Consider the following 56,334-nt stretch of genomic DNA (forward strand, 5'->3'; position numbering starts at 1 on the left):
ACCGTTGATGTGGTCGATCATCGCCTGACGCAGGTTGCTGCCGCTCAGGCTCTGCATCCAGCCCGGCTGCTGCGCGTGCCAGGCCAGCGTGTGCCCACGCACCTTCAACCCACGCTGCGTCGCCCAGTTGTAGATCTGGTCACCGGAATTGAAGTTGAACTGACCCCGGTTCGGCTGGGTCGCCTCCGGCTTCATCTCGTTCTCGGCCGTGATCATGTTGAACTCACGCGCCGCGATCGTGCTGTAGGTCGAGTCGTTCAGCCGGCTCGCGGCGATGGCGGTGCCGAAGTATCGGCCCGACTGCGCCGCCGCGGCGCCCAGGGTGGTGGCGGCCTGGGCCAGGCTGGGCACCACCAGCGCGGCACCGGCCAGGGCCAGCGCGCTCGTGGCGGCGGCGGCCACCAGGCGGTACCGACCGCGTCCTCGTGGGATCTTCATGACACTCCTCTGCATATCGGACGATGATGCGCAGGTCATGGAGATACGCGGGCCCGCGTACCTGCCACCAACTCCGAAATTTTTCGGAAACGTACCGGTAACTTCTACGGGAAGATACCGGCACGTCCCCGATCGGTCAATGTCGATGGTCGGCGCTGCTCAGCCGTCTTCGGGCGGTCCGCATGCCCGACGCGGAGGAGGAATTGCGTCATGGCTCGTTAACACCGGACCCGCTCCGATCGCGGTACCCGGAGGGCGAGCCGGTGTTCCGGCAGAGCGGCGAAACTTTTCGGCTACGCGCTACGCGCTACGCGCTTCGGACGCGAGCGCGGTCCAGCACCTCGTCGACGGTCAGCGGGCTGCGCGGGTGGTGGCTCAACGACAGGGGGGTCCGGATCTTCCGGGGCGCCGCGCCCTCGGCGGCGAGATAGAACTCCCCCACCGTCAGCCGGGAGATGTCCGGCACGTCTCCGCCCTTGGCTCGGGCCATCTCCCGCGCCGCCTCGATCTGGATCGGGCTGTTCATCAGGCCGTACACCTGGGTCGCCGCGTTGCCGGGGATGCGATTGTGCAGGGCCTTCGGCGCCTGCGTCGCGAAGATCAACCCGAGGCCGTACTTCCGCGCCTGGGCGGCCAACGCCAACGTGCTCTGGGTGCAGGCGGTCATCGCGCCCGACGGCGCGAACGTCTGCGCCTCGTCCATGATGAGCAGCCCCAGCAGCGGCCGGTCACCCGCCGGGTTCTTCTTGATCCAGGCGAAGAGCGCCATCTGGAGCTGGTTGACGAAGCTCTGGCGTACGTCGTCGGACGGCAGACCCACCAGGCTGACCACCGAGACGCGGGCCCGCTTGCCGACAGCGGGGGTGAGCAGCACACCGGGGTCCATCGGCGTGCCCTCGCCGCCGAAGAGCGGATCGTTCACCATGGCGGCGGTCAGGGTCTGGGCCAGACTGAGGCCGATCTTCTCGGCGTCCTCCAGGTCGATGATCCCGTCCGGCAGGTCGGCCAGCGTGTCCACCAGGCCCTTCAGCCGGGATCCGCCGCGCCGGCCGTAGTGCTCGACCGCCTTGCGCAGGACCGCCAGCCCGAGGTGCGCCCGGGCGGCCCGCCCGGTGACCATGGCCCGGGGCGCGAGCGCCGCGACGGCCGCCTCGACGGCCTCGCCGAACTCGTCCGGGTCGTCGCGCACGCTGGTGAAGTCGGGCAGCGGTTGGAAGCTCAACGGGCGGCCCGAGGTGCGCCGCGGAGTCCAGATGACCACGTCGGTGTGCGCCAGGTAGTCCCGCGCCCGGTCCGCGTCGCCCGGCCGCCACCCCGCGGGCGGCTCCGGCCACCCCTCACCGAGGCGGGCGAGGTCGTTGTTGGGGTCGAGCACGATCGCGGACACCCCCGCGAGGGCGCACTCCTCGACGATGCGACGGATGAGCACCGTCTTGCCCGACCCGGATCCGGCGAAGATCGTGGTGTGCTTCCGCAGGGCCTCCAGGGCGAGCGGGACCGGCGTGCCGTCGTCGTACCCATGGCCGACGACGAACGCCGGCTCGGCGGTCGTCGTGGACGGTGCCGGTGCCGGCTCGGACGGTGCCGGCCCGGTCGCGCGGGCCGGGCCGGGCGGCTGCCGGGGCGGCTCGGTTGCCGGCGGCGGCCCGGCGGCCGGCGTCCAGCGGTCGACGTCCGCCAGCGCGTGCTGGAGGAACGTCAATTCCCGGGTCGGGCGACGCTCGACCAGCCATCCCTGGAGGTCCATGGTGGCCTCGGCGAGCATCACCCGCAGCGCCGAGAGGACGCGCAGGTCCTCGTCGTCGAGGCCGATGGTCTCGCCGCCCGCCGCGTGGAACGTGTCCACCGCCTTGCGGGTGGCCGCACTGGACGACCACCCGCGGTTACGCAGCAGGAACAGCCTGCGCTTGGCCAGACCGGTGTCGAGGGCCGACGCGACGCACGCCTTGCGGAGCCGGGCCAGCGCCGCGTTGCCGTGGTGGGCGTCGCTGATCGCCCGGAAGCACCAGTGCGCCTGGTCCTCGGTGCGCTCGTCGAGCGTCAGGCGCAGCCGGGCGTGCAGCGGCGGGTCGGTGCTCGGCGGCGGGTCGACGCTGAACGCCGCCCCGGCGTCACCGCGTTCCAGGATCCAGGCGGTGAGCCCGGCGGCGAGCAGCGGCGGCATCATCGCGTCCTCCGACGTCCGCTCGCGTGGCGCGGTGACGTCGGCGGCCTTCCGCAGCTCCGCGAACCGGGCGTCGTAGCGGTCCATGTCCGCGTCGGTGGTGGCGGTCGGGACGGGCCGGGGCGCCCGCGGCTCCGCGACCGGCGGTTCGCCGAGGGTGGTCATCTCGCGGACCTCGTCGTCGGCGAGGCAGCCGCGGATGTGCCGGTCGATCTCGATGAGGAGCTGGCGCGGGGTGAACGCGCCGGCCGCCGCGAAGGCGCCCGGCGACACCGGCCAGGACGGGTACGGCGGCGTGAACCCGACCTCCCGGTAGCGGAGGTCGAACCGCTTCTCGATGATCGCCCGGGCCAGGTCGGCGTCGTCGATCCGGCGCAGCTTCGGTGTCTCCCGGAACCGGTCGGCGACCGTGTCCGCGGCGGTGGACCTGATGATGGTCCACGAGTTCGGGATGCAGGCGAGGACGGTCAGGGTGCGCCGGGTCGTCTGCCGCAACGACATCAGGCCGTCCGCCATCCGGGCCAGCATCAGTGCCTGCTCCGGGCTCATCGCGGCGGCGCCCACCACCGCGGGGTCGCTCTGGATCGCCAACTGGGCGATCAACGTGTCGATCTGGTCGATCGCCACGACCGACGGACCGGTGAGCGCCAGCAGCCAGGACAGGTCCTGCACGATCTGCTGGGCGGCCCGGGGGACCCGGCGCATGCCCCAGGCGGCACGCTCGCCGGCCACCACCTCCTCGCCGGAGAGAAAGTAGTTCTCCGCCACGTCGCGGTGGGCGATGTCCTCGGAGGCGCTCAGCGCCAGCGCCCGCGCGGTCTCCTGGCACATCCGGGCCGCGTGCCGGTCGAAGTCACCGAGCCCGTCGAGGAAGGCGTCCAGCGCCGCCCGGGTCAGCTCGGTGTCACCCATGACGGCCCGACGCGCCGTCCGGGGCGCGCCGACCATCGCGGAGAGCCGCCGCAGCAGCAGCTTGAGCTGGGTCTCCGGGCTGCCGGGAACCGGCCGGGACAGGCCGTCCAGCATCGCCGCGAGGACGCTGTCCCAGAAGCCCTCGGCGTCGAGCAGGCCGACCAGGAAGAAGTAGCCGCCGCGCTCCTGCACCTGCTGGCGGATCCGGCCCAGCAGGTGGGTCTTGCCCGACCCCCGCTGGCCCTGCACGACCAGGCCGAGCGGGCTGCCGTGCGGGTTCGACGCGGCCTCGTCCACGCCGGCGAGCACGTCCCGGACAGCCGGGACGTGCAGGCCGTCGACGTGGAAGGGCAGCGGTCGCCACACGTCGTCGGGCACCGGCGCCCAGTCGAACCGCAGGGCCGCCAGCGCGCTCCGTTCCGCCTCCCGCATCACACGCCGATCGCCAGCAGGTGGTTCTCCTGGCCGCCGAGGCGCAGCGCCGCCGTGATGTCCGCCTCGGTGAGCGTCTTCTGGTTCGACTCGGGCGCGATGGTGACGCCCTCGTCGCGGCTGAGCCGGCGCAGGGCGTCGTCCACGTCGTCGCGTGGCACGTCGGCGAGGAACGGGCGGAGCCGACGCAGCCCCACCCAGCCCCCCGGCTCGTCGGCGAGCGCCCGGTACGCGCTGACGATGCGTGCCTCCAGCGCCCCGGCCGGCGCGGCGGCGGGCGTCGGCGCCGACGCGCGCACGTCGGTCACGGCGAAGAGTTCGGCCAGCGTGGCGCAGCCGCTGCGGGCCAGGACGCGATCCCGCAGGTGGGACTGGAGGGCGGTCAGCGCGGCACCGAGCGCGCTCGCACCGCGCAGCGTGAAGTCGAGGTCGCTCTGCATCCGTACCCAACCCTTGTCATCGAGCTGGAGGGCGTACGTCGACCCTTTCTTCCGGCTGGCGACGTAGTGCAGGCGGGTGAGCTTGTCCCGCTGTGGCTTGCGTACGTCCAGGTTGTAGCGGTCGCGGAGTTCGGTGTTCAACACCTCCCGCGCCTCGGCCATGAGCACGACGAGGATCGCGCTCTCGGATGCCGTCAGGTCATCGCCGGCCATGTTGCCGTCCTTCCGCCATGTCCCGGCGACGGGCCCGCAGATACGTACCGATCTGCTGGACCACGGCGCCGACGTCGTGGATCACCCGGGCGTTGGTGAAGCGTAGGACGGCGTAGCCGTCCAGTTGGAGCTGGACGTCGCGCTGCCGGTCGGCCTCGTAGTGGACCGGACGGCAGTGCTCCGGCCCGTCGATCTCCACCACGCACCGTTCGTCGGGCCACACTAGGTCGAGCCGCACCGGCGCGGCCAGCGCGTGGGACTGGTAGCTCTGGTTCCACCGCCGCCCGGCCGACCAGCTCTCGGCGGCGAGCGCGGCCTCCAACCTCTTCTCGACCTCGCTCGCCGGATGCGGCTTCCCCACCACCGTCTCGTCGCGGAAGGCCCGGGTCGGCGGCGGGGCGACCCGGAACTCCGGCAGCCCGTCCAGCCCGGCCGCGCCCGCGCCGACCAGCCAGACCGCTGGACCGCCGTGTTGCACGAGCCAGCCGGCCCCGGCCGCGATGACCGCGCCGTCGCCGCCGGCCGGCTCGACGAGCAGCACCACCCGGCGCCGGCCGAACGCGTCGGCGACGAGACGTGCCAGGGCGGCCGCGCGGGCGCGCCTCGGGAGCGCGGTGCCGGTCGCCCGCCGCCCGGTCACCGCGAAGACGGCCAGATCCGGCAGGAACGAGCCGGGAAAGCGGTCACGACGTGCCCGCGCGGTGGCCGCCGCCCGGATCGCCGCGAGCCCGGACGTGTCCGGACGGACCTCGTCGGCGGCCTCGGGCAGCCAGGCCGGCAGCAGCTCGACGGCGACCTGTTCGAGCCGGTCCAGCGCGGCGTGCACGACGTCCGCCGGCATCGCGGGTCGGGCGGCCGGGTGGTGGACCACGGCGGCCAGGTCGGCGTGATCGTGGGCGATCAGCATGGCCAGGGCGTCGATGTCCGCGTCGGGCAGGGCGACGACGCGATCGGACGGGACGTACGCGAGGCTCCGGTTCGACAGCAGCGCTGACCCCTCCCACAGTCGACCGAAACGTCGCCGACCAGACTACGAATCCCTCTCGGACAGGGCCAGACCACTGTCGGTAATCAGCGGTCGTGCGACGATGCTCCAATGAGCAGCGACGCCCCCGACGTCAGTGCCCTCGCCATCAACGTGACCGTTCCGGACGCGTTGCGCTGGACCGACACCCGGCGTGGCGAGGAGTTCACCCTCACCACGCTCAACATCCGGCTGCTGCCCGACGGGCAGCTCGCCGCTAAGGCGTACGGCCGTCCCACCGCGGGTGGACGCGGCGCGTACGTGTCGTTCCGGGTGCCCGACCGGCCGGAGCTGGCCGCGCTGGTGACGGCGGCGGCCGACCGGGCCGGCGCGCTCTGGGCCGCCCACCGCGGCCTCGGCTGACCACGGCGGTCAGCGGCGGAGGCCCACCCCGCCGTAGCCGTGCGACACTGCCGCCCGCGGCTCCCCCTCNGCCAGTCGGCGAGCCGGACCAGACCGGGCTCCACCAGGTCGTACCCGTCGAGGAAGCGGGCCACGTCGGCGTGGGTGCGGGGCACCAGCGGCGCGCTGCTGCGCCGGTACACCGCGGCGCCCGCCTGGGCGGGCACCGGCGGCGCGCCGTCCATGGTCAGGTGGGAGAGCGCGAGCAGGCTGCCCGGGGCGGTGGCGTCCCGCAGCCGGGCCACCGCCGCCCACGGATCGTCCGCGTCGGGCACGAAGTGCAGCACCGCGACCAGCAGCAGCGCCACCGGCTGGGTCAGGTCGAGGGTGGCGTGCAGGGCCGGGTCGGCCAGGATCTCCTCGGGTCGTCGCAGGTCACCCCGGACCACCACGGTGCGGCCGCCGTCGGTGGGCAACAACCGCCGGGCGTACGCGACGGCCACCTCGTCGTTGTCGACGTAGACCACCCGGGCGTCGGGTGCGACGGCGCGCACCACCTCGTGCACGTTGCCCTGGGTGGGCAGGCCGGCGCCGACGTCGAGGAACTGGCGTACGCCCTGCTCGGCGGCCCAGCGCACGGCCCGGCGCAGGAAGGCGCGGTTGGTCTGGGCCGCCACCCCGGTGTCCGGGAAGATCTTCAGGATCTCCTCGGCGGCGGCCCGGTCGGCGGCGAAGTTGTGGCAGCCGCCCAGGTAGTAGTCGTACATCCGGGCGACATTGGGTCGCGTCTCTGCCTCCGTCACGCCCTGATGTCTACCACTGTCGCAGTGTTAAGAAGGGGCCCCGCCTCTACCGGAGGCGTTAAGAGGGGGCCCCGCCTTACCCGAGCACCAGGGTGGCGGCGGTGCCGAGGATGAGGAACGGCCCGAAGGGCAGATGACTGGACCAGCGGACCCGCCGGGCGGCGAGCAGCGCCAGCCCGGCCAGCGCGGCCAGGGTGACCGCGAGCACCAGCCCGGCCACCAGCGCCGGCCAGCCGTACCAGCCGAGCAGCGCGCCGGCGCTGAGGGCGAGCTTGGCGTCGCCGAGGCCGAAGCCGCGCCGGCCGAACAGCAGGGTGGTCGCCGCGAAGCCGGCGCCGAGGACGAGCCCGGCCGTGGCCGCCCGGAGCCAGGGCGCCGGGCCGGGCCCGGCCAGCGCGGTGGCACCGAGCAGCGCCCAGACGCCGGCCGCGGCGGGCCAGGTCAGTCGGTCGGGCAGCCGGTGCGCCGCGGCGTCGACCAGGGCCATCGGCACCGCACACACGAGCCACCAGGCCAGCGCCAGGCGGGCGCCGGGCGACCCACCGGCCAGCGCCAGCACCGCCGCCGCGACCAGCAGCGCCACCTCCACCACCGCCGGCGGCGCGCCGACCCGCGCCCGGCAGCGCGGGCAGCGGGCCGCCGGGCCGAGCGCCGGCAGGGGCCGGTCCAACCCGATCGGGGTGCCGCAGGCGTCGCAGGCCGTCCGGTCGGGAACGTCCGGCGGTACGGCGTAGCGGGCCACCGCCAACCGGACCGGCGGCACCACCGCGAGGAGGGCCAGCAGCCGCACGAGCGGGCGGCGGGCACCGGCCGCCGGGGTGGGGTGGCGGACCTGTTCGGTGGTCACGCCACCTCCCCCGTCCGGGCACCGGCGGTTCCGGCGTGGAGTACGCAGAGTGATATTTTGCCGGTCGAAGCGTGTCGGTTGGTGCGCGAAACGGCATCCGCTGCTATGGGTGCCCGGCCGATGCGACCCGCTCCGATGGCGCGCTCCCGGCTCGGCCGGGCGGTGGGACGGATCGGGCGAGTCGGGCGGTCCCCCCGCATACCGACGGGGTGGACCCCGGTCGCGGTGGACGCCAGCATCGCTGCGGTCGCGCACACTCCTGCCACCGGAGCGACCCCGGCGGACCCGTTCGTAACCGCCCGGACATCCACCGACCACCACCACCCGTCTTCACTCACCGTGTTCATGTGAATTGCCTCTGTTGCATCGGCGCACGTCAGCCTATGCTCGCCCCTTGGGTACGACGCAACCCCCGATCAATTGGCGTCGGAGGCCGACCGGAGACATCAGTTCCACATCCCTTGAAGATCAGCACAGGTAAATGCAGCGGTGGCGGTCGAGGCCCGGCCGGTCAGATCCGGGCGCGCTTCCGCATGCCCGGCGCGCGTCGGCGCGACCGCACCGGGCCGGCACCGAGGAGGGCGCGGCGTTGCGTACACGGCAGTCCCAGCGATGGGAGGTCGGCCTGCTCAGCCTCGCGCTGGTGGCCGGCGTGGCCGGCTGCGGCGCCGGGCCGGAGGCGACGACCGACCCGCTGACCGGGCGTGCCGCCGCGCCGGTCGCTCATTCTGCCGCCGAGGAGAAAGCCGCCGAAAAGGCCGCGCTGACCGCCTATTCCGGCTATCTCGCCGCGTCCCGGGCGGCGAGCGCGAAGGGCGATCCCAGCCATCCCGATCTGCCCCGGTTTCTGGCTGACCCGCTGCTGACCCGGGTGCGGGTGGCAATTCGCGACGCGAAGGAGCACGGTGCGATGCGTACCGGAAAACTCGTTTCCGACCCCACCGTCGTCTCGGTCGACCTGGGCGCCGAGCCGCCCACCGTCGAGATCCAGGACTGCCTGGACGCCACCGGCTACCGGCTGGTCTACGCCAAGAACGGCAAGACCGTGCCCGGCACCCGCGGCGGGCGGTACCTGGCGACCGCCACCGCGAGCCGCTACCCGGACGGCCGCTGGCTGATCAACACCGGCGCGGCGCACCAGGACCAGCCGTGCTGACCCGGGGCGGAGCCGACACCCCGGCCCGCCGGCGGTGGTTCGCCGCCGGCCTGGCCGCGCTGCTGACGCTGGCCGTGACCCCCGCCCGGGCCGCCGCCGACCCGGGCGGCTCCTGCACCCCCGACCAGGTCGACTGCGACGTCTGGGACGACGACCCGGGCATCCCGGGCGGCGGTCCGGGCGGACCGGGCGGCGGCGGGGGCAGCGGCAACGGGGGCGCCGCGCCGAAGTGCCAGTGGAACGGCCGGGCCATCCCCTGCCATGACGACGTGCTCGGCTGGTTCAACAACGCCGACGGCTGCTACTACAAGCTCGCCTCGGCCCAGGCGGACGCGCCACCCGGCAAGCAGTGGTACCAGCTCACCTGCAACGGCGGCGACCTGGGCAGCATGCGACAGGAACTGCTCGACGGGCCGCCGGACGGCTACGGCGCACCGCCCGACCCGGAGGAGTTGGCCCGTCGCGCGCTGGCCTCGATCTCGCTGCTGCCGCCCCGCGCGTCGGTCGCGCCCCGCCGCAGCAAGGGCCCCGGGCTGGTCGGCCTGCCGGTGTGGATGTGGGCCAGCCGCGGCGCCTCCTACTTCGGCCCGCTGACCGCGTCCGCGTCCGACCGCGGGCTGACGGTCACCATCACCGCGAACGTGACCCGGACGGTCTGGCACATGGACCGGAACCTCGACGTCGAGTGCGCCGGGCCGGGCACCCCCTACCGGGCGAACGGGCCGTTGGCCGGCAGCGCCTCACCCGACTGCGGCCTCCCCAACGGCTACCCGAAGGCCGGCATCTACCAGGTCTACGCCACGACTTTCTGGACCGTCGAGTGGACGTCCAGCGGGGGCGAGCGCGGCGTGATCGCCCAGAGCCGGGAGAGCGGTGTCATCCCGGTGCAGATCAACGAACGTCAGGTGGTGACCCGATGAGTGTTGTGGCCTCCCGGAACGGGACCCCGGTGGAGGCGCCGGTGGCGCCGCCCAAGGTGGTCCGGCAGCGGCGGGTCCGGCCCGGCCTGCTCGGCCTGGCGATCCTGCTGATCGCCGTCGGCGGGCTGGGCGCGGCGTTCGCGGTCACCTCGGTGCGGTCCACCGGCACCTACCTGGCGGTGGCCCGGCCGGTCCAGGTCGGCCAGCAGATCACCGCCGACGACCTGGTGCCGGTGCGCGTCTCCGGTGGGCGCGAGCTGCGGCCGGTGTCGGCCAACCGGATGAAGGACGTGCTGGGCCTGCGGGCCGCCGTCCGGCTGACCCCCGGCACGCTGCTCACCTCGGCCCAGCTCACCGACGCCCCGCTGCTCGGCGCCGGCCAGCAGCAGATCGCGCTGGGGCTGAAGCCCAAGCAGGTGCCGGCCCGCAAGTTGCACCCCGGCGACAAGGTGCTGCTGGTCAGCACGCCCGACAGCAGCTCCAGCAACGCCGGGGGACGTGCCGGCGGCACCCGGTTCGAGGGCACCGTGATCGACGCCGCCACCCCGCAGAACGACGACGTGGTGGTCTACCTGGCGCTGGCCGTCCGGGACGTGCCGGCGGTGGTGGCGCTGGCCGCGTCCGACCGGATCGCGCTCGTGCTCACCGAGGCGGCCTGATGGCGATCATCGCCCTGGTCTCGGCGAAGGGTTCGCCGGGTGTCACCACCACCGCGCTGGCCGCGGCGCTGAGCTGGCACCGCCGGCTGGTGCTGGCCGAGTGCGACCCGGCGGGCGGCTCCATCCTCGCCGGCTACCTGGGCGGCGCGCTCGACGGCCCGCGCGGCATCGGCGAGCTGGCCGTCGGCGAGCTGCGTGACGGCAGCCTGGAGAGCGCCTTCTGGTCGCAACTGGTCGACCTGGACGCGCCGCGCCGCGAACGGCTGCTGCTGCCCGGGGTGGTCGACCCGGCGCAGGCCGGCAGCGTGATCCCACTGTGGCAACGTTTCGCCGACTACTTCACCAACCTGGAGCGGGGCGTACCCCCCTACGACGTGCTGGTCGACTGCGGCCGGCTGGCGGTCGGNCCAACCTGCCCGACCTCTCCGCCACCCGGGCCACCGTCCGCGCGATCGAACGGGACCTCACCGAGCACCGCGTACCGCCGGGCAACCTGCGCCTGGTGATCGTCGGGGACGGGCACGGCACCAGCGAGATCAGCAAGGCGCTGCGGCTGCCGGTGATCGCCCGGCTGCCGCACGACCCGCGTACCGCCGAGGTGCTCGGGCGCGGCGGCACCGTACGCGCGAACCGGCCGCTGATGCGCGCGGCCGGCGCGTTGGAGGTGCCGGTGCGGGCGCTGCTGGACCGGCGGCGGGCCCGGCTGGCCTGGCCGGGTGCGACCGCGCCACGCGCGGTGGACGCGCCGATCGCGCCGGGGGTGCCGGGTGCGGTTTGAGCCGGTCTCGCACGACCCGCGCGGGCAGCAGCCCGGGGTGCTCTCCACGGTCCCGCCGCTGACCCCGCCGAACGGCCGGCACCACGTCGCCGGCCCGGCCCTCCCCGCCGCGCCGCCGGCGGCGCCGCCCCGTCCCCGGGTCGACTTCGCGGTGGTCCGCGAACTGCGTCGGGAGCTGAGCGAACGACTCACCCACTGGCAGCGCGGGCGGGAGTTCGACGCCGACGCCGAAGAGGTCGAGCGCGCCCGGCTGGCCGTCGCGGTGGTCTCCGCGTACGCCGACTCGGTGCGCCGGGCCGGCACGCCGATGGCGGCCGACGAGGAACGGCTGCTGCTCGACCAGGTGACCGCCGAGCTGGTCGGGTTGGGCCGGCTCCAGACGCTGCTGGTCGACGACAGCATCGAGGAGGTGCACATCCTCGGTTGCGACCAGGTGCGCATCACCCGGCACGGCGGCGGCGTCGACTGGGCCGAGCCGATCGCCGAGACCGACGACGAGCTGGTGGAGATCCTCCAGGCGGCGGCCCGCCGGGCCGGGGCGACCGAGCGGTCGCTGTCCACCTCCAAGCCCACGCTCGACCTGCAACTGCCCGACGGCAGCCGGCTGGCGGCGGTCTTCCTGGTCAGCCACCGCCCGTACGCGGTGATCCGGAAGCACAACACGCTGGACGTGAGCCTGGAGGACATCACCGGCGGCCGGCCCGACCTGGACGAGATGATCGACCCGCTGCTGCGCGACTTCCTCCGCGCGTCCATGCGGGCCGGGTTGAACATCATGGTCGCCGGGCTGGCCGGGGCCGGGAAGACCACGGTCATCCGGGCGCTGATGGACGAGATCCCGGCCGACGAGCCGTACGTGCTGCTGGAGGAGAGTCGGGAGCTGCTGCCGGCCCGGCGCGGGCACAAGCACCGGGCGGTGATGAGCTTCGAGTCCCGGGAGGGGCACGGCGAGCGCGGGGCGGACGGGCGGCCGGCCGGTGAGGTCAGCATCGCCGACCTGATCCCGGTGTCGCTGCGGATGGGCGTGCTGCGGATCATCGTCGGCGAGGTGCGGTCCCGCGAGATCGTGCCGATGCTCCAGGCGATGACGACCAGCCGCGGGTCGATGTGCACCATCCACGCCCGTACCCCCGCCGGGGTGAGCGAACGGATCATCGAGCTGGCGCTCTCCCACGGCCGGGAGATGACCGTCGACCAGGCCCGCCGGATGGCCGGCAACGCGCTCGACCTGATCGTCTACGTCACGGTCGAGGACGAGACCGCGATCGGCGGGCGCAAGCACCGCTTCGTCTCGCACGTCGAGGAGGTCATCGGCGTCGGCGAGGGCAACCGGATCACCACCACCACGGTCTTCGGTCCCGGGCCGGACGGCCGGGCGGTCCCCCGGCACCTGCCCGAGCGGATCCGCGACCAACTGCTGCGGGTCGGCTACGACGCCCGGCTGCTCACCCGGTTCGTCGAGGCCGGCGCGGGCGCCTGGCGGCGTCCGCGCCACACCCGCCTCGGGCGGCGGCCGAACGGGAGGCCGGCGTGACCCGCATCGAGCTGATCGCGCTGGTCTCCGGCGCGGCCTGCGTGGCCGGTCTGGTGCTGGCCGTGGTCGCGCTGGTCGGCACCAGTCGGCCACCGACGTCGACGCCGGGCGGCGGCGGGTCGGGCCTGAGCCGACTCTGGACCGGCTCCGGGACCAGCCGCGCCGACCAGCGGCGGCACCAGCTCCTGCTCGCCGCCGCCGTGGCCGCCGGCGCGCTGGCGTTCCTGCTCACCGGGCTGCCGGTGGTGGGCCTGCTGGTGGCGCTCGCGGTGCCCGGGGTGCCGTGGCTGTTCGCGGTGGGCCGGGCCGAGCAGCGGGCCATCGCCCGGATCGAGGCGGTCGGCGAGTGGACCCGACGGCTCAAGGACATCTCCGCCACCGGGCAGGGGCTCCAGCAGGCCATCGTCGGCACCATCGCCACCGCGCCGGAGGAGATCCAGGAGGAGGTACGCACGCTCGCCGCCCGCCTCCAGGCCGGCTGGCTGGCGCGCTCCGCGCTGCTCGCCTTCGCCGACGAGATCGCCGACCCGGTCGCCGACCAGGTGGTGGCCGCGTTGATCCTGCACCTCACCGACCGGGGCGAGCGCCTCGGCGACGTGCTCGGCTCGATCGCCACCGCCGCCTCCGCCGAGGTGGCCACCCGGCGGGAGGTCGAGGCGAAGCGCACCCAACCCCGGTTCGCGGTCCGCTTCCTCACCGGGATGACCCTGGCCACGCTGGCGTACGGGCTGGTGAACAGCGACTACGTCCGTCCGTACGGGACGGTCACCGGGCAGCTCGTGATGGCGATGCTCGGCTCGGCCTTCATCGGCCTGCTGGTCTGGGTGCGCTCGATGAGCCAGCCGCCACGACCGGCACGTTTCCTCCCGGCCCCCGACCTGGAGGAGGCGATCCAATGACGAACTGGCATCTGGTGATGGCGGTGCTCGGCGGGTCGGCGGTGGGGCTCGGCCTCTTCCTCGTGGTCCGCGAGGCGCTGCCGGCCACCCCGGCGCTCGGTCCGGCCCTGCGCCGGCTGCACCAGCCACCCGGTCAGGTGCCGGTGGCCGGCGCCGGGCCGGACTGGCTCGGCGGCTTCGCCCGCTGGCTGCGCCCCCCGACCCGGCAACTCGCCCTGCTCGACCGGACCCCCGAGCAGTACGCCCTGTCGGTGCTGCTCTCCGCGCTGATCGGCTTCGCCACGCCGGCGGTCGTCTCGGCCGTGCTCTTCCTGGGCGGGGTGGCCGTGCCGGTGGCGGTTCCGGTCCTGGCCAGCCTCGGCCTGGCGCTGCTCGCCGGCCTGATCGCGCACCGCTCGGTGCTGGTCAAGGCGGACGCCGCGCGGGAGGAGTTCCGGCAGGCGGTCTGCACCTACCTCGACCTGGTGGCGTTGCAGCTCTCCGCCGCGCACGGCCCGGTGCAGTCGCTTGAGCGCGCGGCGACGGTCTGCGACGGCTGGGTCTTCGACCGGATCCGGGAGGCGCTGCGGCTCGCCCAGCTCCAGATGCACTCGCCCTGGGACGAGTTGCAGGAGCTGGCCGACCGCATCGGCATCCCGGAGCTGGGCGACGTGGGCGCGATCATGCGCTCCTCCGGCAGTGAGGGCGCGCAGGTGCACGAGACGCTGCGCTCGCGCGCCGACTCGCTGCGCGACCAGATCCGCACCGACAACCTGACCCGCGCCGAGGGGGTGACCAGCAAGTTGGACATCCCCGGTTCGTTGCTGGTCTTCGTCCTGCTCGGCTTCGCCGTCTACCCGTTCCTCGCCCGCCTGTGAACCCCCACCCCCGAGAAGGAGAAGACCATGTCCCTCTTCACCTACGTGTACGTGGCGGCCCGCAGCCGCCTCGCCGAGCTGAGCAAGGACAGCGAGCGCGGCGACAGCCCGGTGCCGACCGCCGTGATCATCTTCGGCCTGGTCGCGGTGGCCATGGCGGTCACCGCACTCGCCCTGGCCCGCGCGAACGACTGGATGGAGAACATCCCCACCCACACCGACCCGGGCAACTGAGGATGCCCCGCCCCGGCCGTACGGCCCGGAGCCGGCCGGCGCCCGCCGCCCGGCCCACCGGTCCGCGCGGNCCCGGTCGAGCTGGCCGTGCTGATGCCGGTGATCCTGGTGCTGCTCTTCGGCTCGATCCAGGTCGCCGTCTGGTTCGTCGCCCGTTCCACCGCGCTCAACGCGGCCCAGACCGGGGTGAACGCCCAGCGCACGTTCGACGCCGGGCCGGACGCCGGGCGCGAGCGGGCGACCGCCTACCTGCGTCGGTCCGGTGACTGGCTGGCCGGCTGGGACCGGACCGGCCCGACCTGCGCGGAGACCGCCACCGCCGTGACCTGCACGGTGCGGGGACGCTCCCTGTCGGTCATTCCGGGCGTCTCGTTCGAGGTCACGCAGACCGCGCACGGCCCCGCCGAGCGTTGGAGCGCGGGGTGAGGCCGGTGCGACGGGACCGGGGTTCCGTCTCGATCGAGGTGGCGGTGCTCGCCCCCGCCTTCATCGGGCTGATGGTGCTCGCCGGGGTGGCCGGCCGGACCGCCGTGGCCGACGAGGCGGTCGAGGCTGCCGCGCACGACGCCGCCCGGGCCGCCTCGCTGGCCCGGAACGCCGCCGACGGCGCCGACGCCGCCGACGAGGCGGCCCGGGGCCAGCTCGACTGGTCGGGCCTGCGGTGCACCGCCCCGCCCCGGCTGCGCCTGAGCGGGTCGGTGGCCGGGACGCCGACCACCTTCGCCGCCGCGTACCGGAGCGCGGCCGGCGTGCCGGCGACCGTGACGGCCGAGGTGACCTGCACGGTCTCCTTCGACGACCTGCGTGCGCCGGGGCTGCCCGGGGTGCCGGGCGGCAAGACCGTCTCGGCGCGCTTCACCTCGCCGCTGGACACCTACCGGAGCCGCGGATGACCGGGCGGCGCGGGGCGGAGAGCGGCCGGGTGAGCCTCTTCCTGGCCGTGGCGATGACCGGCGTGCTCGCCGTCATCAGCCTCGCCTACGACGCCGCCGGGCAGCTCCGCACGCTGCAACGCGCGGACAACCTGGCCGCCGAGGCGGCCCGCAGCGGCGGCCAGATGATCGACCGGGCGGGCGCCATCGACGGTGGCCCGGCGCGGATCGACCAGGCCGCCGCCCGCACGGCCGTCGCGAACTACCTCAGCGCCGCCGGCGGGGTCGGCGGGCACGAGGTCGAGTTCCCCGTGGTCGGCACCGAGACCCAGATCCGGGTACGCGTGCGGATCACCCACCGACGGGACCTGATCGGTCTCTTCGGCGCGCAGAGAACCGCCACCGTCACCGGTGAGGCCACCGCTCGGGCGCTCACCGGGCCACCACCGTAGGAAGGAAGGCCGCCATGGGTGCACCCCGTCGCTCCGCCGTCCGACGCACCGGCCAGGTTCTCACCGGGCTCGGTGCTCTCGTCGTGCTCGTCGGGGTGCTGGCCGGCGGGCCGGTCGCGTTGCTGGCCTTCGCCGGCAATCCGCTGCCCGACCACCTACCCACCCTGACCGAGATGGGTACGGCGTTGACCAGCCGCGACGACGGCCAGCTCTTCCTGCGGACGCTGGCCGTGGTGGGCTGGTTCGGCTGGGCCACGTTCGCGTTCTCCGTCCTGGTGGAACTGCTCGCCGGGGCGCTGCGCCGACCGGCGCCGAAGCTGCCCGGGATGCGCCGTCAGCAGCGGGCCGCCGCCGCGCTGGTCGGTTCGGTGGCGCTGATCCTGGCGGCGAGCCCGGCCGCGGCGAGCGCCGCCGCGCTGGCCGCGCCGCAGCCGGCGGTGGCCGCCCCCGCGGTCACCGCTCCACGGGCCGCCGCGCCGGCACCGGCCGCTTCGACAACGGCCGACCCGGCGATGTACCGGGTGGCGAAGGGCGACTACCTGGGCGAGGTGGCCGACCGCTACCTGGACGACTTCGACCGCTACCGCGAGCTGGCCCGGCTGAACCGGCTCGCCGACCCGGACCGGATCCGCCCCGGCCAGGTGCTCCGGCTGCCCGAGGGCGCGGTGGACGAGGGCGCCCGGCGGCACGCCGCCGGGCGGCTCGTGGTGACGCCGGCCAAGCCCGCGCCGACCAAGCCGGACGGTGGTGCGTCGTCGACCGCGCCGAAGCCGAAGAAGCCGAAGCCCTCGCCGCACACGCCGGCCCGGGACAGCACGCCCACGGTGGAGGCCCCGGTCGGGCAGCCGCCGGCCATGGCGGCGGGCGCGTCGCGGGCCACGGCCGAGGAGGGCATCAACCGTCCGCTGGCCATCTCGGCGGTGCTGGCGGTGGCCAGCATCGTGGGCGCGCAGATCGGCGCCGTCCTCGGCCTGCGCCGCCGGCCGGTGCCCGCCCGCGCGCTCAACAACGGACGGCACCGCCGGGACTGAGTCAGGGCAGTCGGGCCTCGACCCGGCCGGAGACCACGCGGGTGGGGAGCACGACCTGGTCGTTCGCGGCCGGGCCGTGGACCACCTCGCCGCCGTTGAGCCGGAAGGCGCTGCCGTGCCAGGGGCAGACCACGCAGGCGTGGCCGTCAATCTCCTGCACCTCGCCCTCGCCGAGCGGGCCGCTCTGGTGCGGGCAGCGCTCCAGCATCACGGTGACGTCGTCGCCGTGCCGGTAGAGGATCACCGAGACGTCGTCGATCTCGCGGGTGACCAGCTCACGCTGGGGCAGGCCGGTCAGGTCGCCCACCGGGTGCCAGCCGTCGGCGATCAGGTGCATGTCGGAGACGCTCTGGCTGACCTGGGCCCCCTGCTTGTACGCCAGGTGCCCGCCCAGGTACGCCCCGCCGCCGGCCGCGGAGAGCCCCAGGTAGGCCAGCGCCCGGCCGAGGCCGTGCCGCCCGTTCAGTCGGGCCGCCAGTGAGCCGGCGTAGAGGGCCAGGCCGACCGTGTTCGCGGCGGCGTGGACCAGCCCGACCCGGCGCTGGTCGCGGGAGAGGGCCGCCCAGTCGTTGAGCCCGGCGAGCGCGGCCGGCACCGCGCTGACCGTGCCGAGCCCCACCAGCGTGGTGGCGGCCCGGCGTTGACCGGGCAGCAGGTCCACCACGGCGGCGGAGATCCACGCGCCGACCGGGACCTGCACCATCGCGGGATGCAGCGGGTGGCCCAGCCAGACGCCGTGCAGCGCGTCCCGGACCCGCTGGGAGCGCAGCGTGCCCTGGACGGCGCGCTGCAACCGGTCACCGATCCGGTCGAGCCCGGAGGCCTGTTCGAGCTTCGTCATCAGTTCGCGCACCCGTTCCGACTTCCCGGCAGGAGAGCCCCCAAACCGGACGCCGGGCAAAAGCTGGCCGGACCGCTGGGCTGGTCGCCGTATGTCCGATCGTCGAATTGGAATTTCTCTACACCGCCCGGTCCGTGACCGGTCAGCCGATGCGCTGGCTGGCCCCACCTGGCGCGGTCGGCGTCGTCGCGGGCATGCTGAACCCATGGGGGTACGCGTCGAGCACGCCGACGGCGTGACCACGGTGATCCTGGACCGGCCGGACGCTCGTAACGCCGTCGACGGGCCGACCGCACGCGCGCTGGCCGACGCGTTCCGCGCGTTCGACGCCGACCCGGACGCGGCGGTCGCCGTGCTCTGGGGCGCGGGCGGCACGTTCTGCTCCGGCGCCGACCTGAAGGCGATCGGCACGCCGCGCGGCAACCGGGTCGAGTCCGAGGGGGACGGCCCGATGGGTCCCACCCGGATGCGGCTGTCCAAGCCGGTCATCGCCGCCATCTCCGGGTACGCGGTGGCCGGCGGCTTGGAACTGGCGCTCTGGTGCGACCTGCGGGTCGCCGAGTCGGACGCGACGCTCGGCGTGTTCTGCCGGCGCTGGGGCGTACCGCTGATCGACGGCGGGACGGTGCGGCTGCCCCGGCTGATCGGGGAGAGCCGGGCGATGGACCTGATCCTCACCGGCCGCCCGGTGCCCGCCGACGAGGCGTACGCGATGGGGTTGGTGAACCGGGTGGTCGCGCCCGGTGCGGCCCGGGCGGAGGCCGAGCGGCTGGCCGCCGGCATCGCCCGGCACCCGCAGACCTGCCTGCGCAACGACCGGGCGGCGCTGCTCGACGGCGCCGGCCGGCCCGAGCCGGAAGCGCTCGCTGTCGAGCTGGCCCACGGCTTGGAGTCGCTGGCCGTGGACGGGGTGCGGGGGGCCGGGCGGTTCGCCGCCGGTGCCGGCCGGCACGGTGAGCCGGCCGGCTGACCGGTCAGGCCAGGTTGCGCAGCGCCTCGGAGATGGCCCGGTGGAACGTCGGGTACGCGTAGATCATGTGCCGGAGCTGGTTGATCGGCACGGCCGCGTGCACGGCCACCACCAGCGCGGAGAGCACCTCGCCGCCGGCCGGGCCGGCCGAGGTCGCTCCGACCAGCACGCCCTGGTCGGCGTCGGCGATCAGCTTGATGAAGCCGGCGTTGCCGGTCTTGTGGATCCAGCCCCGGGTCGACGCGGTCAGGTCGGTGTATCCGACCCGCACGTTGATGCCGCGCTCGCGGGCCTGCCGCTCGGTGAGGCCGACCGCGCCCACCTCGGGGTCGGTGAACGTGACCCGGGGCAGCGCCCGGTAGTCGGCGACCACGCTCGCGGTGCCACTGGCGTCCGGGCCACCCTGGGTACGCCGCACGCGGTCGAGCACGTCCGCCACCACGATGCCGGCCTGGTACATGGCGATGTGGGTGAACGCGCCCTCGCCGGTGAGGTCGCCGACCGCCCAGATCCCGTCGGCGACGTGCATCCGGTCGTCCACCGCGAGGAAACGCTGCCCGGCGTCCACGCCGACCGTGTCCAGCCCCAGCTCCTCCAGGTGCGCCCGGCGACCGGTCACCACCAGCAACCTCTCGCCGGTGAACGCCGCGCCGTCGGCGTGGACGGTGAACTGGTCGCCGTCGTGGCTGACCCGCCCGACCTTGACGCCGGTGTGGATCTCCACCCCGTCCGCGCGCAGCGCCACGGCGGCGAGCGCGGACGCCTCCGGCTCCTCGACCGCGAGCACCCGGTCGGCCGCCTCGACGACGGTCACCCGGACGCCGAATCGAGCGAAGACCTGGGCCAGCTCCAACCCGATCGCGCCGCCGCCGAGCACCAGCAGCGTGCCGGGCAGTTCCTCGACCTCGATGGCCTGGTGGTTCGTCCAGTACGGCGTGTCGGCCAGCCCGTCGATCGGCGGGACCGAGGGCCGGGTGCCGGTGCCGAGGACCACCCCGTGCCGGGCCTGGAAGACCTGGTCGCCGACGCGTACCCGGTTCGGGCCGTCGAGCGTGCCGCTGCCGCGCACGAACCGGCCGCCCTTGCCGGTGAAGCGGTCCACCGCCGCCCGGTCGTCCCAGGTGTCGGTGGCCTCCTCGCGGATCCGCTTCGCCACCGGCGCCCAGTCGGGGCGCACCTGCGCGGACCCGGCCAGCTCGTTGACCCGGTGCGCCTCGGCCAGCGCGTTGGCCGCCCGGATCATCATCTTGCTCGGGATGCACCCCCAGTAGGGGCACTCGCCGCCGACCAGGTCCCGCTCGATGCCGACCACGGTGAGGCCGGCCTCGGCGAGCCGCCCGGCCACCTCCTCGCCGCCGACGCCGAGCCCCACCACTACCACGTCCACCAGTTCCGGCTCTGCCATCCCGCCAGCATTCCGCACCGCCGGATCACCGGCCACCGGGCCCGGCGGAACTCCCGAAGTGGACGCCGGGCACTGTCGCGGGCGAGCGCTCCTCCTCTGACCTCCCGTCACGGTCTGCAATTTCGGGGCGGCGTCACGCAGCGCATTCAACCGGCCGGGAACGATGTCTTCCCTTTTCCGACTTTGCTCTGCAGCCATTGGCGCAGCACCGCGCTGAGCAGGGTTTTCGTTGCAGGTCCGAAAACCGCGCAAGGCCGAGACGGTCACTTTCCGCAATCGATGCGGATATGGCTGCAGAGCAAAGGGGATCGGAGTCGATGTGCCTCGGAGGGCAGGGCATCACTGAACGTGACCTCGACAGCCGGCGGGCGGCGGGCGGCGTCAGCGCAGCCAGACCGGGTCGGCGCCGGGGACCGTCAGCGGGGGCGGGTAGTCGAGCGTGCGACGCGTCTTCTCGGGCAGCCGCCACGGCTGGTGCACCGCCTTGCCCGCCACCGACTCCAGCTCGGGCACCCACCGCCGCACGTACGCGCCGTCCGGGTCGTACCGCTCGGCCTGCCGCACCGGGTTGAAGCCACGGTACGGCCGGGTGTCGTTGCCGGTGCCGGCCACCCACTGCCAGTTGCCCGAGTTGTTCACCCGGTCGCCGTCGAGCAGGAAGCGGAAGAAGACCTCCAGGCCGGGCCGCCAGTCGAGCCCGAGGTGCTTGGTCAGGTAGCCGGCGGTGATCAGCCGAGCCCGGTTGTGCATCCAGCCCTGGGCGCGCATCTGCCGCATGCCGGCGTCCACGATCGGCGTCCCGGTGCGCCCCTCGGTCCAGGCCGCCAGCGCGTCCTGGTCGTACCGCCAGTCCTCCCGGGCGCCCCGCCGGTAGGGACGGGTGGACAGGTCGGGGAAGCCGGCGACGACCTGGTGGTAGAAGTCGCGCCAGCAGAGCTGCCGGACGAACGGCCCGCCGCGGTCGCCGGCCCGGTTCGCCACCGCCAGCGGAGAGACGCAACCCCACCGCAGGTACGGGCTGAGCCGAGAGGTGTCGTCGCCGGCCATGTCGTCGTGGATGTCGTCGTAGCGGTCGAGCGTGGGCAGCCACGCGGTCAGCCGACGCCGGGCGACGCTCTCCCCGCCGACGGCCGCGTCCGGGCTCTCGCCCCTCGGTGGTTCCGGCAGCCGGCCCGGGTCGACGCCGTCGGGCAGCCGCACCCGCTTCGGCGCGGCCAGCTCCTCCCGCGGCGACACGCCCTGCCAGGCCCGGAAGTAGGGGCTGAACACCCGGTAGTGGTCGCCGCCGGCCGGCTGGAGCGCGCCCGGCTCGACGATGGTCACGCCGGGAAAGAGCCGCAGGAACATCCGGTGCCGGTCGCACTCGGCGCGCAGGCGGCGCTCCCGGCGGTGGGCGTACCGGGTCACGTCGGCGGAGAGCCCGATGCCCTCGGCGCCGACGGTGCGGGCCAGCTCGACCGTCTCGGCCACCGGGTCGCCGCGCCGCACCACCAGGTCGCCGCCGCGTCGGCGGAGCGCCTCGCGCAGCTCGGCCAGGCTCTGGTGGAGGAACCGGGTGCGGTTCGGGGAGAGGTCCTGCAACGCGGGATCGAGCACGTAGAGCGGCACCACCCGGTCGAACGCCGAGCACGCCGTGGCCAGCGCCGGGTGGTCGTGCACCCGCAGGTCGCGGGTGAACAGCACGACCGCCGTACCCTCGGTCATCCGGCCAGGGCCGGGGTGAGCGCCGGGCCGGGCACCCGCACCGGCGTGCCGGCGGGGGTGAGCAGCGCCCGCGCGGCCACCGCCATCCGTCGTCGCTGCGGCACCAGGGCCCGGCGGACGAACACGTCGAAGTCCTGCCCGGCCACCTCGTCGAGGATGCCGCCGTAGAGCGCGTACGCGGTGCGCATGCAGGCTTGTGAGGCGGGGTTGAGCAACGGGATGCCCGGCGCGGCGGCGAGGTAGTGGGCCTGCGCGCGGGTCACCTCGTACTCGATCAGCTCGCGGATCGGGACGGTGGTGCGCCCGGCGGTCCGGGCGGCGAGCAGGTCGTCGCGGGTCACGTCGAACTTGGCCAGGTCCTCGTCGGGCAGGTAGGTCCGGCCGCGGTCGAGGTCCTCGGCGACGTCGCGGATGAAGTTGGTGAGCTGGAACGCGAACCCGAGCTGGCGGGCGGGTTCCCGGGCGGCGGCCGGATCGGAGCTGCCCAGGATCGGCAGCATCATGGTGCCGATGACGGCGGCCGAGCCCTCCATGTAGTCGAGCAGGTCGTCGTAGGTCGGGTACGAGGTGACCGTCAGGTCCATCGCCATGCTGCGCAGGAACGACGCGAAGTCGTCGCGGTCCAGGTCGAACACCGCGATGGTGTGCAGCACGGCGGGAAGCAGCGGGTCGTCGACCGACGCACCGTGCAGACCGGCGACGAAACGGTCCGACCACTCGCGCAGCCGGGCGGCGCGCTCGGCGGGCGGTAGGTCCTCGGTGCGGTCGACGATCTCGTCCGCGTACCGCGTGAAGCCGTACAGGGCGTGCACATGTCGCCGTTTCCAAGCGGGCAGCAGCCGGGTGGCGAGATAGTAGGTACGGCCGTGACGCCGGTGCAGCTCGCGGCAACGGTCATAGGCAGCGGTGAGATCGGTGTCCACCAGCCCTCCTCGGTTTCGATGCAGCAATCGACGCAACTCGTAACCCTAGGGTACGCTCCCTGACATGGCCAACGACGCAGTTGCGGGCAATGCGCTCCGCGTCGCGCCGGCTCAGCCGGAAGCGACGGACGATCCGGTCCGCGGCGTACTGGCCGCCTTCACGAAGGACCTGGTCACGGGCGTTGACGACACCCTGGCGGCGTTCCTGGCCACCGAGGTCGACGCACTCACCGAGATCGACGCAGCGATGGGCGGTTTCGCGGCGACCGCACGCGAAGCCGTGCTGACCGGCGGCAAGCGGGTGCGCCCCACGTTCGCGTACTGGGGCTGGCGCGGGGTGGTCGGCGGCGAGGCGGCGCTGCCCGACGTGCTGCCCGCGCTGTCCGCGCTGGAACTGCTGCACACGTTCGCGCTGGTGCACGACGACGTGATGGACGCCTCCGAGACCCGGCGTGGCCGACCCACCGCGCACCGGGCCGCCGCCGCCCGGCACCGCGCCGCCGGGCACCGCGGCGACCCCGACCGGTACGGCGAGGCGGTCGCCGTACTCATCGGGGACCTCTGCATGGTCTGGGCCGACCGGCTGATGGCGCACGCGGCCGTGCCGGCGGACCGGCTGCTCGACGTGCGGCGCTGCTACGACCAGATGCGGGTGGAGACGGTCGCCGGGCAGTTCCTCGACGTGCTCGGCGAGCAGGACGCGGCGAACTGGTCGGTCGACCGGGCGCTGCGGGTGGCCCGCTACAAGACCGCCAGCTACACGGTCCAGCGACCGCTGCTCTTCGGCGCCTGCCTGGCCGGCGCCGACGCGGACGGCCCGCTCATCGCCGCGTACACCCGGTACGGCCTGGCCGTCGGCGAGGCGTTCCAGCTCCGCGACGACCTGCTCGGCGTCTACGGCGACCCGGCGACCACCGGCAAACCGGCCGGGGACGACCTGCGTACGGGCAAGCCGACCGCGCTGCTGATGCTGGCGCGGCAGCTCGCCGACCCGGCCCAGCGCCGCGCCCTGGACCGGGCCGGAGCGGTCACCGACGCACCGGGGGTGGCCCGCCTGGCCGACCTGGTCCGGGAGACCGGGGCCATGGCCCGGGTGGAGCGGATGATCTCCGAACGGGTGGCCGAGGCCCTGGCCGCGCTCGACACCGCACCGATCGACGAGACGGCGCGCACCGCGCTGACCGGCCTCGCCACCGCCGCCACCGCGCGGCGGGCATGATGACCAACTTCGGGAGCAGAGGAGCCGGAATGCGCACCGTGAACGGACGGACCGACCGGGTGGTCGTGGTCGGCGCCGGGCTGGGTGGGCTGGCCTGCGCGCTGCACCTGGCCGGCAGCGGCCGGCAGGTGACCGTGCTGGAACGCGAGCCGGTGCCGGGCGGGCGGGCCGGCCGGCTCAGCGTCGACGGGTACGAGTTCGACACCGGGCCGACCGTGCTCACCATGCCCGACCTGATCGCCGAGGCGCTCGGCGCGGTGGGCGAGGAACTGGGCGACTGGCTCGACCTGACCCCGCTCGACCCGGCGTACCGCGCCTACTACCCGGACGGGTCGACGCTGGACGTCATCACCGACACCACCCGGATGGCCGCCGAGATCGCCCGGGTGTGCGGCCCCCGGGAGGCGGACGGCTACCTGCGTTTCGTCGACTACGCCCGGAACCTGTGGAAGTGGGAGCGGGCCGACTTCATCGAGCGCAACCTCGACGCGCCGACCGACCTGCTCACCGGCAACCTGCTGAAGCTCTTCGCCAACGGCGCGCTCCGCCGGCTCCAGACGAAGATCAACCAGTTCTTCCGCGACCCGCGTACCCAACGGATCTTCTCCTTCCAGGCGATGTACGCCGGCCTGTCGCCGCACGACGCGCTGGCCATCTACACCGTCATCGCGTACCTCGACTCGGTGGCCGGAGTGANAAGCACGGCGTGCAGTTCCGCTACGGCACCACGGTGACCCGGGTGGAGACCGCGCACGGGCGGGCCACCGGCGTGGTCACCGCCGACGGCGAGTTCGTCCCGGCCGACGTGGTGGTCCTCAACCCCGACCTGCCGGTCGCCTACCAGGAACTGCTGCCCGAGCGCCGGCAGCGCCGGCTCACCTACTCGCCGTCCTGCGTGGTGCTGCACGTCGGTTCGACGCAGGGCTATGGCAAGATCGCTCATCACAACATCCACTTCGGACGGTCCTGGAAGGGCACGTTCGACGAGGTGATCCGGCGAGGCGAGCTGATGACCGACCCGTCGCTGCTGGTGACGAATCCGAGCCGCACCGACCCGTCGGTGGCCCCGGCCGGGAAGCACACCTACTACGTGCTGGCCCCGGTGCCGAACCTCGACCGGGCGCCGTTCGACTGGCCCGGCGACCTCACCGACCGCTACGCCCAGCAGCTCGTCGGCACGCTGGAGGAGCGCGGCTACGTCGGTTTCGGCGACGGCGTCGAGGTGCTGCGCGCCGTCACCCCGGCCGACTGGGCGGCGCAGGGCATGGCCGCCGGCACGCCGTTCGCCGCCGCGCACACCTTCCTCCAGACCGGCCCCTTCCGCCCGTCGAACCTGCACCGGACACTGGGCAACGTGGTCTTCGTCGGCTCCGGCACCCAACCCGGCGTGGGTGTGCCGATGGTGCTGATCAGCGGCAAGCTGGCCGCCGCCCGGATCACCGGGGAGCACCGATGAGCCGGGAGGAACACCTGGTCGAGCTGGTCGACGACGGTGGGCGGGTGCTCGGCGAGACCACCGTGGCCACCGCCCACCAGCCGCCCGGCCGGTTGCACCGCGCCTTCTCGGTGCTCCTGGTCGACCCCGACGGCCGGGTCCTGCTCCAGCGACGGGCCGCGGTCAAGACCCGGTTCCCGCTGCGCTGGGCCAACTCCTGCTGCGGACACCCGCTGCCCGGCCAGTCGCTGACCGACGCCGCCAACCGCCGGCTCGCCGAGGAACTCGGCCTGGGCCCGGTCGACCTGACCGAGGTGGGCGTCTACCTCTACTACGCCGAGGACCCCGCCACCGGCCGGGTCGAGTTCGAGTACGACCACGTGCTGCGCGCCGACGTACCCGCCGACCTGACCGCCCACCCGGACCCGGACGAGGTGGCCGAGCTGCGCTGGGCCGACCCGCACGCGGTGGTCGCCGACCTCGACGCCGACCCCCGGGCGTACGCCCCGTGGTTGGGTGGCGTGGTCAACCGGCTGCTGCACCCGACCGATCCGTCCCGCTCGGCCCCGCCGATCGCCGAGGCACCGGAGCGGTCGGGTGGCCGATGAGGCGCTGAGCGCGGGGGCCGTCGCGCGCCGGCTGGGCGTGGCGGTCACTACGCTGCGTACCTGGCACCAGCGCTACGGCCTCGGTCCCAGCGAGCACGTCCCGGGCCACCACCGGCGCTACACGCCCACCGATCTCGCCCGGCTGGAGATCATGCGGCGGCTCACCGCGGAGGGCGTCACCCCCGCCGAGGCGGCCCGCTGGGCCCGGCAGGCCCCGGCCGTGCTCCCACCGCAACGGCCCACCCTCAAGGCCCGCACCTCCACCGTGCGGGACGGCGGCGGCACCACCATCCCGGTGGGCCGGGCCGGGCCGGTCGCCCGCGGCCTGGCTCGTGCCGCCATGCGGCTGGACTCGGTGGCGATCGGCCGCACCATCGCCGACTCCCTCGCCGCCGACGGTGTGGTGACGACCTGGGAGGGGCTGCTCCGGCCGGTGCTCGCGGGAATCGGGGAACGGCACGTCGCCACCGCCGGGCTGATCGAGGTGGAACACCTGATGTCCCGGTGCGTCTCCGAGGCGTTCGCCTCGGTCGCCCGCACGCATCCGGCCGCCGGGCCGCCCCGGATCCTGCTCTCCTGCGCCGACGAGGAACAGCACTCGCTGCCGCTGGAGGCGCTGGCCGCCGCGCTGGCCGAGGCGGGTGTGAGCTATCGCATGCTGGGTGCCCGGGTGCCGGTGCCCGCCCTGGTCGAGGCCGTCAACCGGACCGGCCCGGCGGCCGTGGTGCTCTGGTCGCACACCCGGGCCACGGCCGATCCGCACCAGCTCAGCGCGCTCCTGGCCGTCCCGCGCCGACCGCTGCTGGTGCTGGCCGCCGGGCCCGGTTGGCGGGCCGACTCGCTGCCGGCCGGCGTCGTCCGCCCGGTGGATCTGGCCGAGGCGCTCTCGCTGGCCGTCGCCGTACGGGACTCGTTGGACCAGTCGACCACCGGCTGAACGCCCCTCCCGCTTCGGCGCGGCGTCCACTACGGTCGGAAAGTCCGCCCGACCCGACCCCCTCCGGGAGCGAACGATGCGCCCACGTACCGCGTTGGCGTTCGCCCTCGGCCTGGTGCTCCTCATCACCGGCTGCGGCGAACCCGGCAAGACGCCCCCGAAGGTGACCGCCCAGCCGTCCGCCTCGGCCACATCGCCACCACCACCCCCCAGCCCGAAACCGCAGCCCAGCCACACCACGCCGAAGCCGAAGCCGAAGCTCCGGCCGCTGCCCAAGAAGCTCCCGGCCGGACTGCACCGACGCACCGGGAACCCGGGGGTGGCTCTCACCTTCGACGACGGGCCGGACCCCCGCTACACCCCGCAGATCCTCGCCCAGCTCCGGGCGGCCCATGTGACCGCGACGTTCTGCCTGGTCGGCAAGCAGGCCAAGCACTACCCGCACCTGGTGGCGCAGATCGTCCGTGAGGGCCACCAGCTCTGCAACCACAGTTGGCGGCACGACGTGGACCTCGGCCGGCGGCCGGCCGCCGAGATCCGCGCCGACCTGGAGCGGACGAACCGCGTCATCCACGAGGCCGCGCCCAACGCGCCGATCACCTGGTTCCGCCAGCCCGGCGGTCGGTGGACGGCCGAGGAGATCGCCGTCGCCCGGCAGCTCGGGCTGCGCCCGCTGCACTGGAGCGTCGACCCGCAGGACTGGAACCACCCGTCGGCGAAGGCGATCATCCAGCGGGTGACGTCGGCGACCGGTCACGGCTCGGTGGTGCTGATGCACGACGCGGGCGGCGACCGGACCCAGACGATGGCCGCCTGCCGACGCCTGATCCCCGACCTCAAACGGCGCTACGGGATCTCCCGGCTCCGATGACACCGCCACTGAGCTGCGGCTTCGTTCGACGGCGGGCGAGGTGCCATACCGGTTTGGCCGTCCGAGCAGGCATGGCATATGCTTCTCCTGCCTCCGGCGGGGCCGGATGGGAGCAAGTCCGCTTGAAGTTGCGAGTGTGCAATGATGGCGGGGCCGCCCTCATCGTCTAGCGGCCCAGGACGCCGCCCTTTCAAGGCGGTAGCACGGGTTCGAATCCCGTTGGGGGCACGATCCGGCTCGCCGGAGGCAACACCAGCCAGGTCCTGTGGAGCAGTTGGAGTGCTCGCCGCCCTGTCAAGGCGGAGGTCGCGGGTTCAAGTCCCGTCAGGACCGCAAGCGCTGACGCCGCGCACCTGATGCGCGGCGTTCTGCGTATCGGCCCATGCGATAGCATGTGTCGAGCACCACGGCCAGGTAGCTCAGTTGGTACGAGCGTCCGACTGAAAATCGGAAGGTCGGCGGTTCGACCCCGCCCCTGGCCACATAGCCTTTCGCCGGGCTACGAGAGCGCCGACCAGCGGAAACGCCGGTCGGCGCTCTGCTGTAGGTACGACGTCTGTAGGGAATCGGACGGGTGATTGCTCACGGATTGCTCACGAGGCGGCCCGCTTGGGCCGATGCTGCATCCCGAAGCGGTCTTGACCTGTTGTGGCTGCGGTCTTGCAGCGCAGAGAGCGGCACGGACCGTCCGGCGGTAGCCGACAGGTGCCGGCCGGCCGCTGACCCGACCGGCACCGACGGAAGGACGGTCAGGTGTAGTGGTATCGGTCGGGGCTCCTCCACTCGGCCGCGGTAATCCACACCTGGCGGTACTGGTCCTCCGGGATGGACAGGTTTCCCGAGCAGGTGCGGCCATCGCCGGCAGAGTCACGCCAGGACCGCCGGTCCGAGCCGTCGGGCCGCTGCGAGTAGAGGATGGCGTCCGTGTGTCCGGAGACATGCCGGATGCAGTACGTGTCGGTTAGGTCGTCGTATGTGCCCACAGCCAGCAGCTCCCCTGTGTACGGGCTGTGGAACTCATGTCTCAGGTCGCTGGCGCTTGCCGGGCTGGCGATGGTCATCGACAGGGCAACTGCCCCCAACCGGTTAAGTGCGTAGTTGGTAGATCGCTCGGGCCGCCAACGACTGACATGGCGCGGAGTTACGCCCGTGCCGCTCTGCGCCGCTGTCGCATCCCTGACAGCTAATCCCGCAGGTCCACGGCGTCGCGACCTGCTATGCGACGGAAACGACTCCCGGGTTCGCACCTTCTGTGCGATGCCCGCCGTACCCCTGTGCGTCCCAATGCGTTGATCGACCACGACGGGTATCAACGCCCGCGTCGTGTCCGTGGGGCGGGTCCATGCGACCGGCACCCGCCCCACGGGCCTGAACTCAGCGAAGGGCACAGGCATGGACCTAACGAACAGCAAAGGTGACCGGGAACGCAAGTGGTGGCCCCCAACCTGCGGAAACGCTGCGGCTAAGCGTCGGGAGACACCGCCGGCCACTGTGCCGGACGGCGGATCCGAACCGCGGAAGCGGTCGCGTCTGACCCGCTGCGCGGAGGTGTCGACCTTGGTCGCCGCCGGGTGCGGGCTCATCCTCGCCACCGCCAAGCTGGTGGAGGTGTTCCTGAGCTGACGCAGGGCACGGCCCGCCAGGTTCGCGCTTGGCGGGCCGTTGCCGTCCGCTAGATCTTGGAAGATTTGCGCCCCTCAGGGGGCCGGATTCTTCCAAGATCTCGCGGCCTTCCGCTGAACCGACGCGGCGGAAGTCGCCAGTCAGCGGTCCGGGCGTTGCTGGCGGTGTTGGCTCATCCCGTTCTGGATGGCCTCCCAGACGCTTCGGCCGGCCTGCCGCAAGGTCTGCCCGGCCTGCTCGGCGAGCTGAGCCGCCCCGGGCCCGGCACCCGATGGCTGCCCACCGCCCCCGCCCTCGCCGCCGCCGGACTTCGCCTCACCGCCGGAGCGGGTCCCCCCACCAGATGCACCCCCTCCGCCGGACCCGGCCTCGACCTGACCGCCGGAACTGCTCTCACCGCCGGACCCGGGCTTGCCGCCGGCACCGGCCTCCCCTTCTGGTGCGCGGTCACCGCTCGATCCGGCATCGCCGCCGGTGCGGCCCGCACCGGGACCGCCAGCCTCGCCACCAGACCCGTCCTCGCCACCGGACGCAGACTGACCGCCCCGTCCGGTCTCACCACCCGACTCGGGCTGGCCGCCCCGCCCAGCCTCGCCACCGGGACCGGACTGACCGCCCCGCCCGGCCTCCCCACCGGGACCGGCCTTGCCGCCCGCCTCGCCCGCCGACCCCGCCTCGCCGCCAGGTCCAGCCTTGCCGCCCGACTCGTCCCCGGAGCGCCCGGACTCCACCGCCCGGTCGGCCTTCTCACCGGACCCGCCCGCCTGCCGTTCCGTCTCCTCCGTGACCGGTCCGGCGAGCTGACCGGCCGTGCGGTGCACGTCGTCGACGGTGGCACCGACCGATCGGGCCAGCGCGTCGATCAGTTGTGGGTTGCGGTCGATCGTGGTCAGCGCCCGGTCCAGGATCTGCACCAGCTTCTCCAGCCGGACCTTCAGCAGGGCCTCGGCCCGGACCCCGCTGATGTCCAGTTCGACGCTCTCCAGGTGCACCCGGACGCCGGCGTCGAGCTGGAGCAGGTTGGCCAGCCGGGCCCGCAACGACAGGTCCGCGTCGAGCCCGTCCACCGCCAGCCGGATCTCGTCGACCGAGAGCGCCGGCACGTCGAGCAGGACGTCCGGCTCCGCCCCGGCACCGGACGACGATCCGTTCTTCGCCCCGTTCTGCTCGGGCTCCCGTTCGGTGGCTCCGTTGTCGCTCATGCTCCTGCTCCCCCATCGGCCGATCGTCCGGTCCGGGTCAGCGGCGGTTACCCGCTTTCCGGTACGGCATCCGTCGATCGCGAGCCTCCCGACGGCCGTCGGCGCGCACGCGTCACGCTGTCGGGAAGCTGGGCCGCGTTTGTCCGGAAGCGGGCACCTCGGGAGCTGCACAGGGAGGCAGCAGCCGGTATGGTCCGGGCTTATGGGACAGGAGATGGCCGATCCGGATGAGGTCCGGCAGGATTCCGACCGCTTCTCCCTCCGCAGCAGCCTCATCGTCCCGGCGTCCGGTGAGCGGGCGTACGCCGTCTTCACCGGCGCGCTCGCCGACTGGTGGGTACGCGAATACACCTGGTCCGGTCCGCAGGCGCTGGCCGGGATCGGCATCGAGCCGAAGGCCGGGGGCATGCTCTACGAGATCGGCCCCTACGGCTTCCGCAGCGACTGGGGCCGCGTCCTGACCTGGGATCCGCCCCGGCGGTTGGTCTTCACCTGGCAGATCGGGCCGGACCGGGTGCCGGTGCCGGACCCGGCCCGGGCCAGCGAGGTGGAGGTGCTCTTCCACCCGGAGGGTGCCGTGTCGACCCGGGTGGACGTCGAGCACCGCTACTTCGACCGGCACGGCACGGCCGCCGAGGGCTACCGCGAGGCGCTCACCGCCGGCTGGCACGAGCTTCTCTGCCGATACCTGGCGACGGTAGCCCGCACCGACGCCTGACTCAGCCGGGGATGCTCCGGCTCACGCCCGTACCGGTCAGTCCGGTGCCGCCCAGGTCGGCCCGGCGGCCGGCGGCGGCGCCCGAGCCGAAGCCACCACCGGCGAGCCGGCGTCGCGGGGCGGTGCGCAGTCGCGGGTACGCCTCGGCGAGTCGGCGCTCGACGCGGTCGGAACGGTCGGCGAGCACCAGCGCGACGGAGGGCGCACCGGCCTCGGCGACCGCACCGGCCTCGGCCGCACGCAGCCGCTCGCCGATCACCTGCGCGAACCCGGCCAGCCAGGTACGCCGGAACGCCGCCGGGTGCTCCCCACCCGGCACGACCGCCCCGGCCAGCCCGTGTGCCGCCTGCACCAGCAGCGAGGTGAAGAGCAGCTCGACCCGTTCCAGGTCGCTGGCGAAGCCGAACAGGTGCATCGCGAACCCGCTGCCCTCCCGGCGGCGTACGCAGCGGCAGCGCAGCGGGTCGGCGACGGCGGCGAGCAGGCCGGCCTTGTCCCGGGCGTACGGGGCGACCACCTCGACCACCCGGTCGCCGACCGGGTCGACGGCCGGCTCGCGGGCGGCGAGCAGCGCGCGGTCGACGCCGTACCGGGCGATCAGCTCGGTGGCCTTGGTCATGAAGGCGGCCGACTCGGCGGGGGTGCAGGCCGGGTCCTCGGCCTGGGCGAGCAGCTTGCGCACCTTGCTGAGCATCGCCTCGGACATCAGTCAGAGGTATCACAGGCGGGCGCGGTCAGTCCTCCCGGCTGCGCAGCGTGGCGATGGTCGAGCCGGCCAGCGTGAGCAGGCAGTCGGGCAGCAGCCCGTCGGCCGCCGCCGCACCGAACAGCGCCTCGCCGGTGTCGGCGTCGTCGTTGGCGTACGCGCTGACGAACCGGGCCACCCAGCGCGTGTCGTAGTCGGCCTCGTCGATGTCCGGGAAGTCGAGCGCGGCGGCGCCGGCCGGGGCGTCGTCACCCAGCATGGTGGCGGCCAGGCACCAGGCCACCCCGTACGCCCCGGCCAGACCGGAGCGGTCCACCACGGCGTCGAAGGCGCCGACCACCCCCGCGCCGTCGCCGGCCAGTGCCGAACGGAGCACGGCGGTCGCGTCGTCCAACGTCTGCTGTGCGTCGTCGGTCACCTGCGGAACAGTAACGCCGAGGGTCAAGCGGTGACGCAGAATCAGCAAACCGATCACGGAGGGTTATAGCCGCAGTCGGGGCACCGACGGAGCACCGATCCACAGTCCCGTCAGCCGCACGAGCACGCTAATGTGCGCAGCGGACCTTCGCCGGAGGAAGGACGACCATGCTTGGAAATCGCACGTCGCGCGCGGCCCTGTCCACGGCCTGCGCGGCGGCGCTCCTGCTCGCCACCAGCGCCTGCGGGAGCGACGAGCCGAAGGAGGCGGCCACCACCCAGGTCCGCCTCTACGGCACCGACGGCAACATGCAGAATTCCTTCGCTGCGGAGTTCAAGGACCGCGCGAATCTCCTCAACGGCATGAAGGGCACCACCCCTCTCACGCCGCTGCCGGAGAGTTTCAAGGAACGGCTACGCAACGTAGATCCGAAGTTGACCGACTTCCTCTACTCCGCCGAGTCGTACGACGCCGTGGTGATCAGCGCCCTGGCCACCCAACTCGCCGGGACCACCGCGCCGAGCGAGATCGCCAAGCAGATCGTCGGGGTGACCACCGGGGGCCAGCTCTGCGACGAGGTGGCGGCCTGCCTCCAGCTCGCCCGCGCCGGGCAGGACCTGGAGTACCGGGGCGTGTCGCTCACCCGGGGCGGGTTCACCGACACCGGCGAGCCGGCCACCGCCAGCTACGGCACCCTGCACTTCGACAACCAGCAGCTCGACGACACGAAGACGGAGTTCGTCGGGGCCGGCGACGAGACCGGCGCGAGCACGAAGACCCCGCCGCGTGGGCGCAAGCCCCGCGCCGGGAAGGCGAAGGACGCGCCGTTGGTCCTCGGCGGGCTGCTGCCGAAGACCGGTGACCTGGCGCTGGCGTACCCGCCGATGGCCGCCGCTGTCACGCTCGCGGTGACCGAGGTCAACGCGGCCGGTGGGGTGCTCGGCGAGCCGGTGGAGTTCGTGCCGGGCGACGACGGCACGAACCCGGTCACGGCCAAGGCGACGGTGGCCGCGCATGTGGGCCGGGGCATCCCGGTCATCATCGGCGCCGGCGCGTCCGGCATCTCCCGGGCGGTGCTGCCGGACGTGGTGGCCGCCGGACGGATCCTCTTCTCCCCGTCGAACACCGACGCGGGGCTGAGCGCCGTGGACGACAAGGGGCTCTACTTCCGCACCGCCCCGCCGGACACCCTCCAGGGTCGGGCGCTGGCCGACGTGATGCTGCGGGACGGCCCTCGCAAGATCGTGCTCCTGGCCCGTAAGGACTCCTACGGCGAAGGTCTCCAGGAGAACGTCCGGGCGGAGCTGGAGCAGGCCGGGATCGGGGCGGACCGGCTCAAGCTGCTGACCTACGCGCCGCCGGCCGACCCGAAGACGCCGGTCGACTTCACCGGCATGGCCCGGGAGATCAAGGATTTCGGGCCGGAGGCGGTGCTGGTGATCGGCTTCGGTGAGTCGGCCGCGGCGATCACCGCGTTGGCCGACGCCGGGGTCCAGATTCGCAACTGAACCGTACGGCGAGGGGTCGCACCGCGCGGCGCGACCCCTCGCTCACCGTGGCCGGCGACGCTCCAGGAACTCGGTCATCCGCCGTTGCTTCTCCTCGTCCTCGAAGAGCACCGCCTGACTCAGCAGGTCGAGCTGCGGGTGCGCGGCCGCCGGCGCGTCCACCGCCAGCTTGGTCAGGCGCAGGGCCAGCGCGGAGCCCTTGGCCATCTCGTCGAGCAGTCCGTGCGCGGTGGGCAGCAGCTCCGCCGGCTCGGCCACCACCCGGTTCACCAGGCCGATCCGCAGCGCCTCGTCGGCGTCCACCCGCCGACCGGTGAAGAGCAGTTCCTTGGCCCGTGCCTCGCCGATCAGCGCCGGCAGCCGGTAGGTCGCTCCAGCACCGGCCAGGATGCCCAGCCGCACCTCGGGCTGACCGAAGACGGCACGGCCCGTGCACACCCGAAGATCGCAGGAGTACGCCAGCTCGGCGCCACCGCCCAGCGCCGGGCCGTCGACCGCCGCCACGGTGGGCATCGGCAGCGCCCGGATCCGGGCGAAGACGCCCTGGTTGATGGCGGCCAACGCGTCCAGCCGGCCGCGCTCGCGGAGTTGCGCGATGTCGGCGCCCCCGGCGAAGATGCCCGCCGTCGAGCCGGTGAGCAGCATCAGCCGGGGTCGGGCCTCCAACTCGGCGCAGACGGCGTGCAGCTCGGCCACCAGGTCGGCGTCGATCGCGTTGCGTTTCTCCGGCCGGTCCAGCATGACCACGAGCCGGTCCGGCAGCTCCTCGATCCGTAGTCCGCTCACTGTGCCTGCCTTCCGTTCGCGACTGCGGGGCTCGCAAGCTCACTCCTCGCGCTCACCGTGCCAGTCCCTCGTCTTCCCAGGTGTAGAAGCCCTGGCCGGACTTCTTGCCCAGCCTGCCGTCGGCCACCATCTCGACGAGCAACGGCGGCGGCGCGAAGCGGTCCCCGTACGCGGCCTGGAGCGTGCGTGCGATGTCGAGCCGGACGTCCAGACCGACCAGGTCGGTCAGCTCCAGCGGGCCCACCGGGTGCCGGTAGCCGAGCACCATCGCCTTGTCGATGTCGGCCGGGCTGGCCACCCCGTCGGCCACCATCCGGATCGCCTCCAGGCCGAGCGTGACGCCGAGCCGGGAGGTGGCGAAGCCGGGCATGTCGCGTACCACGACGGGGTCCTTGCCCAGCCGGGCGGCCAGCGCGACGGCCGCCTCGGTGGTCTGCGGCGCGGTGGCCGGGCCGACCACGACCTCCAGCAGCGCCATCGCCCAGACCGGGTTGAAGAAGTGCAGGCCGAGGAAGTCCGCCGGGCGGTCCAGCCCGGCGGCCAGCTCGGTGATCGGGATGCTGGAGGTGTTGCTGCCCAGCAGCGCCGGCCGGCGGCCCTCGGCGGCCCGGAGCACGTCGCGCTTCAGGTCGAGCCGCTCGGGCACCGCCTCCACGATCACGTCCGGCCCCTCGGCCACCTCGGCGAGGCCGGCGCGCAGCGTCACCCGTACCCGATTGGCGGCTGCCGCCTCCGCGGTCAGCTTGCCCCGCTGGACGCCGCGGTCCCACAGCTCGCCGAGCCGCCGGACGGCGTCGGCCCCCCGCTGCGGATCCACCTCGACCAGCTCGACCGCGTAGCCGGCGCCGGCTGCCACGTACGCGATGCCGAGGCCCATGGTGCCGGCCCCGACGACCACAAAACGACCACTCATCCGTGTCCCCTCGCCGCGGCGGTGGCGCGCGGGGTGTCCGCCGCGCCGGGCCCGGCCGCTCGTTCCTGGATGCGACCCTATGCACGGTCGGCCCGCCGGGCATGCGTGGGGGCCGCGCGGACGGGGTAAAGACCGCCGTCAACGCCGAAGGAAGGATCGAGATGAGCCAGGCACCGGAGAGCGCGCAGAGCACCGAGACGGTCGAGACGCGCGGCGACGAGCGGGTGGACCTGCTTCGCGCGGACACCAACAACGACGGCAAGACCGACGTCTGGGTGGTGGACACCGACGGCGACGGTAAGGCCGACCTGTTCCAGTTCGACACCGACGGCGACGGCAAGGTGGACATCACCATGGTCGACATCGACGAGGACGGGACCCCGGACGAGGTGGTCGACGGCGACGGTGGCCTTCCGCCCCAGGAGACGACCCCCACCATCCAGGTCTGAGCGCAGGGAAGGGCACCTTGTAAAAGGTGCCCTTCCTAACGCTTCAGCGTAAGCGTGGCGAGATAGTAGGGGTGGTCGGCGGTGTCCACGTCGGCCAGTCGCCACGGGGAACCGTGGACCAGTTCAGCGAACTCCTCGGGCGAACACACCAGGTAGTCGAACCACCCGGTGCCGAGCAGCCGGTAGCGCAGCCGCAACCGCAGTTGCCCGCCCAGCCGGCCCCGCCGCCGGTTCCGCTCGTGGTAGCCGGTGTGCACCGGGTCGGTGGTGCCGTACGGGTCGGTGCCGTGCGCGATCACGGTCGCCCCGGGTCGGGCCAGTGCCGCGAGCGCGGCCAGCATCGTCGGGGCCCGGTCCCGCCCCTCGAACAGGCCCAGGTTGTTGCCGAGCAGCAGGAACGTGTCGTACTGCCGGCCGTCGGCGACGTGCGCGTCGACGGTGCCGTGCACCAGTTCGCGGACGCCCCGGTGGCGGCTGACCCGCAGCGCGCCGAGCGAGGTGTCCAGCCCGGTCACCGGCACCTGACGCGCCTGGAGGTGCAGCGCGATCCGGCCGGCGCCCACGCCGACGTCGAGCACGTGCCCGTGCACCCGGTCGACCGCCCGGTGGTCGTGCGGCTGCCAGTGCTCGGGCGGGTCCAGGTAGTGCCCGGCGGGTGCGCCGTTGATGAGCCCGTCGTCCCGCTCGATGATCTCGATGACCGGGCGGGGCAGCCGGCCGCCGGCCATCGGCCGGGGCCCGATGCCGGTGGCGACCGCGTACGCGTCGCGGATCATCTCGCCGAACACGTCGCCGATCTCGGGTTCCCCGGTCATGGGAGCACGCTATCCGGGCTCGGCGGCGCTGTCGCGGCCGTATCCTGGGCGCTGTGACCGACCTGGACCGCCTGGCTGCGGAGAAGTACGTCCTGCTCACCACGTTCCGCAAGGACGGCCGTGCGGTGCCGACGCCGGTGTGGGCGGTGCGCGACGGCGACGCGCTGGCGGTGTGGACGGTGGCCGACTCCGGCAAGGTGAAGCGGATCCGCCGCGACGGCCGGGTCACGGTGGCGCCGTGCGACGTGCGCGGCCGGCCGCACGGCGAGGCGGTGCCGGGGTACGCGACCATCGACGATCCGGAGCGGACCAACCGGGTCCGGGGCCTGCTCAAGCAGAAGTACCGGTTGATCGGCCGGATGACCCTGCTGGGCAGTCGGCTGCGTCGGGGGGAGCGGGGCACGGTGGGGCTGCGGATCGTGTTGGGCCCGGTGGACCCGGACACGATCAGGGGCGGTGGATCGTCGCCGTCGCGACGCTCGACCGCCCCTGATCGGAATGCGTGAGAGAGTACGTCCGGGTGGTCAGTCTCCCTGCCGCTGCTGGGGGATCTGCCCCTGCAACAGGGCCCGCACCTCCGACTCGCGGTAACGGCGGTGGCCGCCCAGGGTCCGGATGGCGCTGAGCTTGCCAGCCTTGGCCCACCGGGTCACCGTCTTTGGGTCGACACGGAACATCGACGCCACCTCGGCCGGTGTGAGTAGCGGCTCAGGTTCGTGCGTTCGCGATGCCATCGGGGTCACTCCTCCACATGTATAGACATCGGCCGGGGTCCCGCCGGCCGACGCGTCTCCCATGGTCCGGCTAGTCCCCGATGTCCGACATGGGCCGAACGGCTGAAGGTCCCTAGACGGACGGATGAACCATGCCCGATTTTTACGACTTTTACACCTCAGAAACTACCTTATTCGGACTCATGATCACGGTTCGTGATGCGTCAATTACGAGACAGCCTCGTATCGCCGGGCCCGAAGAGGGGCAAACCGGGCGTCAGTTGCACCGCTCCAGGAGCTGCACCGCGCGCCAGCGGGCCACCAGCTTGTCGTACGTCGCCGACGCCTCCTCGGCCTCGCCCCGGGCCAACGCGGCCAGGCCCGCCGCGACCAGCTCGGTCGAGTCGTCGGCCGTCAGCGTCTCGTCCGGTAGGAGCTGCACCAGGCCGCCGTAGTCCAGCTCCACCACCGACCGCGGGTGGAACTCCTCCAGCCAGCGTGCGGCCTCCTCGACCGCCTCGGTGATCGGCGCCTCCCCGACCGACTTGCGCAGCACCGACAGCGCCCGGGACGACCGGCGGCGGGCCTTCGAGATCTCGGTGCGGTAGCGCAGCGCCCGCCGCCCCGGCTCGGTGACCAGGTGCCGCTCCCCGGTCTCGAACAGCACGAACCAGCGCAGCGGCACCCCCCAGGTCGCGACCTGCTCGTGCACCCGGGGCACCCCGTGCTCCAGCACCCGCGCCCCGCTGCGCCAGTCTTCCACCGCGGCCTTGGCCTGACCGGCGAGAATCGGCGGCACGAAGGCGTCGGCGAGCACCGAGGGCACGCCGTCCCGGGCGCTGAGCGCCGCCTCGGCCACCCGGATGCGCAGGTTCCACGGGCAGACCAGCAGCGCGTCGTCGGACTCCAGGACGTACGCCTCGTCGGGCAGGTCGGGTAGGCGGGTCCAGCCCGCGCCCAACGCCTCGATCACCGACGTCCGTTGTCGGACCGGGCCCTCCAGCGGGGCGACCGCCCGGCCCTCGCTGACGTACCGACGCCAGTACGACTGCCGGTCCCGGTCGAAGGCGGTCAACGGCTCGTAGACGCGCAGGTATGAAGCGAAGAGCGACGGCACGGCGCGATCCTCCCACGAGACGGGACCGCCCGTCGCCGCCGTCACACCGGCGGCGTGACGTGCGCGACAGTACGGTTCCGGCCGATATTAGGCTCAACCTCACCGGCACCACCCCGCCGGCCGTGCCACCAGGTTCCGCACCCCACAAGGGCGCACACCGACAGGAGTCAGCCATGGGCGTATTCGCCAGCACCGACGACCCGGTTTCCACCGGTCACGAGCAGGTCGTGTTCTGCCAGGACAAACAGTCCGGCCTGAAGGCGATCATCGGGATCTACTCCACCGCGCTGGGCCCCGCGCTCGGCGGCACCCGGTTCTACCCGTACGCCGACGAGGCCGACGCCCTCGCCGACGTGCTCGACCTGTCGCGGGGCATGGCGTACAAGAACGCCCTGGCGGGCCTGGACCTCGGCGGCGGCAAGGCGGTCATCTGGGGTGACCCGGACCAGCTCAAGAGCGAGGCTCTGCTGCGCGCGTACGGCCGTTTCGTGGAGTCCCTGAACGGCCGCTACTACACCGCCTGCGACGTCGGCACCTACGTCGCCGACATGGACGTGATCGCCCGGGAGACCCGCTTCGTGACCGGCCGCAGCGTGGAGCACGGCGGCGCCGGCGACTCCTCCGTCCTCACCGCCTGGGGCGTCTTCCAGGGCATGCGGGCCGCCGCCGAGCACGTCTGGGGCAGCCCGACGCTGGCCGGCCGGCGGGTCGGCGTGGCCGGCCTGGGCAAGGTCGGCAAGTACCTCACCGCACACCTGCTCGACGACGGGGCCGAGGTCGTGGCGACCGACGTCGCCCCCCGCGCCCGCGAGTGGGTGCGCACCACCCACCCGCAGGTCACCCTGGTCGACGACACCGCGGCGCTGGTCGCGTCCGACATCGACGTGTACGCCCCGTGCGCGCTGGGCGGCGCGCTGAACGACGAGACCGTGGCGGTGCTGCGGGCCAGGGTGGTCGCGGGCGCGGCGAACAACCAGCTCGCCCACCCGGGCATCGAGAAGGTCCTCGCCGACCGGGGCATCCTGTACGCCCCGGACTACGTGGTGAACGCCGGTGGCGTGATCCAGGTGGCCGACGAGATCGAGGGCTTCAACTTCGAGCGGGCCAAGCTGCGCGCGACCCGGATCTTCGACACCACCCGGGAGATCCTGCGGCTCGCCGACGACGAGGGCGTCCCGCCGGCGGTCGCCGCGGACCGGCTCGCCGAGCGGCGGATGGCCGACGTCGGCCGGCTGCGCGCGATCCACCTGCGCTGAGACACGGTCCGACGGCGGGCGGGCGGAGTTAAGCTGAGTCTTGGGACGGTTCGTGGCGGTTCGTCCGCCGTCACGGCCAACCCCGGCAACCACCCCTTACCGAATACAATTTGTGACGGCCGGAACACTGCGACGCGCAGGCCCGGTCGACGGTGACCCGAGGTGCCGAACGGTGGCATCCCCATGTACCGTAAGAGCCACGAGAGATGCCTGACGTCATCGGGGCCCGCCTTCGGGCTGCCCCGCATTCTGTGCGAGGGGGTCGAGCCATGGGGCGCGGCCGTGCTAAGGCCAAGCAGACGAAGGTGGCCCGGGAGTTGAAGTACCACTCCCCGAACACCGACCTAACCGCCTTGCAGCGAGAACTGGCGGGTAGTGGTAAGTCTGAGCACAACTTCGACGACGACTACAAAGAGTATGTCGACGACGATGACGAGGACCACGCGGACGACGACCCGGACACCTGGGTCCGCCCGACCCGCTGACCTCCGGTCACATCTGAGCACGCGGTACGCCCCGCGTGCTCACGCATGTGCTCTGCGGGAGCTGACGTACGACCGACGATCAGGGACCTGCCGCACCGGGATGCCTTCATCCGGCCGCGCCGGCAGGTCCTTGATCGCGGAACCGCCACCTCAGCGCGGCCGGTTGTTCCAGTTGTAGAACGTCGGGATGTTCTCGAAGTGGTTCCACGCGCACACGGCGTCACCGCCGTCGCCGCCCGGCGCCTCCGCCCGCAGCAGACGCGCCGCCTCGGCCTCCCGCAGCAGTGCGGTCAGCCCCGCCGCGGCGTCCCGCACCCGGTCGGCGACCGCGTCCCGGTCCGTCTCACCGATGATCTCGGGCATGCTCCAACACTCCCTCCAGTAGGCGGATCTTGCTGTTGCGGCAGTGCTCGGTCTCCGTACCGTCGAACCGCCCCTGCTCGAAGTAGCGGTTGGCGGCGTGACCCCCGCCGCAGAAACCGAAGTACGCGCAGGACGCCCGACATGCCTCCACGCCGGCCAGGAACTCACCCACCCAGGGCGTCCGCCCCGCGTCGGCGAGGATCTTGTCCAGCGGGGTGGTCAGCACGTTCCCGCTGCCGAAGTCGCCGTACCGGGGGTCGGTGAAGCCGGCCAGCTCGGGTGAGAGCAGCACCACCGAGCCGTCGTGGCCGACCGTCGGGATCGGGTCGAGCCGGCGGGGCAGCACGTCGTCCGCCGAGCCGGCCAGGACCGCGCCGGCATACCGCAACGACCACTCCACCTCACGCAGGTGGATCCGGGGATCCCGGCGCCAGGCGGCGACCAACTCGGCCCAGAAGCCGGTGACCGCGCCCGCGTCCCGGGCGTTGGTGCGCGTGTTCACGCCCTCGGTCTCCTCGATGTTGACGCCCAGCACGTCGCACCCCAGGCCGAGGAAGTAGTCGTACAGCTCCGTCGCCAGCCCCGGCTCCGGCCGGGAGACCACCGCCAGGGCCGAGAACGGCAAGCCGTGCCGACGCAGCGCCGCCACCCCGGCCACGATCCGGTCGTACGCCGGCCGGCCGCCCCGGGTGACCCGCTCGGCGTTGCGCGCCCGCGGGCCGTCCACGCTGACGCTGACCCGGACCCGATGCTCGGCGAAGAACGCGCACCAGGCATCATCGATCAACGTGGCGTTGGTCTGGACGTGGTGCTCGACCTCCGGCCCGAACGGCGCCAGCAGGGACGCCAGGTGCTCCCGGCCGGCCGCGAGCGGCTCCCCGCCGTGCCAGACCACCGAGCACCGGCCCTGGGTGGCCCAGGGGTTCACCGCCTCCGCCACCGCCTCGGCGACCGCCACCGTCATCCGACGGTCCGCCGCGCGGAACGGGAGATAACAGTAGGCGCAGTCGAGGTTGCACAGGGTGGTCGGCTGCATCACCACGTACGAGGGAACGGTGGCGATGCCCCGCATCCCCTCGTACGTACGAAAAGCCATCGACCCTCCCCCGCCGGCCCGAGAACCGAACCTTCAGGCTAGGCGGCGGCGGCCGCTCGGGTGAACCCCCGATCAGGTGCTTGGCCGATCAGCGCAGCGTGATCATCATCCGCGGGTGTGCTGGCCGACCATCCGCACGTTGCCCGAACCCTCGATGATCTCGCCGGCCTGCCAGGCGTCGACGCCGCGACCGGTCAGGGTGGCGAGCGCCCGGTCGGCGTCCTCCGCGGAGACGATCGCGAACATGCCGACGCCCATGTTGAACGTCGACTCCATCTCCGGGTCCTCGATCCGACCCTTGGTCTGGATCAGGTCGAAGATCGGCTGCGGCTTCCAGGTGGAGCGGTCGACGACCGCGTCGACGTGCTCGGGCAGCACCCGCACCAGGTTGCCCGGGATGCCGCCACCGGTGACGTGGGCCAACGCCCGCACCTCGGCCTCGGCGATCAGCTTGAGGCAGTCCTTCGCGTAGATCTTGGTCGGGGTGAGCAGCTCCTCGCCCAGCGTGCGCTGACGGCCGAAGTCCTCGATCACCACGTCCAGCCGCATCCGGCCGGCTCCCAGCAGCACGTGCCGGACCAGGGAGTAGCCGTTGGAGTGCAGACCCGAGGAGCGCATCGCGATCACCACGTCGCCCACCTCGACGCGCTCCGGGCGGAGGATCTCGCTCTCCTCCACCACGCCGACGCCGGTGGCCGAGATGTCGTACTCGTCCGGGCGCAGCACGCCGGGGTGCTCGGCGGTCTCCCCGCCGAGCAACGCGCAACCGGCGTAGCGGCAACCGTCGGCGATGCCCGCGCCGATCTCGGCGACCTTGTCCGGCACGACCTCACCGGTGGCGATGTAGTCGAGCAGGAACAGCGGCTCGGCGCCACAGGCGACCAGGTCGTCGACGACCATGGCGACCAGGTCGATGCCGACCGTGTCGTGGATGTCGAGCTGCTGGGCGATCACCAGTTTGGTGCCCACCCCGTCGGTGGAGGACGCCAGGATCGGGCTCCTGTACTTCTTCGTGTCCAGCCGGAACAGGCCGGCGAAGCCGCCCAGGTCGCCCAGCACCTCGGGGCGCCGGGTCTCCTTGACCTTGGACTTGAGCAGCTCGACCGCGCGGTCGCCCGCCTCGATCGACACCCCGGCGTCGGCGTACGAGACCGTGCGTTTGCGCGGCGACCGGCCGGACCCCGCCGTCCAGGGCTGGCGCTCGCCGCCGGTGCTGGATCCTGCGCCGCTGCGCTCGGACACGTGCGTCACGGTTCTCCCCTTTGTGGTTCCCGCGGGGCCGGAGCACCGGACCCGCGTCGGCGGTGCTACGGGTGGTGGGTCGGTGTGGCGACGAGTGGATTGGTGGGCTCGATCGCCTCGGCGGCGACCCGACGGCCCACTCCTTCGAGCACGTGCTTGCCGATCAGGTTTCCGGCCGGTAGTTCGATTGGGTACTCCCCATCGAAACACGCCCGGCAGAGTCGGGTCTTCGGCTGCTCGGTCGCGGCGATGAGACCGGGCAGCGAGACGTAGCCCAGCGAGTCGGCGCCGATCGACCGCCGGATGCCCTCGTTGTCCAGCCCGTTGGCGAGCAGTTCGGCCCGGGTGGCGAAGTCGATGCCGTAGAAACAGGGCCAGCTCACCGGCGGCGAGGAGATCCGGACGTGGACCTCCAGCGCACCCGCCTCGCGCAGCAGCCGGACGATGGCGCGCTGGGTGGTGCCCCGGACGATCGAGTCGTCCACCACCACCAGGCGCTTGCCGCGGACGTTCTGCCGCAGCGGGTTCAGCTTGAGCCGGACACCGAGCGCGCGCAGGGTCTGCGAGGGCTGGATGAAGGTGCGCCCGACGTACGGGTTCTTCATCAGGCCCTGGCCGTAGGTGATGCCGGACTCCTCGGCGTAGCCGATCGCGGCCGGAGTGCCGGACTCCGGCACCGGGATCACCAGGTCGGCCTCGACCGGGTGCTCCTTGGCGAGCTGGCGGCCGATCTGCACCCGCGCGGCGTGCACGTTGCGGCCGGCGATGGTGGCGTCCGGCCGGGCGATGTAGACGTATTCGAAGAGGCAGCCCTTGGGCTCCGGGGCGGCGAACCGGCTGGACCGCAGCCCGTCCTCGTCGATGGCGATCAGCTCACCCGGCTCCACCTCGCGGACCACGCTCGCGCCGACGATGTCCAGCGCGGCGGTCTCGCTCGCCACCACCCAGCCGCGCTCCAACCGGCCGAGGACCAGCGGGCGGACGCCGTGCGGGTCGCGGGCCGCGTAGAGCGTCGACTCGTCCATGAAGACGAAGCTGAACGCGCCGCGCAGCTGCGGCAGCACCTCCAGCGCGGCGGCCTCGACCGAGAGGTCGGGTCGGCTGGCCAGCAGCATGGTGACCAGCGAGGTGTCGTTGCTCGACCCGTCCGAGTCCAGGCCCCGGGCGGACACCTCGCGCTGAAGGTCGGCGGTGTTGACCAGGTTGCCGTTGTGCGCCAGCGCGATCGTGGTGCCGGCGCTGGTCGCCCGGATCGTCGGCTGGGCGTTCTCCCAGGTCGAACCGCCGGTGGTCGAGTAGCGCGCGTGCCCGATCGCGACGTGCCCGCGCAGGCTCGCCAGGGTCGGCTCGTCGAACACCTGGGCGACCAGGCCGAGGTCCTTGTAGACCACCACACCGGAGCCGTCGCTGACCGCGATGCCCGCAGCCTCCTGACCCCGGTGCTGGAGGGCGTAGAGCCCGAAGTAGGTGAGGTTGGCGACCTCTTCCCCGGGCGCCCAGACACCGAAGACGCCGCACGCGTCCTGGGGGCCGGGTCGTTGGGGGTCAAGGTCGTGGCTCAGCCGGCCATCGCCTCGGGGCACCTGCCGCTCCCTCGTGGTGGGGGGTGTGGACTGGCCTGGCGGAGTGGGGGTCGCTCCGCACCGTGGGCCGGGACCGTCGTCGGGACCCAGTGTACGCGAACAGGCGTCGGCACCGACAGTCACGAAGCGTCCGCCGAGCGTCATCCAGCGCGACCGCCACGGCCGTCTAAATCGGGAGGTACGCGGAAAGGTCGGCCCGGTTCCCGGAGACGCGTACGCGACCCTCGGTGACCGCCTGCGCCCAGCCGAGGCGGCCGGCGGCGACCGCGAGCCACGTCGGCGGATCCATCTCCACCACGTTCGGCGGGGTGCCGCGGGTGTGTCGTGGCCCGACCACGCACTGCACCGCGCCGTAAGGTGGAACGCGCACCTCCACCGATCGGCCGGGGGCGCGCTCCGCGAGGGCGGCCAAGAGCGTCCGGACCGCCTCCCGGAGCACCGGCCGTTCGGGCGTACGCCCCTCGTCCAGGGCCGCCAGGGCGGCGAGCACCGTGTCGGAATATGCGTGCGGAGAGGACACGACGGGACGATACGACCCGACAGAAGGCCGCCATACGCCGGCCCTGGGTAGAGATGATCCGGTCGGACAAGGCATAGTTGCCGACGGCGTAATTCGTACCGTGAGTGATCAACCCGGCCGGACCGGCCGGCGGGGCGATCAGACCCGGAAGGCGGTGGACGTGTCCACACACCGACGTGCCTGGAAGCATCGGGCCGGTGTGGTCGTAGCGCTGGTCTTCGGCGCCCTGCTCACCGTCCCCGCCACACCCGCCCTCGCGGCGAATCCCGACGTGCAGATCACCAGCCTGTCGACCGACTCCCTGTCGAGCGGTCAGCAGACCGGCATGACCTTCACGGTGAAGAACAACAACGACTCGTCGAGCGTCTTCAGCATCACCGTGGACACCTTCAGCGGCCTGAGGTGCCAGGGCGGATGCCGGGTGCCCGCCCAGGCCATCGAGGCCGGCCAGAGCGCGACGTTCAACGTCACCCTCGCCGCCGACAACCTCGCGCCGGGCGCCACCAAGTCGGGGCAGGTCCGGGTCAACGCTCGGACCGGCGGCGACCAGGGCGGGGACGCCCGCGACATGACCGTCAACGGGCCGGCCGCGCCGCAGCAGCCGGAGACCGTCAAGACCGTCTCCGGCAAGGTGGTCAGCTCCGAGGGTGAGCCGATCTCCGGCGCGCTCGTCATGCTCCGGGACAGCAGCGGCAAGGAACGCCGCGCGACCACCAACGGCAGCGGCAACTTCAGCTTCGGCGGCTCGGCCGACAACCCGATCGCGCCGGGGCGGATCGACCTGGGCGCCTCCGCGGAAGGCGCGAGCCCGACCGCCAGGTCGATCAACGCCAACGCCGGTCAGTCCGTGACCGGAGTTCGGCTCAGCATCGCGGTCAAGGCGTCGGCCAGCCCGAGCGCGACCCCGTCGGCCAGCGAGTCGGCCCCGCCGAGCGAGGAGCCGACCGAGGATGAGGCCGCGACCGACACCCCTGCCTCCGACACGCCCGCCGCTGCGCAGCCGGCCGCGAACGAGGATTCCGGCGGCTTCGGCTCCTGGCTGCTGATCCTGCTCGGCGGCCTGTTCGTCGCCGTCGGTGTGGGCACCATCGTGCTGCTCTACCTGCGCCGCCGGAACGAGGGCGGCGACGGTGACGGCGCGGGCGGCCCGCTCGATGGGGGTGGCCCGGCCGGGGCAGCCGCGGGAGCGGTTCCCGCCGCCCGGGGCGCCTACCGGGGTGCGGACGACCAGACCCGGGTGGTCAACGGCATGGGTGCCGGGCCCGCCCCCACGATGGTCGGCGGCGCCTCGATCAGCGACGCTCCGACCATGCTGCAACGACCGGTCGTGGACGACGTCCCGCCGGACCCGTACGCCGCACCGCCCGGTCCCGCGTACGGCGGCGGGGCAGGGCAGGCCGGCTACGGCTACGGCGACGACGCGCCCGGTCAGGGCGGTTACGGCGCTGCCGGCGGCTACGGCAACGCACCCTCCTCGGGCGGCGGCTACGGCAACGGCCCGTCCTCCGGGGCCGGCTACGGCAGCCCGGACTACGCCGCCGGTGCCGGGGCGGGCGGCTACCCGCCCCAGGGCGGCGGTTACGGCACCGAGCGCTTCGACGAGCCCACCGGCCGCTACACCGGGGACAGCACGCAGTACGCTCCGGCCGCCGACCCGTACCCGACCAGCACCTACCAGCCGGAGCAGGCGGGCGGCTACGACCAGCCCAGCCCCGGTCAGTACGGCCGTGGCGCGGAGCAGGGCGCCGGCTACGGCAACGCCGGCGGCTACGGCGCCGCATCCGCCGGTTACGACAACACCGGCGGCTACGACGGTGGCCGGCAGCAGACCGGTTACGGCGACGCGCCGACCGGCGGCTACGACGCCAACCCGGCCGAGGGCTACGGCAACGCCCCGACCGGCGGCTACGGCGACCCGGCCGGCTATGGCGACGGCCGACCGGGCACCGGCTACGGCAACGCCCCGGCGGCGGGTGGCTACGACACCACCGGCGGTGGCCGGCAGCAGGGCGGTTACGGCGACGCGGCGACCGGCGGTTACGACGCCAACCCGACCGGAGGCTACGACGCCAACCGGACCGGCGGCTACGACGCCGGCTCGACCGGAAGCTACGACGCCGGCCCGACCGGCGGCTACGACGGCCGGCAACAGGGCGGCTACGACGCCAACCAGGGCGGCGGCTACGGCAACGGGCCCGGCGGCTACGACAGCGGCCGGCAGCAGGGCGGCTACGACCAGCGCGGCGGTTACGGCGACGGCTACGGCCAGGAGCCGCAGGGCGGTTACGGCCAGCAGGGGGGCTACGGCCAGGAGCCGCCGCAGCAGCGCGGAAGCGATTACGACAACCAGGGCGGCTATTCGAACGACCCGGCCCAGGCCGGCCGGAGTCGGTCGGACGGTCCGTCCGAGCGGGGCGGACGGCGCCTCGACTGGCTGGACGACTGACCCGTACACCTGAACTGCTCTTCGTGGCCGCCCGGCTCCTGCCGGGCGGCCACACCAGTTAGCCGAAGTGGTGCCTTCCCGACGGGACGATGCCGCTACTTCACCGAACTGGCTACGCCGCCCGTACCTGGAGTCAGGCCGGGGCGAAACAGCCCCGGCGGAGCACCGGCACCACGTCGGAGACGCCGACCTCGGTGGCGACCACGACGTCCTCGGCGAAGCCGCTCTCGGCGAGTTCCCGGCCGGAGACGCAGCCGCGCACCGCCGCCGGCACGTCCGGCGTGCTGGCCAGCGCGGCCAGCGCCATCGCCGCCTCCACCGACAGCCCACCGGGCACCCCGGCCAGGGCGTCCAGCACGCACGCCGCGCCGAGTTGGTCCTCCACGCAGGGGCGCAATGATCCGTCGGGCCAGCGCTCGCCGGCGGCCACCACACCCACCGGGGCGTCGTTCGTGCCGTACCCCTGCTCGCGGACCCACCGCCCGACGGCGCCTGCGTTGCGCAGGCACGCCGCCACCACCGGCACGCCGGTGGCGCTGGCCGCGGCGCTGATCGCCGAGCCGTTGGGCGACGGCAGCACCAGGTCGGCGACGACCGGCGCGGTCCGCAGCGCCGCCGGGGAGAGCGACCACGGATGCTCCGGCGTCGTCCTCCGGCGGCCCACCGCGGCGACCGCGCCCACCCGGCGGGCGTACGCGGCCGCCTGCTCACCCCACGGGAACGGGTGCACCCGCATTCCGCGGCTCACCGCCACCTCCACGGCGGTGGTGAACGACAGCACGTCCACCACCACCAGGGCGGCGCAGACCCGGCCGAGTTCCGCCGCCCCGGTCAGTCCCCAGTCGAAACGGGCACCGGCACCGGGCTGGGCGGGTACGGCCAGGGCCAGGGCCTCAGCGTTGATCCGGCCCGCCCGCCGCCGGGCCGGTCGTCGGCGAAGTGGAGTCGCCCGACGTGTCGTCCGGCTCCCGCGCCGCCCGGGTCTCCCCGGCGGGCGCGTCCTCGGTCTCCGGCTGCCCCGCGGAGGTCGCCTCCGGCTGCCCCGCGGGGGTCGCCTGGGCCTCTGCCGGCGCGGATCGGCCCGCTTCCGGCGCGACGTCCGGCGCTGCCTCCGCGATCGGCTCCGCGGCGACCTGGGCCGGGTCCACTCCGACCGGTCGCTCGGCGGTGGCCGGCAGCACCGTGGTGGTGCCGGTACGGGTCGCCGCCACCTCCACCTGCGGCGCCTCGGCACCGCCGAAGAGGCGCGGCAGAGTGGCGCCGTGCGCCGCCCGCAGCTCGTCGAGGCCGATCCGGAACTGGCCGTGCACCTCCAGCGCGTCGCCGGCCGGGTCGGTGACGCCGATGAACTCCCACGGCACCGAGCGCTCGGCGCAGAGGGCGGTGAACGCCTTCTCGTGCCCGCGCGGCACCGACACCAGCACCCGCCCGGCGGACTCGCTGAACAGGAACACGAACGGCATCGAACCGCCGGCGAAGTGCTCCGGCAGCGCGACCCGGGCGCCGACGCCCCGCCGCAGGCTGGACTCGACCAGGCCCTGCGCCAGGCCGCCGTCGGAGAGGTCGTGCGCCGAGCTGAGGTGCCCGACCCGGGCCGCCTCGGCCAGCAGCTCGGCGAGCTGCCGCTCACGGGCCAGGTCGACCTGCGGCGGGATGCCGCCCAGGTGCTCGTGGGTCACCCAGGCCCACTCCGAGCCGGACAGCTCGACGTGCGTCTCGCCCAGCAGGAAGAGCTGGTCGTGGTCGCCGGCCGGCCGCGGCACGAAACCCATCGGCACCCGCTCGGCGACGTCGTCGAGCACGCCCAGCACGCCGACCACCGGGGTCGGGTGGATGGCCGCGGCGCCGGTCTGGTTGTAGAAGCTGACGTTGCCGCCGGTGACCGGGATGCCCAGCTCCAGGCAGCCGTCCGCCAGGCCGCGGACGGCCTCGGCGAACTGCCACATCACGGCCGGGTCCTCCGGGGAGCCGAAGTTCAGGCAGTTGGTCACCGCGATCGGCTTCGCGCCGGTCACCGCCACGTTCCGGTACGCCTCGGCGAGCGCCAGCTTCGTCCCCTGGTAGGGGTCGAGGCGCGCGTACCGGCCGTTGCCGTCGAGCGAAAGAGCGACGCCCAGGCCGCTCCGCTCGTCGATCCGGATCACGCCGGAGTCCTCCGGCTGGGCGAGCACGGTGTTGCCCAGCACGTACCGGTCGTACTGCTCGGTGACCCAGGTCTTGTCGGCCAGGTTCGGCGACGCGATCATGCGCAGCACGGTCTCCCGCAGCGCCTCCGGGGTGCTCGGCCGGGGCAGCGTCTCGGCCCGGTCGGCCTGGAGCAGGATCAGGTCGGCCGGCTCGCGCATCGGGCGGGCGTAGACCGGGCCGTCGTCCACCAGTGAGCCCGGCGGTACGTCCACCACGAGCTGGTCCCGCCAGGTGATCACCAGCCGGCCCGGCTGGCCGTCCGGCGACGGCGCGGTGACCTCGCCGATCGCGGTGGCCCAGACGCCCCACTTCTCGGCGGTCTTGAGCACCGCCTCCAGCTTGTCCGGCGCGACGACCAGCAGCATCCGCTCCTGGGACTCGCTGGCCAGGATCTCGTGCGGCTCCATCGACGCCTCGCGCAGCGGGACGCGCTCCAGCCAGACCCGCATGCCGGTGCCGGCGGAGGCGGCGGTCTCGGTGAGCGCGCAGGTCAGGCCCGCGCCGCCGAGGTCCTGGATGCCGACGACCAGCTCGGCGTCGTACAGCTCCAGGCATGCCTCGATCAGGAGCTTCTCCATGAACGGGTCGCCGACCTGCACCGACGGGCGACGCTGCTCGCTGCCCTCGTCGAAGGTGGCGCTGGCCAGCACCGACACGCCGCCGATGCCGTCCCGGCCGGTACGCGCGCCCATCAGCACCACGACGTTGCCGGGGCCGGCGGCCTCCTTCTTCTGCAGCCGGTCGACCGGCAGCACGCCCAGGCAGAGCGCGTTGACCAGCGGGTTGCCCTGGTAGCAGGGGTCGAAGACCACCTCACCGCCGATGTTGGGCAGGCCGAGGCAGTTGCCGTAGCCGCCGACGCCAGCCACCACGCCGGGCAGCACCCGGGCGGTGTCCGGGTGGTCGGCCGCGCCGAAGCGCAGCGGGTCCATCACGGCCACCGGACGGGCGCCCATCGCGAGGATGTCGCGGACGATGCCGCCGACGCCGGTCGCCGCGCCCTGGTACGGCTCGACGAAGCTCGGGNGCCGGCGTTCTCGCCGATGCCGGCGAGCAGCCGGTCGCTCGGCGGCGCCTTCTCGCCGAACTGGCGCAGGTGCACCTTGCTCGACTTGTAGGAGCAGTGCTCGCTCCACATGATCGAGTACATGGCCAGCTCGGCCTGGGTGGGCCGCCGGCCGAGGATGTGCCGGATCCGGTCGTACTCGTCGTCGCGCAGACCCAGCTCGGCGTACGGCTGGAGTTCCTCCGGCGTGCCGCCGGCCCGCTGCACGGTGTCCACGCCCGGCGCCCAGTCGTCGGTCGGGCCGGCCTGCGTCACCGCGCCCTGCGGTTCCCGCACGGTCGGATCCGGATGGGTGGTCATGACGTCTCCTTGTTGCGCTCGCCGCCGCGACGGCGGGTGAGCCGACCGATGGTGCCGGCCATCATCACGCCGGGGCTCCCACCAGGTGCTTGAGCACCGAGGTGAAGAAGCCGAGGCCGTCCAGGGAGGGGCCGGTGAGCGCCTCCACCGCGTGCTCGGGGTGCGGCATGATGCCGACGACGTTGCCGGCCTCGTTGGTGATCGCGGCGATGTCGCGCTGCGATCCGTTGGGGTTGCCGCCGACGTACCGGGCCACGACGCGACCCTCGGCCTCCAACCGGTCGAGCGTCGCGGCGTCGGCGACGTAGCAGCCCTCGCCGTTCTTGACCGGGACGAGCACCTCCTGGCCCGACTGGAACGTGTTGGTCCAGGCGGTGCCGGTGGTCTCGATCCGGAGGACCTGGTCCCGGTTGCGGAAGTGCAGGTGCTGGTTGCGGGTGAGCGCCCCGGGCAACAGGTGCGCCTCGCAGAGGATCTGGAAGCCGTTGCAGATGCCCAGCACCGGCATGCCACCGCGGGCGGCCTCGACCACCGTCTCCATCACCGGGGCGAACCGGGCGATGGCTCCGCAGCGCAGGTAGTCGCCGTAGGAGAAGCCACCGGGCAGGACGACGGCGTCCACCCCGTGCAGGTCCGGGTCGCCGTGCCAGAGCCGGACCGGCTCGGCGCCGGCGATCCGGACGNGAGCGAGCCGGGGAAGGTCACCACACCGACCCGGGCGGTCACGAGTGCGCGCCCGCGGTCTCGTCGGCGTCGACCAGGTGGACGGTGAAGTCCTCGATGACCGGGTTGGCGAGCAGCTTGTCGGCGATCTCGCGGGCCCGGTCCAGGTCTGGTTCGCCGGTGAACTCGATCTCGATCCGCCTGCCGATCCGGACCGAGGCGACGTCGCTGACGCCGAGCCGGGGCAGCGCGTTCGCGACGGCCTGGCCCTGCGGATCGAGGATCTCGGGCTTGAGCATGACGTCGACTACGACGCGAGGCACCTGGGCACTCCTGACTGTGTACGCAGTTGGGTGCCGGCCCACAAACGGGCGAGCGCAGCCAGCCTACCTGGCAGATACCGCCCCGCCCGCACCGGCCGGGGACAGTTCGGGCAGCAGTCGGCGGGACCGGCGGCACAGGTCGGAGACCGTTGCCCGTTCGTTGCGGCGTCGAGACGGATTCGTTGCTCTGGATCTTGCTCAAGGGTGGCGAAGGTATCGTCGAATGTCGATCCCAGCCTTGTGACAGGTCGGCGCACGCCGTTAGCATCCATCGTCAGATGTCGATACTCATGATCGGCGTCGGTCCGGCCCGACACAACCGGGCCCACCCTTCCGAAGGAGCCCCGCCATGCGCCTACGTCCCCTGCTCGCCGTACTGACGACCGCCCTGGCCGGCGTGCTGGCCACCGCGTCCGGCGCCGCCGCCGCGCCGGCCGGCCCCCAGCCGATCATCGGCGGGAGCACCGTCTCGTCCGCCCCGTGGGCCGCGGCCGTCTTCAGCAACGGCTCGTTCACCTGCTCCGGCAGCGTGATCGCGTCCCAGTGGGTGCTCACCGCCCGACACTGCGTCAGCGGCACCATGTCGGTCCGGGTCGGCAGCGTCTACTACGCCTCGGGTGGGGTGACTCGCACTGTCAGCGCCTCGTACACCCGCAGCGACCTGGCCCTGCTCCGGCTCTCCAGCACGGTCAGCACCTCGGCCGTCACGCTGGCCAGCAGCAACCCGCCCGTCGGCTCCACCAACTCGATCTACGGCTGGGGCATGACCTGCAACAGCGGTTGCGGCGCGTCGCCCCAGCTCAAGACCGCCAACGTCCAGGTGACCAGCACCAGCGTGACCGACGCGTACGGCGGCCAGGCGATCCGGAGCACCCGGATCAACGGCAACGCGTGGCGGGGCGACTCGGGTGGACCGCAGTTCTACAACGGCCAGCAGGTCGGCGTGGCCTCCACCGCCGACGGCGTGAGCATCCAGAACTACGGGAGTGTCGCGTACAACCGGTCCTGGATCACCTCGGTGGCCGGTGTCTGACCGTTGACGCCGATACGGCGCGGATGTGTCGGGAGACGCCCGACCGTCCGCGCCGCGCCGTTTTGCAGCATCCGCTCACCTGAACAGGGCTCGCGAACCCGTCGGCCGAGGGCTGACAGCATCGGAACCGTGCTGGTCGTGACGACGGATCAACTGCCCGGCTACGAGATCCGCCAGATCCTCGGCGAGGTGGTCTCCTCGATGGCGAGGACCCGCAATCCGTACCGCGAGGGGGTCAAGAACCTGCGCGGTGGCGCGTACGACCCGATGGCGCCGGACAACCTGACCCGGTGGCGTACCGACTCGGTGGCCCGGCTGGGCGAGGAGGCGCAGCGGCTCGGCGCCAACGCGGTCATCGGGATGCGCTTCGACAGCCGCGACTGCGGTGAGATGTGGATGGAGATCTGCGCGTACGGCACGGCGGTGATCGTCGTACCGAAGGTGCCCGACGTCATGCCGTCGGACCAGCCGATGGTCGCGGCCGAGACCGCCCACGACCCGGAGATCGCCTCCGCCCCCGGCAAGCTGGCCGAGGCCCCCAGCGCCCCGACCCTCGGCACCGCGGCGGAAACCCCCACCGGCGGTTAGAGGATGGGGGGCGGGGAGTAGGTGGCGGCCTCCGGGTGGGCCTCGACGATCTTCGTGATGCGGGCGGTCACGCGGGCGACCTGGTCCTCGGCGGCGCCGGCGAAGGTGGTGCGATCGGCGACCAGGGCGTCGATCTCGGCTCGGGTCAGGCCCAGCCGGCCGTCCGTGGCGAGGCGGTCGAACAGGTCGTTCTCGGGCGCGCCCTTCTCCCGCATGGCGAGCGCCACGGCGACCGCGTGCTCCTTGATCACCTCGTGCGCGACCTCCCGGCCGACACCCCGGCGCACGGCGGCGACCAGGATCTTCGTGGTGGCCAGGAACGGCAGGAAACGCTCCAGCTCCCGGTTGATCACCGCCGGGTACGGGCCGAACTCGTCCAACACCGTGAGGAACGTCTGGAACAGGCCGTCGGCGGCGAAGAACGCGTCCGGCAGCGCCACCCGGCGCACCACCGAGCAGGACACGTCCCCCTCGTTCCACTGGTCGCCGGCCAGCTCGCCGACCATCGACAGGTAACCCCGGATGATCACCGCGAAACCGTTCACCCGCTCCGACGAACGGGTGTTCATCTTGTGCGGCATCGCGCTGGAACCGACCTGGCCCGGCTTGAAGCCCTCGGTGACCAGCTCCTGGCCCACCATCAGCCGGATCGTGGTGGCCAGCGACGACGGCGCGGCGGCCACCTGGGCCAGCGCGGCGAGCACGTCGAAGTCCAGCGAACGCGGATAGACCTGGCCGACGCTGTCCAACACCCGGGCGAACCCCAGGTGCCCGGCCACCCGGCGCTCCAGCTCGGCGACCTTACCGGCGTCGCCGTCGAAGAGGTCGAGCTGGTCGGCGGCGGTGCCCACCGGCCCCTTGATCCCCCGCAGCGGGTAGCGGTCGATCAGGTCCGCCAACCGCTCGTATGCGATCAGCAGTTCCTCGGCCGCCGACGCGAAACGCTTGCCCAGCGTGGTGGCCTGCGCGGCGACGTTGTGCGACCGGCCGGTCATCACCACGCCGGAATACTCGCCCGCGTGCCACGCCAGCCGGGCCAGCGTGGCGACCACCCGGTCCCGGATCAGCTCCAGCGACGCCCGGACCTGGAGCTGCTCGACGTTCTCGGTGAGGTCGCGGGAGGTCATCCCCTTGTGCACGTGCTCGTGCCCGGCGAGCGCGCTGAACTCCTCGATCCGGGCCTTCACGTCGTGGCGGGTGACCCGCTCACGCGCCGCGATCGAGGCCAGGTCGACGTCGTCGACCACCCGCTCGTACGCCTCGACCACCCCGTCCGGCACCGGCACGCCGAGGTCCTGCTGGGCCCGGAGCACGGCCAGCCAGAGCCGGCGCTCCATCCGGACCTTCTCCTCCGGCGACCAGAGGGCCACCAGCTCGGGTGAGGCGTACCGGTTGGCGAGCACGTTCGGGATCGTCGTCACGTACCTCATTCTTTCGTACGCCTCGCACCGCCGAACATCAGGCCGGTCCCGGCGGTCGGTCGGACGGCATGTCGGCGTTGCGACAGTCGCCGTAGGGCGTGAATTCCATGGATATGCTTTCCGCCCTCCGTCAACAATCATGGATCCGGGAGGCGTCCGGCGATGTCCGAACCCGTAACCGATGTCGACACCCTGCCCTTCCTGGTTTCCGTGGAGGTGTCGGACGACCCGGACACCATGGGCCTGTTCCGCAAGGGCGAGCGGGAGGTGGCCGTCCGGCACATCCCGGTCGCCGCGCTCCGGGCGAGCGTCCGGCACACCGTGGCCGCGCTGCGCACCGTCTTCGACGAGGTGACCGAGGAGACCGGTCGGCTCCGGCTCGCCGAGGCGCAGTTCAGCTTCGAGGTGTCGGCCAAGGGCGGGCTCAACCTGGTCGGTACCACCGAGGTCGGGTCCAAGGGCACGGTCACGCTGACGTTCCGGGAGTAGCCGTCGTGGCGACCTTCCGCGCTCTCCTGCTCGGTGTCGCGGAGTACGACGACCCGCAGATCCTGCCGCTTCCCTTCGTCACGAACGACATCGGTGCCCTGAGCGTGGCCCTGGAGGAGAACGGATACCGGGTCCGGACCCTGGAGGGCGGCCGGCTCAGCCGGCCCAAGATCTGCGCCGAGGTCACCCAGTTCCTGGAGAGCGCCCAGCTCAACGACAACCTTCTCGTCTATCTGAGCGGGCACGGCGCCCACACGGGCGGCGTCGACTATCTGGTGCCGTCCGAGGCCGATCTGCGGATTCCGCTCACCGAATCGATGGTGCCACTCAACTACTGGGCCGGCGCGATCGAACGGAGCCGGGCCGGGCAGGTCATCGTCGTCGT

At 73.2% G+C, this 56,334-nt stretch carries 54 protein-coding genes, 3 tRNA genes and 4 pseudogenes (1 of these 61 cut by a window edge); 32 read left to right on the forward strand and 29 right to left on the reverse strand.

Annotated elements, in window-relative coordinates:
• The 6 genes from B1205_RS05805 to B1205_RS05835 all read right to left on the reverse strand — a co-directional run.
• Positions 1-438 (reverse strand): endo-1,4-beta-xylanase (locus B1205_RS05805; protein ID WP_254909741.1); only part of this gene is annotated, 438 nt, incomplete at its 3' end.
• Between the two features lie 307 nt (positions 439-745).
• Complete coding sequence (locus tag B1205_RS05810; protein ID WP_089154664.1) at positions 746-3,946, reverse strand: helicase HerA domain-containing protein; 3,201 nt, start codon at positions 3,944-3,946, stop codon at positions 746-748.
• Positions 3,946-4,599, reverse strand: coding sequence for a hypothetical protein (locus B1205_RS05815; protein WP_089154665.1), 654 nt, complete (start codon positions 4,597-4,599; stop codon positions 3,946-3,948). Before B1205_RS05815 ends, B1205_RS05810 begins: the two co-directional genes overlap by 1 nt.
• A complete protein-coding gene (locus B1205_RS05820) occupies positions 4,586-5,506 on the reverse strand; it encodes an endonuclease domain-containing protein (protein WP_089154666.1) in 921 nt (306 codons plus the stop codon). The genes B1205_RS05815 and B1205_RS05820 overlap by 14 nt, the downstream gene beginning before the upstream one ends.
• Before the next feature lie 164 nt (positions 5,507-5,670).
• Positions 5,671-6,732: an SAM-dependent methyltransferase gene (locus B1205_RS05830; RefSeq protein ID WP_441338453.1), complete on the reverse strand. Its 1,062-nt coding sequence runs from the start codon at positions 6,730-6,732 to the stop codon at positions 5,671-5,673.
• A 112-nt stretch (positions 6,733-6,844) separates the two neighbouring features.
• Entirely contained in the window at positions 6,845-7,615 is a 771-nt protein-coding gene (locus B1205_RS05835; protein ID WP_089154668.1) for a prepilin peptidase, read from the reverse strand.
• Between the two features lie 589 nt (positions 7,616-8,204).
• On the opposite strand from B1205_RS05835, the gene B1205_RS05840 reads away from it, so the two are divergent.
• From B1205_RS05840 to B1205_RS05895, 12 genes and pseudogenes are all read left to right on the forward strand, one after another.
• Positions 8,205-8,771 (forward strand): hypothetical protein, encoded by a 567-nt coding sequence (locus tag B1205_RS05840; protein ID WP_089154669.1) that lies wholly within the window; start codon positions 8,205-8,207, stop codon positions 8,769-8,771.
• Positions 8,765-9,691, forward strand: coding sequence for a hypothetical protein (locus tag B1205_RS05845; RefSeq protein ID WP_254909743.1), 927 nt, complete (start codon positions 8,765-8,767; stop codon positions 9,689-9,691). Before B1205_RS05840 ends, B1205_RS05845 begins: the two co-directional genes overlap by 7 nt.
• Positions 9,688-10,350, forward strand: coding sequence for an SAF domain-containing protein (locus tag B1205_RS05850; RefSeq protein ID WP_089154670.1), 663 nt, complete (start codon positions 9,688-9,690; stop codon positions 10,348-10,350). The genes B1205_RS05845 and B1205_RS05850 overlap by 4 nt, the downstream gene beginning before the upstream one ends.
• A pseudogene (locus B1205_RS05855) lies at positions 10,350-11,128 on the forward strand (ParA family protein). The gene B1205_RS05850 and the pseudogene B1205_RS05855 overlap by 1 nt, the downstream one beginning before the upstream one ends.
• On the forward strand, positions 11,118-12,662 hold the full coding sequence (locus B1205_RS05860; protein ID WP_089154671.1) for a CpaF family protein: 1,545 nt from the start codon (positions 11,118-11,120) through the stop codon (positions 12,660-12,662). Before B1205_RS05855 ends, B1205_RS05860 begins: the two are co-directional and overlap by 11 nt.
• A complete protein-coding gene (locus tag B1205_RS05865) occupies positions 12,659-13,561 on the forward strand; it encodes a type II secretion system F family protein (protein WP_089154672.1) in 903 nt (300 codons plus the stop codon). The genes B1205_RS05860 and B1205_RS05865 overlap by 4 nt, the downstream gene beginning before the upstream one ends.
• Positions 13,558-14,418 (forward strand): type II secretion system F family protein, encoded by an 861-nt coding sequence (locus B1205_RS05870; RefSeq protein ID WP_089154673.1) that lies wholly within the window; start codon positions 13,558-13,560, stop codon positions 14,416-14,418. The genes B1205_RS05865 and B1205_RS05870 overlap by 4 nt, the downstream gene beginning before the upstream one ends.
• Positions 14,419-14,445: 27 nt before the next feature.
• Positions 14,446-14,652 carry a hypothetical protein gene (locus B1205_RS05875; protein ID WP_089154674.1) on the forward strand — a complete coding sequence of 69 codons (207 nt, stop codon included), beginning with the start codon at positions 14,446-14,448 and terminating at the stop codon, positions 14,650-14,652.
• A 93-nt stretch (positions 14,653-14,745) separates the two neighbouring features.
• Positions 14,746-15,078, forward strand: a complete 333-nt coding sequence (locus tag B1205_RS05880) for a TadE family protein (RefSeq protein WP_176308473.1) — start codon at positions 14,746-14,748, stop codon at positions 15,076-15,078.
• A complete protein-coding gene (locus B1205_RS05885) occupies positions 15,075-15,545 on the forward strand; it encodes a TadE/TadG family type IV pilus assembly protein (protein WP_441338442.1) in 471 nt (156 codons plus the stop codon). The genes B1205_RS05880 and B1205_RS05885 overlap by 4 nt, the downstream gene beginning before the upstream one ends.
• Complete coding sequence (locus B1205_RS05890) at positions 15,542-15,976, forward strand: hypothetical protein (protein ID WP_089154676.1); 435 nt, start codon at positions 15,542-15,544, stop codon at positions 15,974-15,976. Before B1205_RS05885 ends, B1205_RS05890 begins: the two co-directional genes overlap by 4 nt.
• Positions 15,977-15,990: 14 nt before the next feature.
• Positions 15,991-17,007: a LysM peptidoglycan-binding domain-containing protein gene (locus tag B1205_RS05895; RefSeq protein WP_089154677.1), complete on the forward strand. Its 1,017-nt coding sequence runs from the start codon at positions 15,991-15,993 to the stop codon at positions 17,005-17,007.
• 1 nt (position 17,008) lies between these two features.
• Here B1205_RS05895 and B1205_RS05900 read toward each other — a convergent pair whose 3' ends face one another.
• Positions 17,009-17,860: a Rieske (2Fe-2S) protein gene (locus B1205_RS05900; RefSeq protein ID WP_089154678.1), complete on the reverse strand. Its 852-nt coding sequence runs from the start codon at positions 17,858-17,860 to the stop codon at positions 17,009-17,011.
• 193 nt (positions 17,861-18,053) lie between these two features.
• Between B1205_RS05900 and B1205_RS05905 the strand changes: the two genes are divergently transcribed.
• Positions 18,054-18,818 (forward strand): crotonase/enoyl-CoA hydratase family protein, encoded by a 765-nt coding sequence (locus B1205_RS05905; RefSeq protein WP_089154679.1) that lies wholly within the window; start codon positions 18,054-18,056, stop codon positions 18,816-18,818.
• A 4-nt stretch (positions 18,819-18,822) separates the two neighbouring features.
• Here the strand turns inward: B1205_RS05905 and B1205_RS05910 are convergent, their stop codons facing one another.
• The 3 genes from B1205_RS05910 to B1205_RS05920 all read right to left on the reverse strand — a co-directional run bounded on the left by B1205_RS05910 (position 18,823) and on the right by B1205_RS05920 (position 22,850).
• Positions 18,823-20,223 (reverse strand): dihydrolipoyl dehydrogenase family protein, encoded by a 1,401-nt coding sequence (locus B1205_RS05910; RefSeq protein WP_089154680.1) that lies wholly within the window; start codon positions 20,221-20,223, stop codon positions 18,823-18,825.
• 381 nt (positions 20,224-20,604) lie between these two features.
• On the reverse strand, positions 20,605-21,927 hold the full coding sequence (locus B1205_RS05915) for a cryptochrome/photolyase family protein (protein WP_089154681.1): 1,323 nt from the start codon (positions 21,925-21,927) through the stop codon (positions 20,605-20,607).
• Entirely contained in the window at positions 21,924-22,850 is a 927-nt protein-coding gene (locus tag B1205_RS05920; protein WP_089154682.1) for a phytoene/squalene synthase family protein, read from the reverse strand. The genes B1205_RS05915 and B1205_RS05920 overlap by 4 nt, the downstream gene beginning before the upstream one ends.
• A gap of 64 nt (positions 22,851-22,914) precedes the next feature.
• On the opposite strand from B1205_RS05920, the gene B1205_RS05925 reads away from it, so the two are divergent.
• The 8 genes and pseudogenes from B1205_RS05925 to B1205_RS05960 all read left to right on the forward strand — a co-directional run bounded on the left by B1205_RS05925 (position 22,915) and on the right by B1205_RS05960 (position 28,402).
• The gene (locus tag B1205_RS05925; RefSeq protein ID WP_089154683.1) at positions 22,915-24,069 is read left to right on the forward strand and encodes a polyprenyl synthetase family protein; all 1,155 of its coding nucleotides are present in this window, start codon (positions 22,915-22,917) and stop codon (positions 24,067-24,069) included.
• A 29-nt stretch (positions 24,070-24,098) separates the two neighbouring features.
• Positions 24,099-25,525 (forward strand): annotated as a pseudogene (crtI, locus tag B1205_RS05930) (phytoene desaturase family protein).
• Entirely contained in the window at positions 25,522-26,112 is a 591-nt protein-coding gene (gene idi / locus B1205_RS05935) for an isopentenyl-diphosphate Delta-isomerase (RefSeq protein ID WP_089154684.1), read from the forward strand. Before crtI ends, idi begins: the two are co-directional and overlap by 4 nt.
• Positions 26,102-27,049: a MerR family transcriptional regulator gene (locus B1205_RS05940; protein WP_089154685.1), complete on the forward strand. Its 948-nt coding sequence runs from the start codon at positions 26,102-26,104 to the stop codon at positions 27,047-27,049. The genes idi and B1205_RS05940 overlap by 11 nt, the downstream gene beginning before the upstream one ends.
• A 76-nt stretch (positions 27,050-27,125) precedes the next feature.
• The gene (locus tag B1205_RS05945) at positions 27,126-27,920 is read left to right on the forward strand and encodes a polysaccharide deacetylase family protein (RefSeq protein ID WP_089154686.1); all 795 of its coding nucleotides are present in this window, start codon (positions 27,126-27,128) and stop codon (positions 27,918-27,920) included.
• Between the two features lie 155 nt (positions 27,921-28,075).
• Positions 28,076-28,148, forward strand: a tRNA-Glu gene (locus B1205_RS05950).
• 31 nt (positions 28,149-28,179) lie between these two features.
• Positions 28,180-28,253, forward strand: a tRNA-Asp gene (locus B1205_RS05955).
• Positions 28,254-28,328: 75 nt separating this feature from the next.
• Positions 28,329-28,402 (forward strand) — tRNA-Phe (locus B1205_RS05960).
• Between the two features lie 267 nt (positions 28,403-28,669).
• Here the strand turns inward: B1205_RS05960 and B1205_RS05965 are convergent.
• Positions 28,670-28,981: a hypothetical protein gene (locus B1205_RS05965; protein WP_089154687.1), complete on the reverse strand. Its 312-nt coding sequence runs from the start codon at positions 28,979-28,981 to the stop codon at positions 28,670-28,672.
• A gap of 702 nt (positions 28,982-29,683) precedes the next feature.
• Positions 29,684-30,745 carry a hypothetical protein gene (locus tag B1205_RS30965; RefSeq protein ID WP_254909745.1) on the reverse strand — a complete coding sequence of 354 codons (1,062 nt, stop codon included), beginning with the start codon at positions 30,743-30,745 and terminating at the stop codon, positions 29,684-29,686.
• A 202-nt stretch (positions 30,746-30,947) separates the two neighbouring features.
• Here B1205_RS30965 and B1205_RS05975 point away from each other — a divergent pair, with 202 nt between their 5' ends.
• Positions 30,948-31,463, forward strand: a complete 516-nt coding sequence (locus B1205_RS05975; protein ID WP_176308438.1) for an SRPBCC family protein — start codon at positions 30,948-30,950, stop codon at positions 31,461-31,463.
• 1 nt (position 31,464) lies between these two features.
• Here B1205_RS05975 and B1205_RS05980 read toward each other — a convergent pair whose 3' ends face one another.
• Together B1205_RS05980 and B1205_RS05985 are read right to left on the reverse strand one after the other, a co-directional pair.
• Entirely contained in the window at positions 31,465-32,169 is a 705-nt protein-coding gene (locus tag B1205_RS05980; protein WP_089154688.1) for a DUF2786 domain-containing protein, read from the reverse strand.
• Positions 32,170-32,197: 28 nt separating this feature from the next.
• Entirely contained in the window at positions 32,198-32,587 is a 390-nt protein-coding gene (locus B1205_RS05985) for a hypothetical protein (protein WP_089154689.1), read from the reverse strand.
• Positions 32,588-32,754: 167 nt separating this feature from the next.
• Here B1205_RS05985 and B1205_RS05990 point away from each other — a divergent pair, with 167 nt between their 5' ends.
• Entirely contained in the window at positions 32,755-34,095 is a 1,341-nt protein-coding gene (locus B1205_RS05990; protein WP_089154690.1) for an ABC transporter substrate-binding protein, read from the forward strand.
• A gap of 42 nt (positions 34,096-34,137) precedes the next feature.
• On the opposite strand, the gene B1205_RS05995 is transcribed toward B1205_RS05990, so the two are convergent.
• Together B1205_RS05995 and B1205_RS06000 are read right to left on the reverse strand one after the other, a co-directional pair.
• Entirely contained in the window at positions 34,138-34,881 is a 744-nt protein-coding gene (locus B1205_RS05995) for an enoyl-CoA hydratase/isomerase family protein (RefSeq protein ID WP_089154691.1), read from the reverse strand.
• A 52-nt stretch (positions 34,882-34,933) separates the two neighbouring features.
• Positions 34,934-35,794 carry a 3-hydroxyacyl-CoA dehydrogenase family protein gene (locus B1205_RS06000; RefSeq protein WP_089154692.1) on the reverse strand — a complete coding sequence of 287 codons (861 nt, stop codon included), beginning with the start codon at positions 35,792-35,794 and terminating at the stop codon, positions 34,934-34,936.
• Positions 35,795-35,955: 161 nt separating this feature from the next.
• On the opposite strand from B1205_RS06000, the gene B1205_RS06005 reads away from it, so the two are divergent.
• Entirely contained in the window at positions 35,956-36,243 is a 288-nt protein-coding gene (locus tag B1205_RS06005; RefSeq protein ID WP_089154693.1) for a hypothetical protein, read from the forward strand.
• 35 nt (positions 36,244-36,278) lie between these two features.
• Here B1205_RS06005 and B1205_RS06010 read toward each other — a convergent pair whose 3' ends face one another.
• Positions 36,279-37,058, reverse strand: coding sequence for a class I SAM-dependent methyltransferase (locus B1205_RS06010; RefSeq protein ID WP_089154694.1), 780 nt, complete (start codon positions 37,056-37,058; stop codon positions 36,279-36,281).
• 53 nt (positions 37,059-37,111) lie between these two features.
• Here B1205_RS06010 and B1205_RS06015 point away from each other — a divergent pair, with 53 nt between their 5' ends.
• The gene (locus B1205_RS06015) at positions 37,112-37,564 is read left to right on the forward strand and encodes a PPOX class F420-dependent oxidoreductase (RefSeq protein ID WP_254909746.1); all 453 of its coding nucleotides are present in this window, start codon (positions 37,112-37,114) and stop codon (positions 37,562-37,564) included.
• Between the two features lie 18 nt (positions 37,565-37,582).
• Here the strand turns inward: B1205_RS06015 and B1205_RS06020 are convergent, their stop codons facing one another.
• Positions 37,583-37,792, reverse strand: a complete 210-nt coding sequence (locus B1205_RS06020; RefSeq protein ID WP_007073996.1) for a BldC family transcriptional regulator — start codon at positions 37,790-37,792, stop codon at positions 37,583-37,585.
• A gap of 256 nt (positions 37,793-38,048) precedes the next feature.
• Positions 38,049-38,888: a hypothetical protein gene (locus B1205_RS06025; RefSeq protein WP_089154695.1), complete on the reverse strand. Its 840-nt coding sequence runs from the start codon at positions 38,886-38,888 to the stop codon at positions 38,049-38,051.
• Positions 38,889-39,061: 173 nt separating this feature from the next.
• Between B1205_RS06025 and B1205_RS06030 the strand changes: the two genes are divergently transcribed.
• Positions 39,062-40,144 carry a Glu/Leu/Phe/Val family dehydrogenase gene (locus B1205_RS06030; protein ID WP_089154696.1) on the forward strand — a complete coding sequence of 361 codons (1,083 nt, stop codon included), beginning with the start codon at positions 39,062-39,064 and terminating at the stop codon, positions 40,142-40,144.
• Between the two features lie 269 nt (positions 40,145-40,413).
• The gene (locus B1205_RS06035; protein ID WP_073826739.1) at positions 40,414-40,629 is read left to right on the forward strand and encodes a DUF3073 domain-containing protein; all 216 of its coding nucleotides are present in this window, start codon (positions 40,414-40,416) and stop codon (positions 40,627-40,629) included.
• A gap of 150 nt (positions 40,630-40,779) precedes the next feature.
• Here the strand turns inward: B1205_RS06035 and amcA are convergent, their stop codons facing one another.
• The 5 genes from amcA to B1205_RS06060 all read right to left on the reverse strand — a co-directional run bounded on the left by amcA (position 40,780) and on the right by B1205_RS06060 (position 45,403).
• Complete coding sequence (gene amcA, locus B1205_RS06040) at positions 40,780-40,992, reverse strand: multiple cyclophane-containing RiPP AmcA (RefSeq protein WP_089154697.1); 213 nt, start codon at positions 40,990-40,992, stop codon at positions 40,780-40,782.
• Positions 40,973-42,064, reverse strand: a complete 1,092-nt coding sequence (gene amcB / locus B1205_RS06045; protein ID WP_303395017.1) for a cyclophane-forming radical SAM peptide maturase AmcB — start codon at positions 42,062-42,064, stop codon at positions 40,973-40,975. Before amcB ends, amcA begins: the two co-directional genes overlap by 20 nt.
• A 129-nt stretch (positions 42,065-42,193) precedes the next feature.
• The gene (purM, locus tag B1205_RS06050) at positions 42,194-43,339 is read right to left on the reverse strand and encodes a phosphoribosylformylglycinamidine cyclo-ligase (protein WP_089154699.1); all 1,146 of its coding nucleotides are present in this window, start codon (positions 43,337-43,339) and stop codon (positions 42,194-42,196) included.
• A 56-nt stretch (positions 43,340-43,395) separates the two neighbouring features.
• Complete coding sequence (gene purF / locus B1205_RS06055; protein ID WP_089154700.1) at positions 43,396-44,913, reverse strand: amidophosphoribosyltransferase; 1,518 nt, start codon at positions 44,911-44,913, stop codon at positions 43,396-43,398.
• Between the two features lie 166 nt (positions 44,914-45,079).
• Entirely contained in the window at positions 45,080-45,403 is a 324-nt protein-coding gene (locus tag B1205_RS06060) for a sterol carrier family protein (protein WP_089154701.1), read from the reverse strand.
• A 190-nt stretch (positions 45,404-45,593) separates the two neighbouring features.
• Here B1205_RS06060 and B1205_RS06065 point away from each other — a divergent pair, with 190 nt between their 5' ends.
• Positions 45,594-47,879 carry a carboxypeptidase-like regulatory domain-containing protein gene (locus B1205_RS06065; protein ID WP_089154951.1) on the forward strand — a complete coding sequence of 762 codons (2,286 nt, stop codon included), beginning with the start codon at positions 45,594-45,596 and terminating at the stop codon, positions 47,877-47,879.
• 133 nt (positions 47,880-48,012) lie between these two features.
• On the opposite strand, the gene B1205_RS06070 is transcribed toward B1205_RS06065, so the two are convergent.
• The 4 genes and pseudogenes from B1205_RS06070 to purS form a co-directional block, all read right to left on the reverse strand.
• Positions 48,013-48,762 (reverse strand): 2-phosphosulfolactate phosphatase, encoded by a 750-nt coding sequence (locus tag B1205_RS06070; RefSeq protein ID WP_089154952.1) that lies wholly within the window; start codon positions 48,760-48,762, stop codon positions 48,013-48,015.
• A gap of 10 nt (positions 48,763-48,772) precedes the next feature.
• Positions 48,773-51,432: pseudogene (purL, locus tag B1205_RS06075) on the reverse strand (phosphoribosylformylglycinamidine synthase subunit PurL).
• Positions 51,433-51,496: 64 nt separating this feature from the next.
• Positions 51,497-52,158: pseudogene (gene purQ / locus B1205_RS06080) on the reverse strand (phosphoribosylformylglycinamidine synthase subunit PurQ).
• Entirely contained in the window at positions 52,155-52,418 is a 264-nt protein-coding gene (purS, locus tag B1205_RS06085) for a phosphoribosylformylglycinamidine synthase subunit PurS (RefSeq protein WP_089154702.1), read from the reverse strand. Before purS ends, purQ begins: the two are co-directional and overlap by 4 nt.
• Before the next feature lie 349 nt (positions 52,419-52,767).
• Here purS and B1205_RS06090 point away from each other — a divergent pair, with 349 nt between their 5' ends.
• Together B1205_RS06090 and B1205_RS06095 are read left to right on the forward strand one after the other, a co-directional pair.
• Positions 52,768-53,451 (forward strand): S1 family peptidase, encoded by a 684-nt coding sequence (locus B1205_RS06090; RefSeq protein ID WP_089154703.1) that lies wholly within the window; start codon positions 52,768-52,770, stop codon positions 53,449-53,451.
• A 12-nt stretch (positions 53,452-53,463) separates the two neighbouring features.
• Positions 53,464-54,039 carry a YbjQ family protein gene (locus B1205_RS06095; protein ID WP_176308475.1) on the forward strand — a complete coding sequence of 192 codons (576 nt, stop codon included), beginning with the start codon at positions 53,464-53,466 and terminating at the stop codon, positions 54,037-54,039.
• Here the strand turns inward: B1205_RS06095 and purB are convergent.
• Positions 54,036-55,460: an adenylosuccinate lyase gene (gene purB, locus B1205_RS06100; protein ID WP_089154704.1), complete on the reverse strand. Its 1,425-nt coding sequence runs from the start codon at positions 55,458-55,460 to the stop codon at positions 54,036-54,038. The two genes, B1205_RS06095 and purB, sit on opposite strands and share 4 nt — an antisense overlap.
• A gap of 162 nt (positions 55,461-55,622) precedes the next feature.
• On the opposite strand from purB, the gene B1205_RS29525 reads away from it, so the two are divergent.
• Together B1205_RS29525 and B1205_RS06105 are read left to right on the forward strand one after the other, a co-directional pair.
• Positions 55,623-55,949, forward strand: coding sequence for a Pepco domain-containing protein (locus B1205_RS29525; RefSeq protein WP_176308440.1), 327 nt, complete (start codon positions 55,623-55,625; stop codon positions 55,947-55,949).
• 5 nt (positions 55,950-55,954) lie between these two features.
• Positions 55,955-56,334, forward strand: the start of a protein-coding gene (locus B1205_RS06105; RefSeq protein WP_176308441.1) for a wHTH domain-containing protein. Its footprint extends 4,480 nt past the window's final position; 380 of the gene's 4,860 nt are visible here — the first part of the coding sequence; the start codon lies at positions 55,955-55,957; the stop codon falls past the right edge of the window.

The organism is Micromonospora sp. NBS 11-29, assembly GCF_002140155.1.
Taxonomy (GTDB): domain Bacteria; phylum Actinomycetota; class Actinomycetes; order Mycobacteriales; family Micromonosporaceae; genus Micromonospora.

Bases quoted from the DNA above. Each gene is read 5' to 3' on its own strand.
- B1205_RS05810 (WP_089154664.1), bottom strand. From the start codon at position 3,946: ATGCGGGAGGCGGAACGGAGCGCGCTGGCGGCCCTGCGGTTCGACTGG.
- B1205_RS05815 (WP_089154665.1), bottom strand. From the start codon at position 4,599: ATGGCCGGCGATGACCTGACGGCATCCGAGAGCGCGATCCTCGTCGTG.
- B1205_RS05820 (WP_089154666.1), bottom strand. From the start codon at position 5,506: ATGCTGATCGCCCACGATCACGCCGACCTGGCCGCCGTGGTCCACCAC.
- B1205_RS05850 (WP_089154670.1), top strand. From the start codon at position 9,688: ATGAGTGTTGTGGCCTCCCGGAACGGGACCCCGGTGGAGGCGCCGGTG.
- B1205_RS05870 (WP_089154673.1), top strand. From the start codon at position 13,558: ATGACGAACTGGCATCTGGTGATGGCGGTGCTCGGCGGGTCGGCGGTG.
- B1205_RS05875 (WP_089154674.1), top strand. From the start codon at position 14,446: ATGTCCCTCTTCACCTACGTGTACGTGGCGGCCCGCAGCCGCCTCGCC.
- B1205_RS05880 (WP_176308473.1), top strand. From the start codon at position 14,746: ATGCCGGTGATCCTGGTGCTGCTCTTCGGCTCGATCCAGGTCGCCGTC.
- B1205_RS05890 (WP_089154676.1), top strand. From the start codon at position 15,542: ATGACCGGGCGGCGCGGGGCGGAGAGCGGCCGGGTGAGCCTCTTCCTG.
- B1205_RS05895 (WP_089154677.1), top strand. From the start codon at position 15,991: ATGGGTGCACCCCGTCGCTCCGCCGTCCGACGCACCGGCCAGGTTCTC.
- B1205_RS05905 (WP_089154679.1), top strand. From the start codon at position 18,054: ATGGGGGTACGCGTCGAGCACGCCGACGGCGTGACCACGGTGATCCTG.
- B1205_RS05910 (WP_089154680.1), bottom strand. From the start codon at position 20,223: ATGGCAGAGCCGGAACTGGTGGACGTGGTAGTGGTGGGGCTCGGCGTC.
- B1205_RS05915 (WP_089154681.1), bottom strand. From the start codon at position 21,927: ATGACCGAGGGTACGGCGGTCGTGCTGTTCACCCGCGACCTGCGGGTG.
- B1205_RS05925 (WP_089154683.1), top strand. From the start codon at position 22,915: ATGGCCAACGACGCAGTTGCGGGCAATGCGCTCCGCGTCGCGCCGGCT.
- idi (WP_089154684.1), top strand. From the start codon at position 25,522: ATGAGCCGGGAGGAACACCTGGTCGAGCTGGTCGACGACGGTGGGCGG.
- B1205_RS05945 (WP_089154686.1), top strand. From the start codon at position 27,126: ATGCGCCCACGTACCGCGTTGGCGTTCGCCCTCGGCCTGGTGCTCCTC.
- B1205_RS05965 (WP_089154687.1), bottom strand. From the start codon at position 28,981: ATGACCATCGCCAGCCCGGCAAGCGCCAGCGACCTGAGACATGAGTTC.
- B1205_RS30965 (WP_254909745.1), bottom strand. From the start codon at position 30,745: ATGAGCGACAACGGAGCCACCGAACGGGAGCCCGAGCAGAACGGGGCG.
- B1205_RS05975 (WP_176308438.1), top strand. From the start codon at position 30,948: ATGGGACAGGAGATGGCCGATCCGGATGAGGTCCGGCAGGATTCCGAC.
- B1205_RS05980 (WP_089154688.1), bottom strand. From the start codon at position 32,169: ATGTCCGAGGCGATGCTCAGCAAGGTGCGCAAGCTGCTCGCCCAGGCC.
- B1205_RS05990 (WP_089154690.1), top strand. From the start codon at position 32,755: ATGCTTGGAAATCGCACGTCGCGCGCGGCCCTGTCCACGGCCTGCGCG.
- B1205_RS06000 (WP_089154692.1), bottom strand. From the start codon at position 35,794: ATGAGTGGTCGTTTTGTGGTCGTCGGGGCCGGCACCATGGGCCTCGGC.
- B1205_RS06005 (WP_089154693.1), top strand. From the start codon at position 35,956: ATGAGCCAGGCACCGGAGAGCGCGCAGAGCACCGAGACGGTCGAGACG.
- B1205_RS06010 (WP_089154694.1), bottom strand. From the start codon at position 37,058: ATGACCGGGGAACCCGAGATCGGCGACGTGTTCGGCGAGATGATCCGC.
- B1205_RS06020 (WP_007073996.1), bottom strand. From the start codon at position 37,792: ATGGCATCGCGAACGCACGAACCTGAGCCGCTACTCACACCGGCCGAG.
- B1205_RS06030 (WP_089154696.1), top strand. From the start codon at position 39,062: ATGGGCGTATTCGCCAGCACCGACGACCCGGTTTCCACCGGTCACGAG.
- B1205_RS06035 (WP_073826739.1), top strand. From the start codon at position 40,414: ATGGGGCGCGGCCGTGCTAAGGCCAAGCAGACGAAGGTGGCCCGGGAG.
- amcA (WP_089154697.1), bottom strand. From the start codon at position 40,992: ATGCCCGAGATCATCGGTGAGACGGACCGGGACGCGGTCGCCGACCGG.
- amcB (WP_303395017.1), bottom strand. From the start codon at position 42,064: ATGCGGGGCATCGCCACCGTTCCCTCGTACGTGGTGATGCAGCCGACC.
- B1205_RS06090 (WP_089154703.1), top strand. From the start codon at position 52,768: ATGCGCCTACGTCCCCTGCTCGCCGTACTGACGACCGCCCTGGCCGGC.
- B1205_RS29525 (WP_176308440.1), top strand. From the start codon at position 55,623: ATGTCCGAACCCGTAACCGATGTCGACACCCTGCCCTTCCTGGTTTCC.